Origin of the sequence: Puerhibacterium puerhi, assembly GCF_009846865.1 — a bacterium.
Taxonomy (GTDB): Bacteria; Actinomycetota; Actinomycetes; order Actinomycetales; family Cellulomonadaceae; genus Puerhibacterium; species Puerhibacterium puerhi.
The window spans coordinates 1-56,913 of sequence record NZ_WUWN01000008.1; the positions used below are offsets into that span (position 1 = coordinate 1).

The following is a 56,913-nucleotide window of genomic DNA, read 5'->3' on the forward strand; positions in this document are numbered from 1 at the left end:
CGGCGGACGGAGCGGCGGCGACCGGCTCGCCGAGGCCACCGGGCGCGACGCGGCGCCGCCCGGCGAGCCCGCCGACGCGCGCGAGCAGCGTCGTGAGGCGCACGTCCGGGCGCCCCAGGCGCCCGGCGAGCGCCGCCACCCGGGCCGCGGAGCCGCGCACGTCGTCTCGCTCCCGGCTCAGCTCTCGGCCCAGATCCCGGCCCAGATCCCGGCTCAGTGGATGCGGTCGAGCACCACGGACCGCGGCCGGACCGCGCTGCCGACCGGGGCGACCCGCCACGCGCCGTCGAGCGCCTGGCGCGCCCGGGCGAACCGCTCCGGCGTGTCGGTGTGCAGCGTCATCAGCGGCTGGCCCGCGGTGACGACGTCGCCCGGCTTGGCGTGCAGCTCCACGCCCGCGGCGGCCTGCACCGGGTCGTCCCGGCGGGCGCGCCCGGCGCCGAGGCGCCACGCGGCCACGCCGACGGCGTACGCGTCCAGCGCCGTCAGCACCCCGTCCTGGCCCGCGACGACCTGCTCGGTCTCCCGTGCGGTGGGCAGCGTCGCGTCCGGGTCGCCGCCCTGGGCGGCGATCATCCGGCGCCACACGTCCATCGCGCGGCCGTCGCCGAGCGCGGCGCGCACCTCGTCGGCCGGCTGGGGCCGCCCGGCAGCGGCGAGCATCTCGACCGCCAGGGCGACGGTGAGGTCGACGACGTCGGCGGGGCCGCCCCCGGCGAGCACCTCGACCGCCTCGCGCACCTCGAGCGCGTTGCCCGCGGTGAGCCCGAGCGGGGTGGTCATGTCGGTCAGCAGCGCCACGGTGCGCACGCCGGCGTCGCTGCCGAGGTCGACCATCGTGCGGGCCAGCTCCTTGGCGTCGGCGAGGTCCTTCATGAAGGCGCCGGAGCCCACCTTGACGTCGAGCACCAGGGCACCGGTGCCCTCGGCGATCTTCTTGCTCATGATCGAGCTGGCGATCAGCGGGATCGACTCGACGGTCCCGGTGACGTCGCGCAGCGCGTAGAGCTTCTTGTCCGCCGGCGCGAGGCCGGGGCCGGCCGCGCACACCACGGCACCGACCTCGTCGAGCTGGCGCAGCACCTCGTCGTTGCTGAGCGCGGCACGCCAGCCGGGGATCGACTCGAGCTTGTCGAGCGTGCCGCCCGTGTGGCCGAGCCCGCGGCCGGACAGCTGCGGCACCGCGACGTCGAACACCGCGACGAGCGGCGCGAGCATCAGCGTGATCTTGTCGCCCACGCCGCCGGTCGAGTGCTTGTCGGCGGTCGGCCGGCGCAGGGACGAGTAGTCCATCCGCTCGCCCGACGCCAGCATCGCGCGCGTCCAGCGCACCACCTCGCCGCGGCTCATGCCGTTGAGGTAGATCGCCATCGCGAGGGCGGCCATCTGCTCCTCGGCGACGACGCCGCGCGTGTAGGCGTCGATCACCCAGTCGATCTGGGCGCTCGACAGGTGCTGCCGGTCGCGCTTGGTGCGGATGACGTCGACGGCGTCGAAGAGCTCGGTGGGGACCGGCCGGATGCCGACGAAGCGCCCGGTGCTCGAAGGGCTGCTCACGGGTTCTCCTCCTGCGTGTGCTGGACGACCTCGAGGTCCTCGGCGTCGAACGCCTGCGGCAGCACCTCGGTCATGGGGACGATGCCACGCGGGGTGTCCACGAGCAGGTCGGCGCCGCCGTGCTCCCACAGCAGCTGCCGGCAGCGCCCGCACGGCATGACGGTGCGCCCGTCGCCGCCGACGCACGCGAAGGCGACCAGGCGACCGCCGCCGCCCGCGACGAGGTCGGACACGAGGCCGCACTCGGCGCACAGGGTCACGCCGTAGCCGGCGTTCTCGACGTTGCAGCCGCGCACGACACGCCCGTCGTCGACGAGGGCCGCGGCGCCCACCGGGTAGTGCGAGTACGGCACGTACGCCCGCGCCTGGATCTCGCGGGCGCTCGTGCGCAGCGCCGCCCAGTCGACGCCCGCCGCACCGCCCGGCGCGGCCTGGCCGCCCGCCGGCGCACCGGTCGGGGTGGTCTCGGTCGTCACCGTCACTCCTTCACGTACGGCTCGCCGGAGGCCGCGGGCGCCCGCGACTTCCCGACCAGCCCCGCCACGGCGAAGATCGTCACCAGGTACGGCAGCATCAGCATGAACTGGCTGGGCACGGGGGCGCCCACCACGTTGAGGATGTTCTGCAGGTTGGAGGCGAAGCCGAACAGCAGGCCGGCGAGCGCGGCGCGCACCGGGTCCCACTTGCCGAAGATGACCGCGGCCAGCGCGATGAAGCCGGCGCCCGCCGTCATCTCCTTGCCGAACTGGCCGATCGACACCACGGTGTAGAACGCGCCGCCGATGCCCGCCACGCCGCCGGCGATGATCAGCGCGCGGTACCGCGTCGCCTCGACCTTGATGCCCACGGTGTCGGCGGCCTTGGGGTGCTCGCCGACGGAGCGCAGGCGCAGGCCCCAGCGCGTGCGGGACAGGCCGTACCAGACGGCGAACGTCGCCACGACCATGAGGTAGACGACGACCGTCTGGTTGAACAGGGCCTGGCCGATGATCGGGATGCGCTCCAGCAGCGGGATGCCGATGCGCTCGAAGCGCGGGGTGTTGTTCAGGGTCTCGGCGTTCGGCACCAGCAGCTGCGAGTACAGGAAGCTGGTCAGGCCGATGACCAGGACGTTGAGCACGACGCCGACGATCACCTGGTTGACCCGGTACGTGATCGCGAAGACGCCGAGCACGAGGGACACGAGGATGCCCGCGACGACGGCGGCCAGCAGGCCCGCCCAGGGGCTGCCGGTGATCGAGCCGACCAGCGCCGACGTGAAGGCGCCGGCGAGCAGCTGGCCCTCGATCGCGATGTTGACCACGCCGGCGCGCTCGCCGATCACGCCGCCCAGGGCGCCGTACACGATCGGGATCGACAGGGCGATGGCGCCGGAGATGAGGCCGACGACGGACAGGTCGCGCGGGCTGCCCGCGGCGGCCCAGGCGAGGAACGCCACGAGCCCGAGGACCGCGAACAGCGCGGCGGCCCAGCCGGGCACCCTGCGCTTGCCGCGGGCCCGCAGGAAGGCGAACGCCGTCAGCAGCGCCATGAGCGCGACGCACACCCAGGCGGTCGCCATGGCCGGGACCACGACGACCGGGATCTGGAAGAAGTCCGCGCCCGAGGACAGCGCGAACCGCGCGTCGCCGGCGTGCGGCTGCGCGAGCAGCAGCACCGCCAGCAGCACGGACACGACCGCGAGGATCGTGGGCGTCTTGTACGACGTCGTCGCGACGGTGCGCGGCTGGACCGGCGCGTCGGGCGCCGGCCGGACGTCGGTGGTCACGGCGGTCATGCGGAGACCTTCTTCCTCGCACCCGGCTGCGGGAGCCGGAAGATCGCGCGCACGAGCGGCGGCGCGGCGATGAACAGCACGATGAGCGACTGGACGACCAGGACGATCTCGATCGGGATGCCCTCGCCGGCCTGCATGGCCGAGCCGCCCGCCTTGAACGCGCCGAACAGCAGGCCGGCCCACAGCACGCCCACGGGCGACGAGCCGCCGAGCAGCGCGACGGTGATGGCGTCGAAGCCGATGCCCGCGTCGATGTCGCTCGAGAAGCCGGTGGTCACCGACCCGAGCACCTGCGTGGCGCCCGCCAGGCCGATGAGGGCGCCGGACAGGAGCATGGCCGTGACGGTGGCGCGGGGCACGTCGATGCCGGCCACGCGCGCGGCGCGCGGGTTCTCCCCGACCGTCCGCAGCGCGAAGCCCGTGCTCGAGCGGTTCAGCAGCCACCAGGAGCCCAGCACGGCCAGCAGCGCGAGCAGGAAGCCCAGGTGGAGGTTGTACGACCCGCCGAGCAGGCGCGGCAGGATCGCCGTCTCGAGCATCGGCGGCGTCTTCGGGTTGGCCGACCCCGGCGCCTGCAGCAGGCCGGGCGTGGCGAGCAGGTAGGACAGCAGGTACAGCGCCACGTAGTTGAGCATGATCGTGACGATCACGACGTGCGCGCCGGTGCGGGCGTTGAGGACGCCGGCGATGCCGGCCCAGATCGCGCCGGCGGCGAGGCCGGCGACGAGGGCCAGCGGCAGGTGCAGCCACAGCGGCAGCCCGCTGACGCCGAAGCCGACCCAGCCGGCGGCCGCGGCGGACATCAGCATCTGGCCCTGGCCGCCGATGTTGAACAGGCCGGAGCGGAACGCGACGGCGACGCCGAGGCCGGCGGCGATCAGCGGCGTGGCGTAGTTGAGCGTCTCCGTCAGCGGGCGGATCCCGCGGGCGAAGCCGTCGGCGCGGAAGTTGTAGACGGCGCCCTGGAACAGCGCCGAGTACGCGCCGCCGATGGCCTGGCCGAGCGCGGCGAACGTGTCGCCGGGCCGGGCGAAGAAGTAGGAGCTCGCCTCCTGCACGCCCTCGTCGGTGAAGGCGATCATGATCGAGCCGACGAGCACCGCGAGCACCACGGCGCCGACGGCGACGGCCGGACGGCCGGCGAAGATCTCCCGGGCCGCCTCGCGCCAGCGGTCGTCCCCGGCCGGCGCGGGCGCGAGAGCCTCCGGCTGCTGGCGCGCGAGCTCCTGCTGGAGCTCCTCGGTCAGGCCCGGGTCGGCCCCGGGCGCGGTGTGCCCGAGGGCGTCCGTCAGCGACTCCGGCTCGTGTCGCGAGCCCGCGTCGCGCCGCTCGGCGGACCCCGGGGTCGGGGTGCTGCTCATGCCGCGTCTCCTTCGGTGTTCTCCGGCGCGATGCCGGCCATCATGAGGCCGAGCACGTCGCGGGGCGTCGTGCTGGGCACGATGCCGACGACGCGGCCGCGGTACATGACCATGATCCGGTCGGCGAGGGCCACGGCCTCGTCCAGCTCGGTCGAGACGACCACGACCGGCACGCCGGCGTCGCGCGTCTCCACCACGCGCTTGTGGATGAACTCGATCGAGCCGACGTCCACGCCGCGGGTCGGCTGCGCGGCGACGAACAGCCGCAGCTCGCGGGACAGCTCGCGCGCCAGCACGACCTTCTGCTGGTTGCCGCCGGACAGGCGGCCGACCTTCGTGTCGATCCCCTGGGTGCGCACGTCGAACTCCGCGACCTTCTCCCGCGCGAACGCGTCGCGCGTGGCGAGCTGCAGCGAGCCGCCGCGCACGAACGGCGCGCCGTCGGCGCGGTCGAGCATGAGGTTCTCGGCGATGGTGAACTCGCCGACCAGGCCGTCGGTGTTGCGGTCCTCGGGCACGAACCCGACGCCGGCGTCGAGCACCTGGCGCACCGAGCGGCCGACGAGCTCGCGACCGTCGAGACGGATCGAGCCCGTGACGTTCTCCTGCAGGCCGACGAGCGCCTCGGTGAGCTCGGTCTGCCCGTTGCCCTGCACGCCGGCGACGACGAGCACCTCGCCGCCGCGGACGGTGAAGCTGACGTCGTCGACGAGCACCTGCCCGTCGGGGCCGGTGACCTGCAGGTGCTCGACCTCCAGGGCGTTGTCGCGCAGCACGGGCTCGTCCTTGGCGACCGTCAGCTCCACGGCGCGGCCCACCATCAGGGAGGCGAGCTCGGTGTCCGAGGCCGCCGGCGAGGCCTCGCCGACCACCTTGCCGTGCCGGATGACGGTGATGCGGTCGGCGACCTCGCGCACCTCGCGCAGCTTGTGGGTGATGAAGACGATGGCGGCGCCCTCGTCCCGCAGCTGGCGCATGATCGCCATGAGCTCGTCGGTCTCCTGCGGGGTGAGCACCGCCGTCGGCTCGTCGAACACCAGGACGTCGGCGTCGCGGGCGAGCGCCTTGATGATCTCCACGCGCTGCTGCACGCCCACGGGCAGGTCCTCGACGACGGCGTCGGGGTCCACGTGGAAGCCGAAGCGGGCGGAGATCTCGCGCACCTGGGTGCGGGCCGCCTCCAGGTCCAGCCGGCCGCCGCTGCGGGTGTGCTCGTGGCCGAGCATGACGTTCTCCGCCACGGTGAACACCGGGACGAGCATGAAGTGCTGGTGCACCATGCCGATGCCGGCCGCCATGGCGTCGCCGGGGCCGGTGAACCGCTGCACGGCGCCGTCCAGCAGGATCTCGCCCTCGTCGGCGGTGTACAGGCCGTACAGGACGTTCATCAGCGTGGACTTGCCGGCGCCGTTCTCGCCGAGCAGGCAGTGGATCTCTCCGGGCTCGACGACCAGGTCGATGTGGTCGTTGGCCACGAGGGCTCCGAAGCGCTTGGTGATGCCCTTCAGCTCGAGCCTCATGCGGTTCTCCCGATGCGGTGGGTGTGTCGTGGTGGTGCGCCGCACGCGAACGGTCCCGGGCGGCGTGGGCCGCCCGGGACCATTCATGCACGGCTGGGGTCAGCGTGCCCGCCCGGTCACTGGGCGAGGTACGACGTGACCTCCAGCTCGCCGGAGACGATCTGCTGCTTGAGCGCGTCGACCTCCTCCATGAGGGCCGGGTCGACCTTGTCCTCGAAGTTGTGCAGCGGGGCGATGTCCACGCCGCCGTTCTCGAGCGTGCCGACGTAGGTCTCGGCCGAGAACTCGCCCTTGCCGGACGCCGTCACGGCCTCCTCGGTCGAGACGTCCATGCGCTTCTCGATCGAGGTGAGCACGTAGTCCTGGGTCGAGGGGTCGGACTCGTAGAAGTCCGCGTCCACGCCGACGAGCGCGACGTCGCGGCCGGAGTCCTGGATCGCCGCGATCGCGGACTGGTAGACCGGGCCGCCGACCGGGAGGATCACGTCGACGCCCTGGTCGATGATGTTGCGCGCCGTCGTCTTGGCCGTCTCGTTGGCCTCGAAGCCGCCGGTGAACGAGCCCTTGTCGCCGCCCTCGTAGCCGATGACCTGGACGTCGGTGCCCTTGGTCTGGTTGTAGTAGTCGACGCCCTGCTTGAAGCCGTCCATGAAGATGGTCACGGTCGGGAAGGGCTGACCGCCGAAGGTGCCGACCTTGGCCGACTTGTCGGCCGAGTAGCCGGCGGCGAGGTAGCCCGCGAGGAACGCGGCCTGCGAGGTGTCGTACAGCAGCGGCTTGATGTTCTCGGCGTCGGTCTTGCCGTCCATGTCGGCGTCGGCCGCGTCGTCGATGATGACGTAGTGCACGTCGGGGTTGGCCTTGGCCGACTCGACGGTGGTCGCCGACAGGGCGAAGCCCACGGTGACGATGGTGTTGCAGCCCTGGTCGACGAGCGACTGGACGTTGCCCTTGTAGTCGCTCTCCGACTGCGACTCGACCTGCTTGAAGTCGGTGCCCAGACCCTCGGCCGCGGCCTGCAGGCCCTCGTAGGAGAGCTGGTTGAAGCTCTTGTCGTCGAAGCCGCCGGCGTCCGAGACGATGCAGGGCAGGAAGTCCGACTCGGCGGCACCGCCGGTCGCCTCGCTGCCGCTGTCCTCCGGCGCCTGACCGCACGCCGCGAGGGCGAGCGCCGCCACGCCGGCGAGCGCGGCGAACCGCGTAGTCCTCTTCACTGTTGCTCCTGTCGAAGAAAGGGAACGGGCCCGGCCGCAGCGGCCACGCCACCATCAACGCCGGAGCCTAGTCACCGGCGCGTCACCGCAGTGTTTCCGGGACGTCACGCGAGCGCTTCGTTACCTCATCGCAACGCCGTCTCAGAGAGCCGTCTCGTCATCCGGGAGCGGCTCGCCGTCAGCGGCCTCGGCGGGCCGCTCGGCGCTCAGCGCGAGCGTGGCGAGCAGCCGCACGCCGACGCCGATGGCCCGCTCGTCGACCACGAGGTCGCCCTGGTGCAGGTCGTACCGGCGGGCACCGGGCGTCGCGGTGCCCAGCCGGGCCATCGCCCCGGGCAGCTTGGTGAGGTACCAGGCGAAGTCCTCCCCGCCCAGCGACTGCTCGGTGAGCACCACGCCCTGCGGGCCGAGCACCGCGCGCGCCGCCAGCTCGAGCTCGGCGTTGACGAGCTCGTCGTTGTCGACCGGCGGCACGCCGCGGGTGTGGTGCAGGGTCACGTCCACCTCGTACGGGGCCACGACCTGCTCGACGGCGTCGTTGAGCACCTGGCCGGCCTTCTCCCACGCGCGCACGTCCAGGCAGCGCAGGGTGCCCGTGACGGTGCCGCTGGCCGGGATCGCGTTGTGCACGTTGCCGGCGTGCACCGAGCCCCAGGTGAGGTTCACGCCGGAGCGCGGGTCGAGCCGGCGGCCCAGCACGCCGGGCACCTGGGTGATGACCTGACCGAGCGCGTAGACCACGTCGCCGGTCAGGTGCGGGCGAGAGGTGTGCCCGCCGCCGGAGGAGACGGTCACGGAGATGGCGTCCGACGCCGAGGTGATCGGCCCGATGCGGGTGCCGATCTGACCGACGTCGAGCTTGGGCTCGCAGTGCAGCGCCACGGCCCGGTCGAGACCGTCGAGCACGCCCTGGGCCAGCACGTCGTGCGCCCCGCCGGGCATGACCTCCTCGGCGGGCTGGAAGATCAGCCGCACGCCGCTGGCCAGCAGGCCCTGGGCGTCGAGCGCCGCGAGCACGAGGCCCGCGCCGAGCACCACGGTGGTGTGCACGTCGTGCCCGCAGGCGTGGGCGACCCCGGGCACCGTGGACTCCCAGGGGCAGCCGCAGCGGTCCTGCACGGGCAGCGCGTCGAGGTCGGCCCGCAGCCCGAGCCGGCCCGCGGGGCCGTCGGGCCCGATGTCGCACACGAGGCCGGTGCCCTCGAGCGGCCGCGGGTCGAGGCCCGCCGCGCGCAGGCGCTCGAGCACCTTCTGGGTGGTGCGCACCTCCGCGCGGGCGACCTCCGGGTGCGCGTGCAGGTCGCGGCGGAACGCGACGAGCTCCTCGCGCAGCCCGGCCGTCAGCGTGCGGACGAGCCCCGCGGCCTGGGCCGCGTCGAATCCTGCGGGCGCACTCACAGCAGCTCCTCGTAGCCGTTCTCCCGGACCGCGTCGACCACGGCCTTCACCTGCTGGGCCCGGGCACGGGTGGTCACGAGCAGCGCGTCGGCGGTGTCCACGACGACGAGGTCGTCCACCCCCAGGAGCGTGATCGTGCGCCCCGAGCCGGGCACCACGACGTTCCCGCCCGTCTCGATGCGCAGCACGTCGGCCGCGGCGCCGAGCACCTTGTCGCCGGACTCGCCGACGCTCGGCAGCAGCGCGGCGAGCGAGTTGAAGTCGCCGACGTCGTCCCAGCCGAAGGTGCCGGGCACGACCGCCACGCCGCCGGTCGCGGCGACCGGCTCGGCGACCGCGTGGTCGATGGCGATCTTCTCCAGGCCGGGCCAGACCCGCGCGAGCACCGCCGCGCGGTCGGGGGTGTCCCAGGCCGCGGCGATCTCGCGCAGGCCGGCGTGCAGGGCCGGCCGCAGCTCGGCGAGGTGCCCGAGCAGCACGGAGGTCCGGGCCACGAAGATGCCGGCGTTCCACCGGTACTCGCCCGAGGCGAGGTACTCCCGGGCCGTGGCCGCGTCCGGCTTCTCCGTGAAGCCCTCGGCGTGCAGCGCCGTCGGCGCCCCGCCCAGCCCGAGGGGCGCGCCGCTGCGCACGTACCCGAACGCGACGGACGGCCGCGACGCCGCGATGCCGATGGTCACCACGTAGCCGGCGCGCGCCGCCACGACGGCCTCGCGCACGGCCTGGGCGAAGGCGGCCTGCCCGGAGACCACCTGGTCGGCGGCGAAGGAGCCCACCACGACGTCGCCGTGCCGCTGCTCGAGGACGGCGGCGGCCAGGCCGATCGCGGCCATGGAGTCGCGCGGCGACGGCTCCGCCAGCACGGCGTCGTCACCCAGCCCCGGCAGCTGCGCCCGGGCGGCCTCGACGTGCCGCTCCCCCGTCACGAGCACGACGCCGTCGGGACCGGCGAGCGGCTCGAGGCGGTCGACGGTCGCCTGCAGCAGGGTGCGGCCGGTGGCCGTGAGGTCGTGCAGGAACTTCGGTGCGCCGGCCCGCGACAGCGGCCACAGGCGCGTGCCGGCCCCGCCGGCCGGGACGATCGCGTAGAAGCCGTCGACCGGGCCTGCCGCGGGGACGGGGGCGCGACCGGGGGCGCGATCGGGGGCAGGGTCGGGCAGGCTCATGCAGGCAGGATAGGCACGCCGGCCGGCACCGGGCGGCGGAGCCGCCCAGCGGACGCCCAGGCGGCGGCCACCGCGCCGGGAGGTGACGCGTCCCGCGGCGGCGACAGCAAACCCTGTGGGATGGGTCACAAACCCCGCGAACAGCCAGGATGTGGCCGCACGAGGGGCCGCTCGTCGCGACCCGATGTCATTACAGTGGCCCGAGACGGTCAGCGCGTGACGTCGCCGCAGACGCTCGTCCGCCGCTGCCGCCGAGACGACGACCAGCCCGGCGAACCGGCCGGAACTCAGCCACTGGAGGCTCCCACCGTGCCTGACGCACCTGGCGGCACGCTCTACCGCGGCCGCGAAGGCATGTGGTCGTGGGTCGCGCACCGCGTGACCGGCGTCCTGATCTTCTTCTTCCTGCTCGTGCACGTCCTCGACACGGCACTGGTGCGGGTGGACCCCGAGGCCTACAACGCCGTCATCGGCGCCTACAAGACGCCGATCATGGGCCTGGGCGAGGCCGGCCTCGTCGCGGCGATCGTCTTCCACGCGTTCAACGGCATCCGCATCGTGCTGGTCGACTACTGGGCCAAGGGCCCGCGGTACCAGCGGGTCATGCTCTACGTGGTGCTCGGCCTCTTCGTCGTCACGATGGCCGGCTTCCTGCCCCGTCACCTCATCAACGTCTTCGGAGGTGGGCACTGATGACCGCTCCCGTCGTCGAGACGCCCCGCAGCCCCTACGCCCGCCGCCGGACCACGCGCGGCAACTTCGAGCTGTACAGCTGGGTCTTCATGCGCGCCTCGGGCGTCCTGCTCGTCGTCCTGATCTTCGGCCACCTGTTCGTCAACCTCATGGTCGGCGAGGGCGTCCACGCCATCGACTTCGCGTTCGTCGGCGGCAAGTGGTCCAACCCGCTGTGGCAGGTGTGGGACCTGCTGATGCTCTGGCTCGCGATGTTCCACGGCACCAACGGCGTGCGCACCGTCATCAACGACTACGCGTCGAAGGACAAGACTCGCGGAATCCTCAAGACCCTCCTGTACCTGGCGTTCACCGTCACGGTCCTGCTCGGCACGCTGGTGATCTTCACCTTCGACCCGTGCCCCGCGAACTCGCCCGCCGAACTCCTGCCGTCGATCTGCTCCTGAAGCAAGGACTGAGCCCCACCATGCAGACTCACCAGTACGACGTCGTCATCGTCGGCGCGGGCGGCGCGGGCATGCGCGCGGCCCTCGAGGCATCCAAGGACGCCCGCACCGCCGTCATCTCCAAGCTCTACCCCACCCGCTCCCACACCGGCGCCGCCCAGGGCGGCATGTGCGCCGCCCTCGCGAACGTCGAGGAGGACAACTGGGAGTGGCACACGTTCGACACCATCAAGGGCGGCGACTACCTCGTCGACCAGGACGCCGCGGAGATCATGGCCAAGGAGGCCATCGACGCGGTGCTCGACCTCGAGCGCATGGGCCTGCCGTTCAACCGCACGCCCGAGGGCAAGATCGACCAGCGCCGGTTCGGCGGCCACACCCGCAACCACGGCGAGGCCGCGGTGCGCCGCGCCTGCTACGCCGCTGACCGCACCGGTCACATGATCCTGCAGACGCTCTACCAGAACTGCGTCAAGCAGGACGTCGAGTTCTTCAACGAGTTCTACGTCCTGGACCTGCTGACCGACCACGACCTCACCACCGAGGTGCTGAGCGACGAGGACGAGGTCAACGCGACCGGCGTCGTCGCCTACGACCTCGCCACCGGCGAGATCCACGTCTTCCAGGCCAAGGCGATCGTGTTCGCCACCGGCGGCGCCGGCAAGATCTTCAAGACGACGTCGAACGCCCACACGCTCACGGGCGACGGCATGGCGCTGGCCTACCGCCGCGGCCTGCCGCTGGAGGACATGGAGTTCTTCCAGTTCCACCCGACGGGCCTGGCCGGCCTGGGCATCCTGCTGTCGGAGGCCGCGCGCGGCGAGGGCGGCATCCTGCGCAACAGCGAGGGCGAGCGCTTCATGGAGCGCTACGCCCCCACCATCAAGGACCTGGCCCCGCGCGACATCGTCGCCCGGTCCATGGCCAACGAGGTGCGCGAGGGCCGCGGCGCCGGGCCGAACAAGGACTACGTGCTGCTCGACCTGACGCACCTGGAGCCGGCGCACATCGACGCCAAGCTCCCGGACATCACCGAGTTCGCGCGCACCTACCTCGGCGTCGAGCCGTACACCGAGCCCGTGCCCGTCTACCCGACCGCGCACTACGCGATGGGCGGCGTGCCGACCAACGTCGAGGGCCAGGTGCTGCGCGACAGCCACAACGTCGTCAAGGGCCTGTACGCCGCCGGCGAGGTGGCGTGCGTGTCGGTGCACGGCTCGAACCGCCTGGGCACCAACTCGCTGCTCGACATCAACGTGTTCGGCAAGCGCGCCGGCCGGGCCGCCGCCGCGTACGCCAGGACGGCGCGGTACCTCCCGCTGCCCGAGAAGCCGGCCGAGCGCGTCGAGGCGCAGCTCGAGGAGATGCGCGAGCGTCCCGACGGCGAGCGCGTGGCCGACGTGCGCCGCGCGCTGCAGGAGACCATGGACGCCAACGCCCAGGTCTTCCGCACCGGCGAGTCGCTGACCCAGGCGCTGGCGGACATCCGCGGCCTGCAGAAGCGGTACGCCAACGTCTCGGTCCAGGACAAGGGCCGGCTGTTCAACACCGACCTGCTCGAGGCCATCGAGCTCGGGTTCCTCCTCGACATCGCCGAGGTCACGGTGCTGGCGGCGCTCAACCGCAAGGAGTCGCGCGGCGGCCACTACCGCGAGGACTTCCCGCAGCGCGACGACGCCAACTACATGCTGCACACCATGGCGTACCGCCGTCCGACGTCGGCCTCCGACGTCGCCGACGGTCACGTCGAGGGCTTCTTCGACCACGTCGAGGAGTTCGGCGACTACAAGGTCGTCCTGGGCTCCAAGCCCGTCGTCCAGACCCGGTACGAGCCGATGGAGCGGAAGTACTGATGACTGCTGTTCTCGACACCCCCGCCCAGGACACGACGCCCGCCGAGGTCGCCACGTTCCAGGTGACGCTGAAGGTCCGCCGGTACAACCCGGAGTCGGAGCACGGCGACGCCGCGTACTGGGACACGTTCACGGTCGAGGCCCACGCCACCGACCGCGTCCTGGACGCGCTGCACAAGATCAAGTGGGAGCACGACGGCTCGCTGACGTTCCGCCGCTCGTGCGCCCACGGCGTGTGCGGCTCGGACGCCATGCGCATCAACGGCCGCAACCGCCTGGCCTGCAAGACGCTGCTCAAGGACGTCAACCCGGACAAGCCGATCACCGTCGAGCCCATCAAGGGCCTGCCCGTGGTCAAGGACCTCGTGGTCGACATGGAGCCGTTCTTCGCCTCCTACCGCGAGATCATGCCGTTCCTCATCACGTCCGGGAACGAGCCGAGCCGCGAGCGGATCCAGTCCCCCGAGGACCGCGCCCGCTTCGACGACACCACCAAGTGCATCCTGTGCGCCGCGTGCACGTCGTCCTGCCCGGTGTTCTGGACCGACGGCCAGTACTTCGGCCCGGCCGCCATCGTCAACGCGCACCGCTTCATCTTCGACAGCCGTGACGAGGGCGCCGCGCAGCGCCTGGAGATCCTCAACGACAAGGAGGGCGTGTGGCGCTGCCGCACGACCTTCAACTGCACCGAGGCCTGCCCGCGCGGCATCCAGGTCACCAAGGCGATCCAGGAGGTCAAGCGGGCGATGATCACCCGCGCCTTCTGAGTCTCTCGCCGACGGCGGGCTTCCGACGGCGGCTTCCGGCGGGGCCGAGGCCTGGTCCGCAGCAGCGTTCACGCGCCCCAGGAGGCGCTCCACTTCGGGACGGCTGCTGCTGCGGATCGGGCCTCGGCCCCGCCTTTCGTGTGTCCGCCCGCGTCCTGCTCTCCGCGCGCGCCCAGGACGCCGTCAGCGCAGCAGGGCGCGGCGGTAGCCGCGCACCACCGGGCTCCAGGGCAGCCCGCTGCCCTGGCCCTGGCGCACCAGGCGGTCCACCTCCGCGGCGTGGCGGCGCGCCGCGAGCTCCAGCTCCGCGCGGTGGAGCTCGTCCACCCGCGGCGGGTCGTGCATCCACGCGCACACGAGCAGCAGCACCCGCGCGACGAAGTTGACCAGCACGAGGATCGTCACCAGGGTGGCGAACGAGGTCAGCAGCGGGTTGCGGTTGGCGGAGCCCACGACCACGCTCGCGCCCAGCCAGCGCAGCACGCCCGCCACGACCCCGGCCGCGAGGCAGCCGAGCACGAGGTCGCGCCGCCGAGCCGGCCGCACTCCCCCGACGACGACCACGACCCCGGCGACGATCAGCGCGTCCACCACGACGCCGACGACCGCGCCGCCGACGGCGATCGCGAGCCCCACCAGGACGCTGCCGCCCAGCACGTCCCGCACGAAGGCGCCGACCACGCGCGAGACCACCGACGCCGCCGCCGAGAGCACGATCCCCGCGCCCAGCACGAAGAACCCCGCGAGCTGCCACAGCCGCGCCAGCACCGCGTTGTCGTCGGTGGACGGCACGCCGAACATCGCGCGCACGGAGGCGCGCAGGGCGCCCATGACACCCGTGCCGGAGACGAGGAGCACGACGACCGAGACCACGCTCGGCACGGTGAGGGCGGTCGGGAGCACGAGCTCTTCGGGGCTCAGCACGTCGCGCTGCTCGTCGTACCCCACGAGGTTGGGGATCCACACGTCCAGCTGGGCGAGCACGGCGTCGCGCAGGTCGCCGCGCACGCCGAGCACGGAGCTGAAGATCGTCCAGCCGATCGTCAGCAGCGCGAACAGGGAGAACAGCGCGCTGTAGGCGATACCTCCGCTGAGCTGCCCGCCGCGGCGCGCGCCGTACCAGGCGACGGCGCGGCCGGGCCGTGTGTCCTGCCAGCGCTCGAGCAGCGCCTCGACCCGGGTCCGTGTCCGGGCGAAGGCCGAGGGCCGCCGCGGCGCGGCGCTGCCGCTCGACGTCGTCACGCGGTCGAGGCTAGGAAACCGGCGGCGTCCCCGCAGGTCGAGCGGCAGGTCGAGCCGCGGTCAGCCGCGCAGCGCAAACTCGCGCTGCTTGCGCCAGACGCCGTCGTCGCCGTGCTCGTACTGCCACAGCGCGGTGACGTCGAAGGCTGCCTCGAAGCCGGCCAGCTGGGCGAAGGCGCGGTCGAGCTCGGCGTCGGGCACCTCGTGCGCCACAGTGACGTGCGGGTGGTAGTTGAACCGCAGCTCCTGCGCCAGCACGCCGGAGCGCGCGGCCTGCTCCAGCTGCTCGCACTCGGCGATGCCCTGGACCACCGCGATGAACACCACGGGCGAGATGGGCCGGAAGGTGCCCGTGCCGCGCAGGTGCACGCGGAACGGCGGGATGTCCCCGGTCACCTTGTCGAGGTGCTCCCACACCGCCGGCAGCACCGCCTGGTCGACGACCGTGGGCCCGACGACGGTGATGTGCGGCGGGATGAGCCCGGCCTGGGGGTCGCCGAAGTCCCGGCGCGCGCCCTGCAGCTCGGCGCGCCACGGGTCCGGGACGTCGATCGAGATGCCGATGCGGGCCTGCGCCGGCCCGCGCTCGGGGAGGTTCACCGCGCGCCTCGCGGCAGCAGCCCGAACCGGTCGTACATCCGGTCGAGCACCGGCCGGGCCAGCGCCTGCGCCCGCTGCGCGCCGTCGGCCAGGATCTTGTCGAGCTGCGCCGGGTCGGACAGGTAGGTGTTCGCGCGCTCCTGGAACGGCACCAGGAACTCCACGACGGCGTCGGCCAGGTCCTTCTTGAGGTAGCCGTAGCCGCGGCCGTCGTACTCCGCGGCGATCGCGTCGACCTCACGCCCGGTGACGGCGGAGAAGATCGTGAGCAGGTTCGAGATGCCGGGCTTGGCCGCGGGGTCGAACCGCACGCCGTACGTCTCGTCGGCGTCAGTCACCGCGGACTTGATGGCCTTGGCCGCCTTCTTCGGGTCCTCGAGCAGCCAGACGACCCCCTTGCCGCCGTTGTTGGACTTGCTCATCTTCGCCGTCGGCTCGGAGAGGTCCTGGATCTTCGCGGTCGCCTTGACGATGTAGGCGTCCGGCACGACGGCGGTGCCCGCGCCGAAGCGCCCGTTGAGGCGCTCGGCCAGGTCGCGCGTGAGCTCGAGGTGCTGGCGCTGGTCCTCGCCCACGGGCACGAGCGTGGAGTCGTACAGCAGGATGTCCGCGGCCATGAGCACCGGGTAGGTGAAGAGCCCGACCGTGGTGCCCTCGGTGCCCTGCTTGGCCGACTTGTCCTTGAACTGGGTCATCCGGCTGGCCTCGCCGAACCCGGTCTGGCAGCTCAGCAGCCACGACAGCTCGGTGTGCTCCGGGACGTGCGACTGCACGAACAGGATCGACCGCTCGGGGTCGACGCCGCCCGCCAGGTACTGGGCAGCGGTGCGCCGGGTGCGCTCGCGCAGCGCGGCCGGCTCCGGGTTCACCGTCAGGGCGTGCAGGTCGACCACGCAGTACAGCGCGTCGTTGTCCTCCTGCAGCGCCACCCACTGCGTCAGGGCCCCCAGGTAGTTCCCCAGGTGCAGCGAGTCGCTGGTGGGCTGCATGCCGGACAGGATGCGGGGGCGGCGGGACGGGGTGGCGCCGGGCACGGCGGTGGCCCCGGTGGCTGCGGGCTGGGACATGTCACTCATTCTGGCAGGTTCCTCCCGGCCGTCCGAACCGGGAGCGCCGGACGGCGCCGGCGCGGCGTCCGGGGACGCCCGCGGCGCCGTGCCCGCGCGTCGCGTCGCCGCGGGCGTGTCGCGTCAGGTCGCCTCGTCGTCGTACGGCGCGGGCCCCGCGGCCGCGGCGCCCGACGCCGCACCGGCCCCGGTCGTCGCGGCGGCGCCCGTGCGAGCGCCCGTGGCACGGGTGGCGGCGCGCTGCCCCGGGCCGGGCAGGATGGGCCCGTCCTCGAGGAGGGCCTCGCGCACGATCCGGCGCGGGTCGTACTGGCGCGGGTCGAGCTTGGACCAGTCGACGTCGTCGAACTCGGGGCCGAGCTCGTCGCTCACGCGCGTGCGGGCGTCCTGGACGAACGCCTTGCCGCGCCGCACGAGGCGCGCGAGCTGCGCCGCGTACTGCGGCAGCCGCTCCGGGCCGATGAGCACCACCGCGAGCACGATGATGATCAGCAGCTCGCCGCCGTTGATGTCGAACACGTCCGTCAGCCTAGCCCTCCCGGATGCCCGGGTCGTCGCCGGGGTGCGACCGCCAGGTGTCCTGCCGGTGGCCGCCGGGTGACGCCGCCGCTCCGGCGCCCGGAGGGCGCGCACGCCCAGGCCGCGGACGGACCAGCACGGCTACCGGCTGGTCGCCTCGGAGAGCACGACGCGCACGTCGCGCTCCTGGTCGCCGGAGCGCACCCGCAGCGTCACGGCGTCGCCGGGCGCCTTGGCGCGGATGGCCACGATCAGCTCGTCGCTGCGGGAGACGGGCCTGCCGTCGATGGACAGGATCACGTCGCCGGGCCGCAAGCCCGCGGTGTCGGCCGGGCCGTCCGGCGTCACCGGCGCGGCCCCGTTCTGCGCCTCGGTGGCCACCTGCACGCCCTCGCCCTCGTACGCCCCGTCGAGCAGGACGCCGATCACCGGGTAGGTGGCCCGGCCGGTCGCGATGAGCTGCTCGGCGGTGTGCCGCGCCTGGTTGGCTGGGATGGCGAAGCCGAGGCCGATGCTCCCCGTGGCCTGCATCGCTCCCGGCGGCTGGGCGATGGCCGAGTTGATGCCGACCACGCGGCCGGCGGTGTCGACCAGCGGCCCGCCCGAGTTGCCCGGGTTGATGGCGGCGTCGGTCTGGATCGCGTCGATGAACGCCGCCTGGGCGGCGTCACCGGCCTGGACGGGCCGGTGCAGGGCGCTGACGATGCCCGTGGTGACCGTGGCGTCGAGCCCCAGCGGGGAGCCGACGGCGAGGACGGCGTCGCCGACCGCGACGTCGTCGGAGTCGCCGAGCGGCAGCGGCGTCAGACCGGACTCGTCCACCCGCAGCACGGCGAGGTCGTAGTCGGTGGTCGCGCCGACCACCTGCGCCGCCGCCTCGTGCCCGTCCGCGAAGGTGACGGTCACGGGGGCGCCGTCCCCGGCACCGGCCACGACGTGGTTGTTGGTGAGCAGGTAGCCGTCGGCCCGCAGCACGAAGCCCGAGCCGGTCGCGACGCCGTCCGCGCCGCGCGCCTCGATCGAGACGACGCTCGGCAGGACCGTGGCCGCCAGGTCCGCGACCGACCCGGCCGGCCGCGACGCCGCCTGCCCGGTGCTCCCGGCGGGCGTCGGCAGGGTGGCGTCGGCGGTGCGGCCGCCGTCGAGGGCGTCGGAGAGCCGGTCACCGGCGAAGCCCCCGACGAGGCCGACGACGAGGGCGAGCGCAGTGATCCCGACGACCGCGCGCCCCCGGCGGGCCTGCCGCGGGCGGTCGTGCGCCGGAGCCGTGTCGCCGGGGCCGTCGTCGCGGGCGGCCGCCGCGCCGGTGGCCGGCGCGGTGTCGGTGCCCGGGTCCGAGTCGGCGCCCGGGGCCGTGGCGGTGCTCGGATCCGTGTCGGCGCCCTCCGTGCCGTCGGCACGGGCGGCGCCGGCGTCGCCGGGGTCCCGGGGATCGCTGGCGTCGCGGGGGCCGCCGTCCAGCGCGTCGGCGTCGGTCGGCAGGGGCGACCAGGAGGCCCCGGACGCCCCGGGCTGCGCGGGCGGTCCGCTCGCGGCTGCGGGCGGGGGCGGCACCGGGCGCCGGGCGGGCTCCGGAGGGGCGAAGAGGCCGTCGGCCCGCTCGTCGTCGGTCATCGCTGCGGCAACGCTCCCGTCACGGTGGACCACCCACGGGCGACGCGGGCCAGGACGCCGGCATCGTAGCCGTCCGCCGGGAACGCGGACACGACCTGGTCCATGACGTCCTCGGGCACGTCCGCGGCGACGTCGACGACGACGTCGTCGGCCTGCCACGCCACGTGCCAGGGCTCCGTGGACAGCACGACGACCTCCCGCCCACCGAGGCTTCGGCGCTCGCCGGCGCTCGCGTCCAGGCGGCCCACCTGCTCGCGCACGACCACCTGGCCCACGCTGCCGGTCAGGTCGAGCTCGACCACCTCGGCCTGCGCCCCGACCAGCCGCAGCGCGCTCACGTCGAGCCCCTCCGGCAGACGGTCCGGACGCACCCAGCCCTTGTCCCCCATCCAGGCCAGCGCGGCGCTGTCGCGCGAGTCGGCGGCGGCGTAGGTCGCCGCGGGCGCGACGGTGCTCAGGACGTCCTGCCCGGCCGCGGTCTCGTCCGGCTCGGCCCGCGCCAGCAGCGTGAGCACCTGCTCGGGCGAGGGGTCCGGCGCGACGACCGGGACGTCGCCGACGGCGAACAGGGCCGCCGCCGCCACGCCGGCGCCGCCCACGCCCAGCGCGGCGAGCCGCCGCACGCGCCGGCGGCGGGCCGCGGCGAGCAGGTCGTTCGTCAGCGGCGCCGTCCACGGCGCCGGCTCCCACGGGCCGGGCTGCGGGCGCTCGCGCAGCGGGTCGCCGTCGCTGGACGGCACCGTGGCCGACAGCGCGAGCAGGCGTGCGGCCAGGTCCGGCGCGACGGGGACGTCGGCAGCCGCCGCGAGGGCGCGCCGCGCCTCGCGCGCCGCCTCGAGCTCGGCGGCGCACCGGCGGCACAGGGCCACGTGCGCGAGGGCGCGCTCCGTCTGGTCGGGCGGCAGCTGTCCGTCGGCGAGGGCGCTGACCCAGGACCCGAGGTGCCCGTTCACCGCGCCACCCCCGCGGGTCGCGCGCTCACGCCTCCACCCGCCGGTGCTCGAGCTCCTTGCGGAGCTGGGCGCGGGCGCGGTGGATCCGCGAGCGCACGGTGCCCAGCTTGATGCCGAGCGTCACCGCGATCTCCTCGTAGCTGAGCCCCTCGATGTCGCACAGCACGACGGCGGCGCGGTACTCGGGGCGCAGCGCGTCGAGCGCCCGCTGCACGTCGTGGTCGAGGTTGGCGTGCTCGTACCCGCGCTCGGGGCGGCCGAGCTCCGCGTCGTCCGCCACCCGGGCCGCGTCGTCGCCCATCGACTCCATGCGCACGCGCTTGCCGCGGCGCACCGAGTCGAGGAAGAGGTTCGTGGTGATGCGGTGCAGCCAGCCCTCGAACGTGCCGGGCGTGTAGCCGGACAGCGAGCGGAACACGCGCAGGAACGTCTCCTGCACGAGGTCCTCGGCGTCGTGCCGGTTGCCCGTGAGGCGGTACGCGAGGCGGTAGACGCGCGCCGAGTGCTCGCGGACGATCTGGTCCCAGGTGGGCGGCGTCCAGGGTTCCGCCGCGGCGGCGCCGCCCGCGGGCTCGACGGATCCGCCGGGTGCGCCCGCGCGCCCGTCGCCGTCGTGGGCGCCGGGGTCCGTGAACCCGACGGGAGCGACGCGAGTGACCTGATCCACCGTGCTCATCAGGGTCCATCGTGCCACGGGGCGCTAGCATCGCAGCGGGTCGGCGCGGTGCCGGCCCCGGGTCGGCCCGAGGCCGACGCCAACCCTTCACCAACCGTCCCCGACCGGGGGACGTGCACGCCCCTCCGGAGGTCGCCATCAGCCCCGACGCCGACTCGAGCCTCGCCCGCGCGCGGACCGCGGGCTGGGCCTACGCCGAGGGCTTCGTGCCCGAGGACGAGGTGCTGCTGCGGGCGCGCGAGCGCGCCGCCGAGCTGGGCTGCCACGCCGTGCTCCCGGGCGCCGGCGCGCTGCTGCGCGTGCTGGCCGCCTCCCTGGCCGCCCGCGCGGTGGTCGAGGTCGGCACCGGCACGGGCGTCGCCGCCCTGTGGCTGCTGCGCGGCATGCCGGCCGACGGGGTGCTCACCACGATCGACGCCGAGCAGGAGCACCTGCGCGCGGCGAAGCGGGCGTTCGCCGAGGAGGGCCTGGCGCCGTCGCGCACGCGCGCCATCCCCGGCCGACCGCAGGACGTGCTGCCGCGGCTCACGGACCGCGCCTACGACATGGTGCTCGTCGGCGCCGACCCGCACGCCTACCCGGACTACGTCACCGAGGCGCTGCGCCTGCTGCGCCCCGGCGGCGTGCTCGCCGTCGACGGCGCCCTGCACGGCGGCCGCGTGGCCGACCCGGCGCGCCGGGACGAGGTGACCACGCTGGTGCGCGAGCTCGGCCGGTCCCTGCGCGCGGACGACCGCGTGGTGCCCGCGCTGGTGCCGGCGGGCGACGGCCTGCTGCTCGGCGTCCGCCGCTGAGCCGCGGCCACCCCGCGCGCTCCCCCCGCCCGCGCACCACGCCTGCGAGGAAGGCCCCGGACAGACGACGAGCGGGGGACAGGCGATCCTGTCCCCCGCTCGGGCTCGTGCGTGGCGTGTCAGGCGACGACGGCCTGGAGCGCCTCGCCGAGCTCGCTCGCCTCGGTGGCGTTGAGCTCCACGACCAGACGGCCACCGCCCTCCAGCGGGACCCGCATGACGATACCGCGCCCCTCCTTGGTGACCTCCAGCGGCCCGTCACCCGTCCGCGGCTTCATCGCAGCCATCTGTGGCACTCCATTCCGTTGTCCGGTCTCGTCGGCCAGTCCCCCGACCGCGCGCCCCGCCGATGCTGGTCCTGCAGCGCTGTTCCCTGCAGCGCGCGCACCGGGACGCACAGGCCATTCTAGTTCACACCACCCCTACGTCCGGAAGTCGAGACGTGCGCGGTGCGTGCGCGAGACGGTGCGACGACCGGCCAGGTGGGGCGCGCGGGGCTAGGCGAGGCCCCGCAGGGCGGCCCGCGGCGGCGCCTCGTCGCGCACCGCGGCGACCATGTCGAGCACGCGCCGGGTGGCGCGCACGTCGTGCGCGCGGAAGACCCGCGCCCCCAGCCAGGTTGCGAGCGCCGTGGCGGCGAGCGTGCCCTCGAGCCGCTCGGCGGGAGGCAGCCCGAGCGTCTCGCCCACGAAGTCCTTGCGGCTGAGCGCCATGAGCAGCGGGTGGCCGAGGCCGGCGAGCTCCTGGGTGCGCCGCAGCAGGTGCAGCGAGTGCCAGGTGTTCTTGCCGAAGTCGTGCGTGGGGTCGACCAGCACGCTGGCCGGCGGCACGCCGCAGGCGACCGCGCGCGCCGCGGCGCGCCGCAGCGTCGCGACGGCGTCGTCGAGCACGCCGTCGCGCGGGTCCCGCGCGGTGTCCGCCCCGGCGGCGGGGTACTCCACGCGGTACGGGTCCGTGCGCGGCGCGGCGCCGCCGGTGTGGGAGCAGACGACGCCGACGCCCGCGGCCCCGGCGACCTCGACCAGGCGGGGGTCGTGGCCCGCCCACGTGTCGTTGATCAGGTCGGCGCCCGCGGCGATCGCCTCGCGCGCGACGCCGGCACGCCACGTGTCGACCGACAACACCAGGTCCGGCAGCGCCTCGCGCATGCGCGCGACGAACGGGACCACCCGGCGGATCTCCTCCGCCTCGTCGACCTCCGGCCCGACGCCGGCGCGCACGCCGCCGACGTCGAGGATCTCGGCGCCCTCCTCCCAGGCACGGTGTGCTGCCTCCAGCGCCGCCGCGTCGTCGGCCAGCCGGGCCGGGGCGTAGAACGAGTCGGTGGTGCGGTTGACGATCGCCATGACGACGGCGCGCACGGAGCCGTCCGCGCCGCGCCCCAGCTCCCGGCCGCGCAGGACGAGCGGGGCGCCCGCGGCGGGGACCCCCGGGGCCACGGCCGCGGGCGCGTCGGCGGCGGTCACGGCTCGGACGGGGCCGCCGCGGCGGCCTGCGCCCGCTCGAGCTCCTCGGTGGCCTCCTGCTCCTCGGCCAGCAGGGCGGCGTTGCGCTCGTGCACGTAGGCCACGGCCTCTGCAGGGTCGTCGGTGAGGTGCAGCAGGTCGGGGTCCGCCTCGCTGACCATGCCGCGGTCCACGACCGTCGAGCGGATCCAGTCCAGGAGGCCGCCCCAGTAGTCGCGCCCGACGAGGGCGAGCGGGAAGCCGGTGACCTTGTGCGTCTGCACCAGGGTGAGCGCCTCGAACAGCTCGTCGAACGTGCCGAAGCCGCCGGGCATGACCACGAAGCCCTGCGCGTACTTGACGAACATCGTCTTGCGGGCGAAGAAGTACCGGAAGTTGATGCCGAGGTTGACGTACTCGTTCATGCCCTGCTCGAACGGCAGCTCGATGCCCAGGCCGACGGACAGCCCGCCGGCCTCCACCGCGCCGCGGTTGGCCGCCTCCATGATCCCCGGCCCGCCGCCCGTGATCACCGCGTAGCCAGCCTCGGCCAGGAGCCGCCCGACCTTCACCGCGCGGGCGTAGTCGTCGTGGTCGCGCGGGGTGCGGGCCGAGCCGAACACCGAGACCGCGGGGCCGACCTCGGCGAGGGCCCCGAAGCCCTCGACGAACTCGGACTGGATGCGCATGACCCGCCAGGGGTCGGTGTGCACCCAGTCGGCGCCCTCGGAGCGGGTCAGCAGCCGCTGGTCGGTGGTCTGCTGGGGGATCTGGCGGCCGCGCAGCAGCACCGGCCCCTTGCGGTAGCCGGCGCCCCGCTGGGCCACGCCCTCGTCGCTGGAGTTGCTCATGCGCCGAGCCTAGGGCCCGTCGGTTCAGGCCGCCGGGCCGGCGAGCGGGCCGAGGAGCCACGCGCGCAGCGCGTCGCGGCACAGCGCGAGCTGTCCCACGGGCACGCGCTCGTCGTCCTTGTGCGCCAGCAGGGGGTCGCCGGGCCCGAAGTTCACCGCCGGGATGCCCAGCTCGGCGAACCGCGCCACGTCGGTCCAGCCGTACTTGGGCTTCGGCTCCCCGCCGGTGACGGCGAGCACGGCCTCGGCGAACTCGCGGGCGAGCGGGTCGTCCAGGCCGGGGCGGGCGCCGCCGGCGGCGTCGGTGATCTCGACGGCGAACCCCTCGAGCACCTCGCGCACGTGCGCCTCGGCCTGCGCCACCGACCGCGACGGGGCGAACCGGTAGTTGACCGTCACGGTGCAGCGGTCGGGGATGACGTTGGCGGCCACCCCGCCCTCGACGAGCACGGCGTTGAGGCTCTCGCGGTAGACCAGCCCGTCGACCTCGACCTCGCGCGGGGTGTAGTCGGCGAGCCGCTGCAGCACGGGCGCGGCCGCGTGGATCGCGTTGACGCCCGTCCAGGCGCGCGCCGAGTGCGCCGCGACGCCGCGCGTGGTCACGCGGGCGCGCAGCGTCCCGTTGCAGCCGCCCTCGATCCCCGCCGCGGACGGCTCGCCGAGGATGGCGAAGTCGCCGCGCAGGAGCTCGGGCGCGTTGCGGGCGAGGCGGCCCAGGCCGTTGCGCTCGGCCTCCACCTCCTCGTGGTCGTAGAAGACCCAGGTCAGGTCGCTCGCCGGCTCGCGCCCGGGCGCCCCGAGCTCGACGGCGAGCGCCAGCATGACCGCGACGCCGCCCTTCATGTCCACCGTGCCGCGGCCCCACAGCTCGGCCTCCGGCCCCGCGCCGACCAGGCGCGTGGGCAGGTTCGGCGGGTCGGCGAGCGGCACGGTGTCGATGTGGCCGGCGAGCACCACGCGCCGCCCGCGGCCGAGGTCGGTGCGCGCGACGACGCAGTCGCCGTCGCGGTGGACGGCCAGGTGCGGCTGCGCCCGCAGCACTGCCTCGATCGCGTCCGCCAGCGCGGTCTCGCCGCCGCTGACGGACTCGACGTCGCACAGCGCCGCGAGCAGCCCGACCAGGTCCGACGCCGGGTCGGACGCCAGGGCGAGCAGGCCGCCGACGGCGTCGGGCCCGCCGGCGCCGCCCGGGACGGGGCCGGGCGCGGGAACAGGGGCGGGGGCGGGCGTGGACGTCACGCTCCCGACCCTATCCGCCGTCGATAGGCTGGTCCGCATGAGCGACACCCGCACCGCCTGGGGCTTCGGCCTGGCCACCGTGACCGACGACGGCACCACCCTCGACACGTGGTACCCGGCGCCCGCCCTCGGCGAGCCGGGCGACGACGCGCAGGCGCCCGCGGAGCTCGCGGCGCTGGCCGGCCGCGACGCCGTGCGGGACGTGGACGTGCGCCTGGTGCGCACCGTCGTGGACCTCGACGCCGCGCCGGCCGACGCCGCGGACGCCTACCTGCGGCTGCACCTGCTCTCCCACCGCCTGGTGGCGCCCAACACCGTCAACCTCGAGGGCATCTTCGGCGTGCTGGCCAACGTGGTGTGGACCGACCACGGCCCGTGCGCCGTCGAGGGCTTCGAGGCCACGCGCCTGCGGCTGCGCGCCGCCATGGGCCGTCCGGTCACCGTCTACGGCGTGGACAAGTTCCCGCGGATGGTCGACTACGTGCTGCCCGCCGGCGTCCGTGTCGCCGACGCCGACCGCGTGCGCCTGGGCGCCCACCTCGCGCCGGGCACCACCGTGATGCACGAGGGCTTCGTCAACTACAACGCCGGCACCCTGGGCGCCTCGATGGTCGAGGGCCGCATCTCGCAGGGCGTGGTGGTGGGCGACGGCTCCGACGTCGGCGGCGGCGCCTCGATCATGGGCACGCTCTCGGGCGGCGGCACCGTGATCGTCTCGATCGGCCGCCGGTCCCTGCTGGGCGCCAACTCGGGCCTCGGCATCCCGCTGGGCGACGACTGCGTCGTCGAGGCGGGCCTGTACCTCACCGCCGGCACCAAGGTGACCGTGCTCGGCTCGGCGACCGACGGCGGCGCCCCGCAGGTGGTCAAGGCCCGCGAGCTCGCCGGCCGCGACGGGCTGCTGTTCCGCCGCAACTCCACGACCGGCGCGGTCGAGGTGCTCTCGCGCACCGGCGTCGGCGTGGAGCTCAACGCCGCCCTGCACGCCCACTGAGCCCCGCAGCACCGAGCCCCGAGCACCGAGCACGACCGAGGACGCGGTGACCCACCCCCTGCCCGCCCGGACGCCGGCCCGCACGGCGTCGGCGCGCACCGCTGCGCGGCGCCGCCGGCGCCGGCGGCGGCGGGTCGTGGGCGCGGTGGTGGTCGTCGCGGCCCTCGGCGCCGTGGGCACCGGGGTGTGGGTGACGGTGCAGCGGCTCGACCTGCAGCCGGCGGCGGAGCGCTGCACCGCGGTGCTGGACGGCACGGAGTGGTACCTCTCCCCCGCCCAGGCGGACAACGCCGCCCTCGTGGCCGGGACCGCCGTGCGCCGCGGCCTGCCCGCCCGGGCGGCGACCATCGGGCTGGCCACGGCCCTGCAGGAGTCGAAGCTCATCAACGTCGCCTACGGCGACCGGGACTCCCTCGGGCTGTTCCAGCAGCGCCCGTCGCAGGGCTGGGGCACCGCCGAGCAGGTGCAGGACCCGGTGCACGCCACGGGCGCGTTCTACGACGCCCTGGTCCGGGTGCCGGGCTACGCGGACCTGCCGGTCACCGAGGCCGCCCAGGCGGTGCAGCGCTCGGGGTTCCCCGACGCGTACGCCCAGCACGAGGCGCGCTCGCGCGCCTGGGCCAGCGCCCTGGCCGGGTACTCCCCCGCCGCGCTGTCGTGCGAGCTGGGCCCGGTCGACGCCGAGCGCTCTCCGGGTGCCGTGGCCGAGGCCTTCGCCGCCCGGCTCGAGCGGGACCTGGGGCTGACCGGGGACGCCGTGACGCTCGACGCCGCGGGGTCGACCGCCGTCGTGCGCGCCGACGCGCTGCCCGGCGGCGACCCGGCACGCGCGGCCTGGGCCGTCGCCCAGTGGGCGGTCGCGACGGCGGCGGTCACCGACGCCGTGGAGGTGCGGGTGGGCGACCAGATGTGGACGCGGCGCTCGGGGATCGACGCCGGCCGCGGCGACGGCGCGGCCTGGCGCCCGGTCGACCGGCCCGAGCTCGAGACCGGCGTCGTCGAGGTGGACCTGCACGCCGCGGGCTGACCCCGCACGCCGCGGCCCCGGACGCCGCGGCCCCGGACGCGACAAGGCCCCCGGACGCGGCACGGCCCGGCCCCCTGCGCGGGGACCGGGCCGTGCGGCACGGTGGCGTCTCGGCGCGCTCAGCGCTCCGCGACGGGCACGTACGGGCGCTCGGTGGCGCCGGTGTAGATCTGCCGCGGGCGGCCGATCTTCGTCTTCGGGTCCTTCATCATCTCGCGCCACTGGGCGATCCAGCCGGGCATGCGGCCGAGCGCGAACAGCGGCGTGAACATGCTGGGCGAGAAGCCGATCGCCTTGTAGATCAGGCCCGTGTAGAAGTCGACGTTCGGGTAGAGCTTGCGCTCGACGAAGTAGTCGTCGTTGAGCGCGATGTCCTCGAGCCCGCGGGCGATGTCGAGCAGCTCGTCCTTGGCGCCGAGCTCCTCGAGCACGGCGTCGGCGTGCTTCTTCACGATCGCGGCGCGCGGGTCGTAGGACTTGTACACCCGGTGGCCGAAGCCCATGAGGCGGACGCCGTCCTCCTTGTTCTTGACCTTCTTCATGAAGGTCTCGACGGAGTCGCCGCCGGAGCGGATGCGCTCGAGCATGACCAGCACGGCCTCGTTGGCGCCGCCGTGCGACGGGCCGGACAGGGCGTTGACGCCCGCCGAGACCGACGCGTACAGGTTGGCGTTCGACGAGCCGACGATGCGCACCGTCGAGGTCGAGCAGTTCTGCTCGTGGTCGGCGTGCAGGATCAGCAGCTTGTCCATCGCCGCGGACACCACGGGGTTCGGCTCCCACTGCTCGTAGGGGCGCGAGAAGGACATCCGCAGGAAGTCCTCGACGTAGCCGCGCGAGTAGTCGGGGTACAGCAGCGGCTCGTCGTGCTGCGCGCGGTGCACGTAGGAGGTGATGGTGCGGACCTTGGCGAGCAGCAGCACCGTCGCGAGGTCGACGGCGTCGTCGTCGTGCGGGTCCAGCGACTCGGGGTAGAACGACGCGAGCGCGTTGATCGCCGAGGCCATGATCGACATCGGGTGGCCGCCGCGCGGGAACGCCGAGAGGAACGCCCGGAACTGCTCGGGCACGAGCGTGTGGCGGTTGACGCGGTCCGTGAAGGCCTCGAGGGCGGCGGCGTCCGGCAGCTGGCCGTAGATGAGCAGGTAGGCGACCTCCAGGAAGGTCGACTGCTCGGCCAGCTGGTCGATCGGGTAGCCGCGGTAGCGCAGGATCCCGTTGTCGCCGTCGATGTAGGTGATGGACGACTCGCAGGCCGCCGTGTTCATGAAGCCCGGGTCGTAGGTGACGAGCCCGGTCTCCTTGAGCAGGGACGACACGACGATCCCGTCGTTCCCCTCGGTCGCCTCCACGACGGGCAGCGACCGCGCGGCACCGTCGACGGTGAGCTCGACCTGCGTGTCCGGGGACTGGGAAGTGGTCGTCATGGTGTCCTTCCTGGCGGGCGACGGGTCCGGGTCTGCGCGACCCGTCGCTCTGGTCGTGGCGCACGCCGGTGGCTGCGTGCTCGGCCTCGGTGCCGTGGTTGCTCGGCCTCGGGCGCCGTGGGCGTCCGTCGGGCTGGTGCGCCAGGGCAGCGTCGGCCTGAGGCGAACCTACCCCCGCGGAGCCTCATCATTCCAATCCGGGTTGCACACCGGACGCTCACATCGTCCCGCCGCGACCGCGGCGACGGCAAGTGCGGGGAACACCTCCGCCAAGCGTGCACCACGGCACGGTCAGCGGCACGTCAGCGGCGGCCGGCGCCGGCGCGCGCCGGCGGTCAGGCGTCGCGGAGCCGGCGGGCCGCCTCGGCGATCGCGTCGTCGGACGCCGTCAGCGCGACCCGCACGTGCCGGGCCCCGGCGTCGCCGTAGAACTCCCCCGGTCCGGCGAGGATGCCCAGGCGCGCCAGGCGCGCGACGAGCTCGCGGGACGTCGGGGCGTCCGCGGGATCTGCGGGGCGCGCCCACAGGTACAGGCCCGCCTCCGAGTGGTCGACCGCCCAGCCGGCCGCCTCGAGCGCCGCGAGCAGCGTGGCGCGCCGGCGCCCGTAGACCGCCCGCTGGGCCTCGACGTGCGCGTCGTCGTCCAGGGCGGCGCGCATGGCCTCCTGCACCGGCCGCGGCACGATCATGCCCAGGTGCTTGCGCGTCGCCAGCAGGTCGGCGACGAGCGCCGGGTCCCCGGCCACGAACGCGGCGCGGTAGCCGGCGAGGTTCGACTGCTTGGACAGCGAGTAGGCCACGAGGAGGCCCGTGTGCGAGCCGCCGGTGACTGCCGGGTCCAGCAGGCTCGGCACGCGCGGGGCGCCGTCGGGTCCGACCCACCGCTCTCCCCACGGCAGCTGGGCGTAGCACTCGTCGGAGACGACGACGGCGCCGGTCGCGCGCGCCGCCTCGACCACCCGGCGCAGCCGCGCGGTGTCGAGGACCTCTCCGGTCGGGTTGGACGGCGAGTTGACCCACACCAGGCGCACGTCGCCGCGCCCGGCCCAGTCCTCGACATCGTCGGTGGCCAGCGCCGTCGCGCCGGCGAGGCGGGCCCCGACGGCGTAGGTCGGGTAGGCGACCGCGGGGTGCACGACGACGTCGCCGGGGCCCAGGCGCAGCAGCGACGGCAGCAGGCCCACGAGCTCCTTGGAGCCGACCGTGGGCAGCACGCCCGCCGGGTCGAGGTCGGGCACGCCGCGGCGCCGGGCGAACCAGGCCGCCACCGACTCGCGCAGCGCCGCCGTGCCGTAGGTGGCCGGGTAGGCGTGCGCGTCGGACGCGGCCGCGAGGGCCGCGCGCACGACGTCGGGCGTGGGGTCGACGGGCGTGCCGATCGACAGGTCCACCAGGCCGCCGGGGTGGCTGCGCGCGGTGGCGGTGACGTCGGCGAGGGTGTCCCAGGGGTACGGCAGGTCGCGGAGGTCGGCGAGTCCCATGGACGGCGGCTCAGGCCTGCTGCGGCAGGGCCTCGACCACCGGGTGGTCCTTGTCGATCTCGCCCATCTTGGCGGCGCCGCCCGGGGAACCGAGGTCGTCGAAGAACTCGACGTTCGCGGTGTAGAAGTCCTTCCACTGCTCCGGGACGTCGTCCTCGTAGTAGATGGCCTCCACGGGGCACACCGGCTCGCAGGCGCCGCAGTCGACGCACTCGTCCGGGTGGATGTACAGGGAGCGCTTGCCCTCGTAGATGCAGTCGACCGGACACTCCTCGATGCACGCCTTGTCCTTGACGTCGACGCAGGGCTGGGCGATCACGTAGGTCACGAGGAGAACCTTCCAGTTCACGGTGCTGCACCCGCACGCCGCGTGCGGCGTCCGGCTGCGTGAGGCGGCAGGGTCTTGCTGTCCAGAACTCTAGTATCGCCCCGGGCCCGGTGGTGTCCGGGCCGACCCGGCCACGCCCCCGAAGGAGCCCGCTGTGAGCGACGACACTGCCCCGTGGCGCCGGCTCGAGCCCGGCGAGCGCGTCGTCGTGCGGCGGCGGCTCGACCCGGCCGAGGCCGCCGCGGCGCGCGCCGCCGGCCGCGGCGCGGTGTGGACCGACGTCATCGGCGTCGTGCTGGCGGTGGACGACGCCGGGCTGCGGCTGCGCACCGACGCCGCGTCGGCGCGCGCGAGCCACGAGGTGCGGGTGCCCGGCTCCGCGGTCGAGGCGGTGCGACGGGTCCCGCCGCGCCCGCCGCGGCGCGCCCCGCGCTCCGGGTCCTGAGGCGGCCCGGGCCCTGAGCTGCTCCGGGCCCTCAGGCGGCCCGGGACCGCTCCGCCGGCGGCGGCTCAGCCGAGGTGCACGCCGTCGGCGTCCACGCGCGTGACCACCGCGCCGGCGGCGCACCGCTCGAGCACCGCGACCGGCCAGTCGCCCGCGAGCGGCACCACGGTCCCGGCCGGCCGCCCGGCGGCGCCCGCGCCGGCACGGCGCGGGACCCACCGCGTGCGGACCTCGTCGGCCTCGTGGAAGAACCCGGTCAGGGAGGCGTTCGTCTCGAGGGCGGCGACGACCGCCTCGAGGTCGCGCACGGCCTTGCGCAGCGCCGGCGCCACCCACGCGGCGTTCTCGGTCACCATCGCCTCCGTGCGGACCGGGTCCGTGAAGGCCACCCGGGTGCCGTCGCGGAAGCTGCCGGCGGCGAGGCCGAGGGCGACGTCGCGCACCGGCGCACCGGCGACCGCGTTGAGCAGCTGCGTCGCGAGCACGTGCGGCACGTGGCTGATCAGCGCCGTCGCCTCGTCGTGCAGCTCGTCGGTCAGCACCGCCGCCGTGCCGCGCAGCGGGCCGGTGACCAGCCGCAGCACCGCGGCCAGGCGGCCGGGATCCGTCCCCGGGGCCTCGACGGTGACCGCCCACGGCGCCCCGTCCAGCAGGTCCGCGCTCGACGCGCCGAACCCGCTGTGCTCGGTGCCCGCCATCGGGTGCGCCCCGACGTACCGCTCCCCCAGCCCGGCGGCGGCGACGGCCTGGCGCACCGGGCCCTTGACGCTCCCGACGTCGGTCACCGTCGCGCCGGACGGCGCGGCGGCCGCCACCTCCGCCGCCACCGCGCCCATGACCCGCAGCGGCACGGCCAGCACCACGACGTCTGCCTCCGCCACCGCGCCCGCGACGTCGTCGGCCACCCGCAGCCCGGCGGCCGCGGCCGCGGCCCGGGTGGCGCGATCGGCGTCGTAGCCGACGACGTCGGCGGCGCGCGCGTGCAGCAGCCGCGCGAGCGACCCGCCGACGAGGCCGAGGCCGAGCACCGCCACGCGGCCGGCCGGCACCTCCGCCCCGGCCGGGACGCCCGGCGTCACCACAGCAGCCCCGCGGCGCGCACGGTCTCGGCGTCGGACGCGCTGACGCTGCCCGCGGGCACGTGGTCGGGCAGCACGCCGTCCAGGCCGCCCTCGCCGGGCTGGGCCGGGTAGGCGCCGAGCGTCTTGAGCGAGTCGCCCGCCGCGAGCAGGTCCGCCAGGAGGCCGCGGGCCTCGGGCGCCCACGGCGCGGCGTCGAACGTCACCACGAACACGTACTGCTGCGCCCGCGCCTTGAGCGGCCGGCTGATGAGGCTCGACATGTTCACGCCCCGGGCGCCGAAGGCGGTCGTCACGCGCGCGAGCACGCCCGGGCCGGTGACGACCGGCGTGATCGCCAGCATCGTGCGCCAGTCCCCGCCCCCGCGCTCGAAGCGCGCCTCGGCGCGCCGGGCCAGGACGAGGAACCGCGTGCGCGCCCCGGGCACGTCCTCGACGGCGGTGGCGAGCGTCTCGAGGCCGTACAGGCGGCCGCACAGGCGCGGCCCGAACGCGACCTGGTGCGGCCCGGCGTCGCGGCACGCGGCGGCGTTCGACGGCGCCGGGACCGGCCGCAGCCCGCGGTCGGCCACGAAGCGCGTCACCTGCGCCAGCCCGTGCGGATGGGCGGTGGCCTCGGTGAGCTCGCCGTGGCCCGGCCGCACGAACGCGTCGAACGACACCCCGAGCACCACCTCGTCGACGGCGACCACGTCGGGGCTGCCCACCAGGGCGTCGAGGGACGGGACCACGTAGCCCTCGACGGAGCTCTCGATCGCGACGACACCGCGGTCCACCTCGCCGGACGCCACGGCGTCGTGCACCTGGCCCACCGACTCGCGCGGGACGACGGCGTCGGGCCCGTACCCGGCGCGCTCGGCCCACTCGAGGGCGGCCTGGTGGGTGAACGTGCCCTCCGGGCCGAGGTAGGCCACCGACGCCGTCATGCGCCTGCCCAGCGCGGCGACAGCACCTGCGGTCCCGGCACGAGGTCCTCGCCGGGCAGCACCGCCAGGGTGCGGTGGGCGATCCCGCGCTCGTCGAGGTCGGCCACGAGCGCGTCCAGCACCGCGACGCGCGGGCAGGAGAACGACGTGAAGAACACGTGCGGCCCGAGGCTCGAGGGGTGCGAGCGCAGGTGCTGCAGGTCGATGCCCGCGTCGGCGATCACGGTGAGCGTGGGCTGCAGGGAGCCGCGGTGGTCGTCGTAGGGACCGAACGCGAGCCACACCTGCGCCGGGGACTCGAACCGCGGCCACTGCGCGCGCGACTCCAGCAGCCCGTACCAGACCGGCGGCCGCGCGGCGAGGTGCTCGGAGCCCGCCAGCTCCACCAGCCCGGCCGGCACCCGGTCGCGCTCGAGCACGAGCGAGCCGGTCGCCCCGGCGAGGGCGACGCGCTCCTCGACGGGGGTACGCGTCGGCACCAGCTGCGGGCTGACGCCGAGCGTGCGCAGGACGTCGCGGCAGTCGCGCAGGCCCGGCTCGTCGATGACGACGGGGCCCCCGGTGGCGTCCGGCCGGCCCACCCAGACCCACTGCGCCGGCACGGGGACGGCGGCGGTGAGGATGAGCGACGGGTCGCCGGCGAGCAGCGCCTCCTCCAGCCGCGTGGCCGGCTGCTCGGGGTGGCCCAGGTGCACGACGGCGGCGAGGTCGGCGATGCTCGCGACGGTGGCCAGCGTGTCGGCGGCGGTACCCAGGTCGAGCAGCTCGACGTCGTCGTCGGCGGGGCGTCCCGCGGCGCCCGCCACCCCGGACCAGCCGCCGAGCCGCGCCGCGAGCGCGGCGTGGGCCGGCGACTCGTTCTCCGTGCGTCCGAGCATCAGCCGTCCCCCCCGGCCTCGCAGACGATGCCGTTGTCCGGCTTGTACGTCCAGCCGAACGACTCGTCCTTGACCTTCTGCCCGTCCCGGAACACCTGGCGGTAGTTCGTGATGCGGAACCCGTCGTTGCCCTTGGGGTAGTTCTCGCACTGCGGGCCGCTCTTGGTCACCACGGTGGCGGGCACGACGCTCGTCTTGTCGCTCGACCAGGTCTTGACCTCGTCGTAGTACTTGGTGCTCCAGATGCGCACGTGCAGCTTGCCGCCGCCCACCCAGGCCTGCATGACGGCGCCGTACGGGGTGTCGTTCTTGAACTGCATGTCGATGGAGCCGACGTAGATCGTGGCCTCGCGCCCCGCCGGGTAGCGGGAGAACCAGTAGGAGTGGGGACGGTGCGTGACGTCCTCGAACCCGGCGAAGAAGCCGGCGTTGTAGGTGGTGGTGGCCATCTGGGACAGGCCGCCGCCCACCGCGTCGGTGTGAACGCCGTTGCTGACCACGCCCGCGGAGTAGTACCCGTTGGACGCGTCGATCGGCGAGAGCGTGTCCACCAGCGAGAACGTCTCGCCCGGCTTGATCAGCGTGCCCGTGACGAGCTGGGCGCCGCGCTCGAGGTTCTTGGTGCGGATCGGCTCGGACGTCAGCGGCGTGGAGAACTCGCTGACCACCTCCGTGACCCCGAGCTTCTCGAGCGCCTCGGCGGTGTTCTCCGGGTCCTGCTGCACGAGCTCGACGGTGGCCTCCCGGTCGTCACCGAGCGCCGCGTCCTGCACGGCCTTCGCGACGGCCTCGGGGTCGAGCGTCGTGCCCGGCTCGCCGCCCACCACCGTCGGGCGGCCGCCGACGAACTCGAAGTGGGCCTCCTCCGGCGCCGTGAGCAGGTCATCCGTCTGGTCGACGATCGCGTCGACGAGCGCCTCGCCGTCGGTCGTCGGCGCGAGCGCCCCGTCGACGGGCTGGAACGACGTCGCGCCCGCGAGCGCGGCCGGCGCCAGCTCCGCCTCCTGGTCGCCCACGTGCACGACGACGGGCGCCGACACCACCGTGCGCGCCTGGGCGAGGGCGGCGTCGGTCTCCTCCTGCGTGATCTCCGGGGCGATCGCCTCCGTCGGCAGCTCGAACGGGTCGTCCTGGACGAGCCAGTCGTCGGCGAGCAGGTCGGCCGCCTCGTCGGTGCGCAGCGCGGCGCCGTCGGCGGCGTCCGTGGCCACGGCCTTGCCGTCGGCGAACCCGACGGTGCCGTCCACCGGCTCCGTCCGCAGCGCGTCGGCCACCCGCGCCACGGCGGCGTCGAGCTTGGCGTCGTCGACGTCCACGACCGGGTCGGCCTGCTCGGACCCGGTGAGGTGCGCCCACAGCCGCATCGGGTCCAGCGAGAACCCGGTCAGGGAGTCGACGGTGGCGGCGGCGTCGAACGACAGCCCCGCGTCGGCCGGGTCGAGCGTCGTCGAGGCGTCGGCGGCGGTGAGCTCGATCGGCTCGGCCGCGCGCGGCCCGAGCTCCTCGGCGAGCCGGTCCTTCGCCTCCGGGGCCGACAGGCCGCCGACGTCGACCCCCGCCACCTGGGTGTCGCGGGGCACCCGGTCGGAGTACAGCCACTGCGCCCCGGCGTAGGCGCCGGCGAGCACGACGAGCACGACGGCGGTCCACAGCAGCGCCCGGGGCGCGCGGCTCGGCTGGCCGTCGCCGGCGAGGCCCTCCAGCGGGCTGCCGGGGTCCTGCGGCGGCTGTGACGGCGTCGCGCCGGGGGCCGGGTGGGCGTCGCCGGGAGCGGCGTCGCCGGCGGGGCCCTGCGCACCGGCGAGGTCCTGCGCACCGGCGGGTCCCGCGGCGGGCGTGCCGCCGTCCTCCGGCACCGCGCCCGGCGCGGGCTCGCCGTCGTGCGGCAGGTCCGCGGACCCGGCCGCGGCCTCGTCCGTGGCGCCGTCCGTGGCGCCGTCCGTGGCGCCGTCCGTGGCGCCGCCCTGCGGCGGCGCGGCCACGGTGCCCAGCACCGAGGTGCGCTGCACCGGCGGGGTCTGGGCCGACAGCGCGTCGGCCTCGGCCGGCGCGGGCACCATGCCGACGACAACGGGCAGCGCCTGGGTCGGGGCGGCGTTCACCGCGGACCGCGGGGTCGACCGGGGGACCTCCGGGCGCTCGTACGCCTTGACCGGCGGCACGTAGGGCGCCTCGTCGTCCACGCCCTGCCCGCCCTGGTCCGCGTCCGCGGGCACGGCGGCGGCCGGCCCCTCGGCGTCGGGAGAGGTCGGGCCTGACGCGTTCTCGCGCTCGGTCGGTTTGCCCATGAACTGGCTCCGTGGTGCTGCAGGTGACACCGCAGGCGACCTGCGGTTTCGGTCCGGGCGCCGGCAGGCCGCACGGCCCACCACGCCCAGCGGGAATCCTACGCGGGCACCTCGCGGACCAGCGGCGGGGCCCGCCGAGGCCCCGTGGAGGTTCGGCGGAGGTCCGCCGCGTGCCGCGGCGTCCGGCCGGCGCGGCGGGTATCAGCGGCGGGACTCGGCGGGGCTCAGCGGCGGGCGGCGAACCAGCGGCGCGGCAGGAAGGCCGCGACGCCCCACACCACGAGACCGCCGTAGGTCCACACGAGCCCGGGCACGGTGGCGGGCACGAGCACGTCGCCCCCGGGGCCCTGGACGGACAGCGCCTGGACGGCGACGAGCCAGCCGACCGCGCCCGCCAGCAGGGTGCCGTAGCCGGCCCAGGCGCGGGTCAGGACCGCCGTCGACGCCGTGAGCGCCAGCGCCAGCACCAGGCCGGCGGGCAGGCCCAGCCACGTCGTCAGGTGGGTGACGGTGCCGAGGGCGCCCAGCACGGCGCCCAGGACGACCGCCAGCAGGGTGCGCACGAGGACGCCGAGCAGGTCGCCCGCGGTGCGCGGACCCCGGGAGCCCGGTGCTGGTTCGTCGTGCCGGGTGCCCGGGTGCTGCTCGCCGCTCATCGCGCCGAGCCTACCGACCCGGCCACCACCGGACGGCCGGGAGCAGCGCCGACGGCGTAGGTCTCGCGGGCGGGCAGCGGGGCCAGCACGCCGTTGGACAGGGCGTACCAGCCCAGCACGCCGGCCGCGCCGAGCGCCTCCGACGGCGGCGCCGCCTGGGCGTGCTGCACCTGGGTGGCGTGCGCCCGCAGCGCGCCCAGCACGCGGTCGAGCACCGGGGCGACGTCGACGGCGACGACGTCGCCGAGCGACGCGGCGGGCCGTGCCACCGGCGGGAGCTGCTCGTCGGGGTCGGCGAAGGTCAGGCCGGCGCGAGCAGCCAGCGCCCGCGCGGCGCCGTCGGCGGCCAGGGTGCGCCGGGCGGCGCGCACGTCGACGTCCGCGGCCACCGCCTGCCACAGCGCGGGGGCCCACGGCTCCCCGGGCAGCGGGCGCCCGCCGGGTGCCGCGGCGGGGTCGGCGGCGAGCTCGAGCGCGCGCACGGTGACCTCGTGCGCGCGGACGTGGTCCGGGTGGCCGTAGCCGCCGCCGGGCTCGTACGTGGCGACGACGGCGGGCCGCCGCGCGCGCACGACGACGGCGAGGCGGGCCGCGGCGTCGTCGAGCGGCACGCGGGCGAAGCCGGAGGTCGCCGCGGGGTCGGGCCCCGCGATCCCTGGCGCCACCCACGCCATGCCGGAGTCCTCGAAGCGCGCCGGCCCCGCGCCGGCGACGGGGACCTGGTCGAGGAACACGTGCCCCACCGCCGCGACGTCCCCGCCCCCGAGGGCCCTCAGCGCGGCCGCCAGCTCGGTCTCCCGGTGCGCGGCGAGCCCCGGCCCGTCGCCCTCCAGGTGGCCCAGGCCCTCCGACGTCGTGCCCGGCAGCGCGATCACCTCGCCGCGCTCGCCGCGTGTGCAGGTCACCACCGTGACCGGCAGGCCCGCCGCCGCCCACGTCGCGAGCAGAGCGCCGGTCGTCAGCGTCTCGTCGTCGGGGTGGGCGTGCACCGCCAGCAGCCCGCCGGCGGGCCGGACCACGCGCCCGGAGACGCCGAGACCCGGATCCCCGGGCGTATCGGCGTGCGGATACGCCCGAGGATCCGGGTCTCGGCGGTCGGTCACGGGTACGTCAGCCCCGGCGGGCGCGCGCGGCGGCGCGGGCGCGCTCGGAGGCGTCGAGCACCACCTTGCGGATGCGCACGAACTCCGGCGTCACCTCGACGCACTCGTCCTCCTGCGCGAACTCGAGCGACTCCTCGAGCGTGAGCTTGCGCGGCGGGACGAGGTTCTCGAACGTGTCGGCCGTCGAGGACCGCATGTTCGTGAGCTTCTTCTCCTTGGTGATGTTGACGTCCATGTCCTCGTTGCGGGAGTTCTCGCCCACGATCATGCCCTCGTAGACCTCCTGGGTGGGGTCGACGAAGAACGAGCCGCGCTCCTGCAGGTTGATCATGGCGTACGGCGTCACCACGCCGGCGCGGTCGGCGACCAGCGAGCCGGTGTTCCGGGACTCGATGGGGCCGTGCCACGGCTCGTAGCCCTCGGAGATCGACGACGCGATGCCGGTGCCGCGCGTCTCCGTGAGGAACCGGGTGCGGAAGCCGATCAGGCCGCGCGCCGGCACCATGAACTCCATTCGCACCCAGCCGGTGCCGTGGTTGCTCATGGTCTCCATGCGGCCCTTGCGCTGGGCCAGCAGCTGCGTCACCGCGCCGAGGTACTCCTCCGGCACGTCGATGGTCATGCGCTCCATGGGCTCCATGACCTTGCCGTCGACCGTCTTGGTGACGACCTGCGGCTTGCCGACGGTGAGCTCGAAGCCCTCGCGGCGCATCTGCTCGACGAGGATGGCCAGGGCGAGCTCGCCGCGGCCCTGGACCTCCCACGCGTCCGGGCGCTCGGTGGGCAGCACCTTGAGCGACACGTTGCCGATGAGCTCGGCGTCGAGGCGGTCCTTGACCTGGCGGGCGGTGACCTTGTGCCCCTTGCCGCCCTTGCCGGCCAGCGGCGAGGTGTTGATGCCGATGGTCATCGAGATGGCCGGGTCGTCGACCGTGATGAGCGGCAGCGGGCGCGGGTCGTTCACGTCGGTGAGCGTCTCGCCGATCATGATGTCGGCGATGCCGGCGACGGCGACGATGTCGCCCGGGCCGGCGGACTCGGCCGGCACGCGGTCGAGCGCCTTGGTCTCGAGCAGCTCGGTGATCTTCACCGTCGCCAGCGTGCCGTCGTGGCGCGCCCAGGCGACCTGCTGGCCCTTGGTCAGGGTGCCGTTGAAGATGCGCAGCAGCGCGAGGCGGCCGAGGAACGGCGAGGCGTCCAGGTTCGTCACGTGCGCCTGCAGCGGCATCTGCGGGTCGTAGGTCGGCGCCGGGATCTTCTCGAGGATCGTCGCGAACAGCGGCTCGAGGTTGTCGTTGTCCGGCAGGCCGCCGTCCGCGGGCTGGTTGACCGAGGCGGCGCCCACCTTGGCGGCGGCGTACACGACCGGCACGTCCAGGATGGCGTCGAGGTCGAGGTCCGGCACCTCGTCGGCCAGGTCGGAGGCCAGGCCGAGCAGCAGGTCGGTGGTCTCGCCGACGACCTCGGTGATCCGCGAGTCGGGGCGGTCGACCTTGTTGACGACGACGATGACGGGCAGCTTGGCGGCCAGCGCCTTGCGCAGCACGAAGCGCGTCTGCGGCAGCGGGCCCTCCGAGGCGTCCACGAGCAGCACCACGCCGTCGACCATCGACAGGCCGCGCTCGACCTCGCCGCCGAAGTCGGCGTGGCCCGGGGTGTCGATGACGTTGATGGTGATGCCGTCGGGCTCGCCGTGCTCCGCCGCCGACGGGCCGGTGTACCGGACCGCGGTGTTCTTGGCGAGGATCGTGATGCCCTTCTCGCGCTCGAGGTCGCCGGAGTCCATGACCCGGTCCTCGACGTGCTGGTGGGCGCCGAAGGCGCCGGCCTGCTTGAGCATGGCGTCGACGAGCGTCGTCTTGCCGTGGTCGACGTGCGCCACGATCGCCACGTTGCGCAGGTCGGAACGGACGGCGCGGGCCGTGGCGGTGGCGTCGGTGGACACGGTCATGGAGGGACTTCTCGATTCGAGTCGAAGGGCGGGGAGCCGTCGCGAGCGGTGCCGAGCGGGTCGGGTCGCGTCGTCGCAGCCCTCCCATCCTACCGGGTCCGCGCGAGCGGGCCCGCGGGCGGGGACGACGACGGCGGCCGCTCCCCGCGCGGGGAGCGGCCGCCGTCGTGGCCTGCGGCACCTCGGCCGGACGTCAGACCGCCGGCGGCACCAGCCCCAGGTCGAGGTCGCGACCGGGGATGGCGGCGAGCAGGTCCTGGGTGTACTGCTCCTTGGGGTGCTCGAACACCTCGTCGGTCGAGGCGTGCTCGACGACCCGCCCGTCCTGCATCACGACGACGGTGTCGGCGATCTGCCGCACCACCGCCAGGTCGTGGGTGATGAACAGGTACGACAGGCCGAGGTCGCGCTGCAGGTCGCCGAGCAGCTCGAGGATCTGCGCCTGCACCAGCACGTCGAGCGCGGAGACGGCCTCGTCGAGCACGATCAGCTCCGGCTTGAGCGCCAGGGCCCGGGCGATGGCGATGCGCTGGCGCTGGCCGCCGGAGAGCTCGTTCGGATACCGGCGCATCGCCGACTCCGGCAGCGCGACCATGTCGAGCAGCTCGCGCACCCGCGCCTCGCGCTCCTTGGCGGAGCCCACCTTGTGCAGTCGCAGCGGCTCCTCGATCGACCGGAAGATCGACATCATCGGGTCCAGCGAGCCGTACGGGTTCTGGAACACCGGCTGCACCCGGCGCCGGAAGGCGAACTGTTCCTTCGCCGACAGCCGCGCCACGTCGACCCCGTCGAACTCCACCGATCCGGACGTGGGCTCGAGCAGCCCGAGAACCATGTTGGCGGCGGTGGACTTTCCGGAGCCCGACTCCCCCACGAGCGCCAGCGTGCGGCCGCGCCCGAGCGTGAAGCTCACGTCGTCGACGGCCTTGAAGTCGGTCGAGGCCCCGGGCCGCGACCCGCGGATCTTGAAGATTTTCGTCAGGTTCTTCGCGACCACGACGGCGTCCTCGCTGCGCACCTTCTCGACGTCGGCGTCGGCGTGCTGCGCCAGCAGCTCCACCGACTCGACGCCGGCCTCGCGCGCCTCCTCGATGCGCCGCGCGCTGAGCGAAGGAGCCGAGGCGACCAGCCGCTGCGTGTAGGGGTGCTGAGGAGAGGTGAGGATCTGCCGCGCGGGCCCGGACTCCACGACCCGGCCCTTGAACATCACGACGAGGTGCTCGGCGCGCTCGGCGGCCAGGCCCAGGTCGTGCGTGATGAACAGGACGGCTGTGCCCAGCTCGGAGGTCAGCGTCTCGAGGTGGTCGAGGATCTGCCGCTGCACGGTCACGTCCAGGGCGGAGGTCGGCTCGTCCGCGATGAGCAGCTTCGGCCTGGCGGCCAGGCCGATCGCGATGAGCGAGCGCTGGCGCATGCCACCGGAGAACTCGTGCGGGTACTGCCGCGCGCGCCGCTCGGTGTCCTTGAGCCCGGCCTCGGCGAGCAGCCCGGCAACGCGCTCGCGGCGCTCCGCCTTGGTGCCCTGGAACCCGTTGGCCTTGAGAGCCTCCTCCACCTGCGTGCCGATGCGCCACACCGGGTTGAGGTTGGACATCGGGTCCTGCGGCACCAGGCCGATCTCCCGGCCGCGCAGGTCCTCCATCGTCTTACGGCCGACGCCGACGAGCTCACGCCCGTCGAACATGATCGAGCCGCCGGTGACCTTGCCGGTGCCCGGCAGCAGGTCGATGATCGCGTGCGCGGTGGTCGACTTGCCCGAACCCGATTCGCCGACGATCGCGACAGACTGCCCCGGGTAGACGGTGAGGTTGGCGCCGCGCACGGCCTTCACCTCGCCGGCGCCCGTGCTGAACGCGACCTCGAGGTCGCGGATCTCGAGCAGCGGCTGGTCGGTGGCGCGGGGGGCCGCGCCCTGTGTCTCCGGCTCCTGGCCGGTGAGGGGGATCTGCGTCGTCATCGCTTGCGAGCCTTCGGGTCGAGGGCGTCGCGCACCACGTCGCCCATCATGATGAAGCCGAGCACCGTCAGCGCCAGGCCGCCGGCCGGGTAGAACAGGATCTCCGGCGCGACGCGGATCGAGTTCTGCGCCTTCGAGATGTCACCGCCCCAGGACACGATGCTGGGCGGCAGGCCGATGCCGAGATAGCTCAACGTCGCCTCGGCGACGATGAACGTGCCCAGGGCCACCGTCGCGTAGACGATGATCGGCGCCGTCGAGTTCGGCAGCACGTGCCGCAGCAGGATGCCGACCCGTCCCATGCCCAGCGAGCGAGCGGCGGTGACGAACTCGTTGTTCTTCACCGACATGACGGTGCCGCGCGTGATGCGGGCGATCTGCGGCCAGCCGAAGAGGGAGAGCACGAGGGCCACGGTGAAGCTGGTGCGCGTGCTCATCAGCGACATGATGACGATGGCCGCCAGCACCAGCGGCACGGCGAAGAAGATGTCGGTCAGCCGGGACAGCAGCGTGTCGAACCAGCCGCCGAAGTAGCCAGCGATGGCGCCGACGATCGTGCCGATCACGACGACCATGGCCGTCGCCAGGACGCCGACCACGACCGAGGCGCGGGCGCCGTAGACCGTCCGCGAGTAGATGTCGCAGCCCTGGAAGTCGAAGCCGAACGGATGACCTGCGGCGGGACCGCTCAGCGACTGCGACAGGTCGCAGGCACGGGGGCCGATCGAGGTGAACAGGCCAGGTGCGACGGCCACGACCACCACGAGGGCGATGACCGCGCCGGCGACCCAGAACAGCACGTTACCGCGCATGTGCGCCCACGCGTCGCCCCACAGGCTCTTCGGGGCCTGCGTGGTGCTGACTGCGTCGACGGCGCCGAGGCCGCCCTCGTCCACGGGAGCGACGAAATGCTCCTGGCCGCGGCGAGGCTGGTCTCGCCGGGCTCCGGTGACGTCGATGTTTTCAGGCATAACGGATCCTTGGGTCGAGCGCGGCGTAGAGCAGGTCCACGAGCAGGTTCGCGAGGATGTAGACGATCACGAGCACGGTGGTCAAGGAGACGACAGTGACGTTCTCGCCGCGGGTGATGGCCTGGTAGAGCGTTCCGCCCACGCCGTTGATGTTGAAGATGCCCTCCGTCACGATGGCGCCCGCCATCAGACCGCCGAGGTCGCCGCCGAGGAAGGTGACCACCGGGATCAGCGAGTTGCGAAGCACGTGCCGGCCCGTGACGCGGCTGCGCGTCAGGCCCCGGGCCCGAGCGGTGCGCACGTAATCGGCAGAGAGGTTCTCGGCGACCGAGGTACGGGTCAGTCGCAGCACGTACGCGAAAGAGGCTGCGGCCAGCACGATGGCCGGCAGGAGCAACGACTCGAAGTTGGGGTCTCTGCCGACGGTGACCGGGAACAGGCCAGCCTTGACACCGAGCAGGAACTGCAGGACGAAGCCGATGACGAACGTCGGCACCGCGATGACCAGGAGGCTGATGACGAGCACGCTCCCGTCGAAGATACCGCCCTTGCGCAGTCCGGCCACCAGGCCGAGCCCGATGCCGAAGACGGCCTCGATGATCAGCGCCATCACCGCGAGTTGGATCGTCACCGGGAACGCGCCGGCGATGACGTCGACGATCTCGCGCCCACGGAAGTCCACGCCGAAGTCCAGCGTGAAGACGCCCTTGAGGAACAGCAGGTACTGCACGAGGAACGGCTTGTCGAGGTTGTACCGCTCGCGGATCTGCTCCTGGACCGCTTCTGGCAGGCCTCGTTCACCACCCAGCGCGGCGACGGGGTCTCCGGGCCGCAGGAAGACCAGGGCGTAGAGCAGCAGCGTCGCCCCGAGGAACACAGGGATCACCTGTAGGAGCCTGCGTCCGATGTACCAGCGCATGCGTCGTCTTCTTCCTTCGTCACACGAGCCTCTCGGCCCGCGCGTCTTCTATGGTCCGCACAGCCAGGGGCGGGGTGCGCCTGCGACGCACCCCGCCCCCGCCGTCCGGCGGTCTCACAACCGCCGCGTGCTCACCGGTGAGCGACCGTCACTCGGACTTCGTGACCTCGTAGAGGATCGGGTCGGAGTCCCACCCGAACTCGACGTTGCCGACCGTCTCCGCGTAACCGGCGGTCGCGTTGTTGTACCACAGCGGGATACCCGGCAGGTCCTCGAACAGGATCTGCTGCGCCTCCTTGTAGAGGGCCGTCGCCTCGTCCGGCGTCGCCGCCTGGCCGGCCTCCTTGAGCTTCTCGTCGAACGCAGGGTTCGAGTACTGGGCATCGTTCGAGCCGGCGCCCGTGCCGTAGACCGGGCCGAGGAAGTTGCTCATCGAGGGCCAGTCGGCCTGCCAGCCACCGCGGAAGATGCCCGGGACGCTGGCGTCGTCACGCGCGTTCAGGAACTCGTCGAACGTCGGGTACGGGTAGAACTCGCAGCCGATGTCGAGCGCGTTGCGCACCTGGTTGCAGACTGCGTCCACCCAGGTCTGGTGGTCGGAGTCCGCGTTCGAGGCGATCTCGAGCGTGTAGTCGGCGCCGAGCGGGTCCATGGCCTCGGCCTCGTCCCAGAGGCGCTTGGCCTCCTCGGCGTCGAACTGCAGCACCTCGGCGCCCGGGATGTCGTCCGAGTAGCCGTCGATCACCGGCGAGGTGAAGTCCGTGGCCGGGGTGCGGGTACCACCGAAGACCGTCTCGGTGACCTGCTCACGGTCGATCGCCTGCGAGATGGCCTGACGGCGCAGCTTGCCGGCCTCGCCCTGGAACTCCTCGCGCCACTCGGGCACCTGCACGACCTGCACCACGGCGGCAGGCTGGTTGATGGCCCGATCACCGAGGTCGTCCTCGAACGTCGCGAAGGCCGACGAAGGCACGTTCGTGATGATGTCGAGGTTGTCGGACAGCAGGTCGTTGTAGGCCGTGTTCTCGTCGGTGTAGATGACGATGTCGATGCCGCCGTTCTTCGGCGTGCGCGGGCCCTTGTAGTCCGGGTTCGGGCGCAGCGAGATGACGTTCTCGTGCTCCCAGCTGTCCACGACGTACGGGCCGTTGCCGACAGGCGCGTCGGAGTAGATGTCGGGGTTCTCGAAGAACACGTCCGGCATCGGCATGAACGCGGAGTAGCCCAGCCACAGCTGGAAGTCAGCCGAGGGCGCGATCAGCTCGACCGTGAACGTGTGCTCGTCGACGGCCTCGACGGCGATCTCCGAGTCCTCCGTGTCGGACCAGCCGGCGAAGTCGTGGAAGAAGTACTGCTGGTTCTGGCCGTTGCTCAGCAGAGCGGTGTACTTCCACGCCTTGACGTAGCTCTCGGCCGTGACCGGCGTGCCGTCCGAGAAGGTCCACCCGTCCTGGATCGTGATGGTCCAGTGCTGGTTGTCCTCGGACTCGATGGACTCGGCCATCTCATTGTGGCTCGCGCCCTCGCTGTCGTAGTACACGAGACCCGAGAAGATGTTCTTGACCGCGAGCCCGCCGCCGACCTCGTTGGTCATGCCCGGGGTGAGCGGATTCTGGGGCTCGGTGCCGTTCACGCTGACGATGCCGGTGGTGGCCTCACCCGCGGCATCGCTCGGCTCGTCGTTCGAGCCGCTGGAGCCGCCCGAGCAGGCCGTGAGCGCGAGCGCACCGGCGACGATGAACGTCGTCACGCCGGCGTAACGCCTGATCTTCATGTGTGTCCTCCGAAAGGGGGCAGCGGCCACTCGGCCGCCGACGTCCGGGCGTCCCGCACCGCGGACGGTACGAGCACGCTCTTGGTCCGCCATGCGGACGGCCCGAGCGTATGCCCAGCACGTGGACGAGTGTCCGGTTCGTGCCGATTTCCGCAGGGACCGTTATCGATCCGGTATGCGGAAGTAACAAGGGCTTCACGGCGCCGCACAGCGCCGCAAGGCCAGGATCGTAGTCGTCGCGGCCAGGATCGCTAAATGCCCCGGTCAGTGACTCGCCCGCCGCCCTGCCCGTCCAGGGGCCCCCCATGGCGGTCTCGCGCCGGTCGCCCAGCGCCGAGAGGGGCGGCGGGAGCACGCCCCGCCGCCCCTCCTCGCGGTGCTGCGTCGAACGCTCGCGCGTCAGGCCTTCGCCTCGACGCCGTCGACGCCTCCGCTCGTGCCGTTGCGGCTCTCGCCGTCGGGCTGCCCGCCGCCTGCGCCATCCGGGGCCTCGCCGTCCGACCCGTCGCCGGGCACCCCCGGCACCGTCGGCTCCGGCTCGGGCGCGGGCACCGTGCGCAGCTCGAACGGCTCGCCGTCGTGCCGGTCGACGGCGCTCGCGACGCTCTCGACCAGCACCTGGCGCGCGAGCTGGCCCTGGATGACCAGCGGGTCGCGCGACAGGTCCCGCCACAGGGCCACGCACAGCGCGAGCATCACCACGACGAACGGCAGCGCCGAGACGATCGTGATGTTCTTCAGCCCGTTGAGCGCCTCCGCCGGGTCGTCGCCGCCGGCCAGCAGCATGACTGCCGCGACCGCGCCGGTGGCCACGCCCCAGAAGACGACGGACTTCTTCGACGGGTCCGCGGCGCCGTGCTCCGACAGGCCACCCATGACGATCGAGGCGGAGTCGGCCCCCGTGACGAAGAAGATCGCCACGAGCAGCACCGCCAGCACCATGAGCACGACGGTGACCCAGCCCGGCACCGGCATGGCGCCCAGCGTGGTGAACAGGATGGTGTCGAAGTTGATGTCCGGCACGCCGTCGACCACCTGGGCCAGCGCCTGCGTCCGCTCCTGGATGCCGATCGCGCCACCGCCGAAGATGGCGAACCAGATCGTCGAGACGATGGACGGCACCAGCAGCACGCCGGTCACGAACTGACGGATGGTGCGCCCGCGGGAGATGCGCGCGATGAACAGGCCCACGAAGGGCGTCCACGAGATCCACCAGGCCCAGTAGAAGATCGTCCAGCTGGACATCCACGCGGCGAGGGACTCGTCGCCCGCGGCAGCGGTGCGCGAGGCCATCTGCGGCAGGTCGCCGATGAACGCCCCGATGGCGTCGGGCAGGACGTTGAGGATGAACAGCGTCGGGCCGCCGATGAACACGATGACGGCGAGCAGCACCGCCAGCACCATGTTGATGTTGGACAGCCACTGGATGCCGCGCTCGATGCCGGACACGGCCGAGGCGACGAACATCGCCGTGAGCACGGCGATGATGACGACCAGCACCGACGTGCCGACCTGAGCCATCACGCCGGTCTCCTGGAGGCCGCCGCCGATCTGGAGCGCGCCGAGGCCGAGCGAGCACGCGGAGCCGAACAGCGTCGCGAGGATCGCCAGGATGTTGATGACGCGCCCGCCCCAGCCGTTGACGGCGCGCTCGCCGAACAGCGACGTGAACATCGAGGAGAACAGCTGCGTGCGGCCCAGCCGGTACGTGCCGTAGGCCATGCCGAGCCCGACGATCGCGTACATCGCCCAGGGGTAGAGCGTCCAGTGGAACAGCGTCGTACCCATGGCCGTGGCGATCGCCTCGGGCGTCTGGCCGTCGACGGTCCCCGGCGGGGGCGACATGTAGAAGTACAGCGGCTCGCCCACGCCGTAGAAGATCAGGCCGATGCCCATGCCGGTCGCGAACATCATCGCGATCCACGACGACGTGCGGAACTGCGGCGACTCGTCGTCCTTCCCGAGCGGGATGCGGCCGAAGCGGCTGGCCGCGACCACGATCACGAAGATCGTGAACACGGTGGCCGCGATGACGAACAGCCAGCCGAAGTTGGTGATCGTGCCGTTGAGGGCCGACGTCGCGACGGCGCCCAGGCCGTCGGGGCTCACGAAGCCCCACACGACGAAGGCCACGGCGGCCACGGCGGCCACACCGAAGACGATCCAGTCGGTGCCCTGCGAGCGCGGGGTCCGCGGCCTGCGGGCAGTCGACTTCTTGAATCTCTCGATGAGCGTCCTGGTTGTCTCCGGAGTACTCATAATCTCGGCGGCCACATGGTGGTTCCCTGGCGCGCGGCCGCCTGCTGCTCCCTTTCCGTGAATATCGCGTGAACTGCCAGCCGCGAAATCTATCACGAGGTAAAGATTCGCGGCGGATTGTGGCAAGCAACGCACTGCATCGCGGATGGAGCGCGCGCCTCGCGTCGGCTCGGAAGCGCGCTGCGGCACCTGGGCGGCAGCGCCCCACCACCGTGCCACGGGTCGGGCTCACCCGCGCCCGGAAGGCCCCGCGCCGCCGCACCCCCGCGGCGTCGTCGGCTCGCGGCTCGCCCCGTCGCCGCCCTACCGTCGGCTTCATGGGCGAGACACCGACCGCGCCGGCCGGGGCCGTGGTGCTCGGCCTGCCCTTCGAGGGTCGCTGGCTGGTGCAGAACAGCCCGGCCCGCCGGGTGCCGAGCCACGGGACCGACCTCATGGGCGTGCGCTACGCGATCGACTTCGTCGGCGTCGACGACCGGCACGGTACGGCGCCGGTCCACGACTGGCGCACGGCGCTCGTCACCGAGCCGCCCGAGCGGTTCGTCGCGTTCGGACGGCCCGTGCTGGCACCGGTCGGCGGCGTGGTCGTGCGTGTGCACGACGGTGAGCCGGACCACGAGGCGCGTCGCTCCCCGCTCGCCCTCGTGCCCTACGCGCTGACCCAGGGGGCGCGGCTACGCCGTGGGCCCGCGGGGCTCGCGGGCAACTTCGTCACCGTCGTCGCCGACGGCGCCTACGTCACGCTCGCCCACCTGCAGCGCGGCTCGCTGCAGGTCGGGGTCGGCGACACCGTCGTCGCGGGGCAGGCGCTCGGCCGGTGCGGCAACTCCGGCAACTCCACCCAGCCGCACGTGCACGTACAGGTCAACGACGGCGTCGAGGTCGCCGCCGCGCGGGCGCTGCCGCTGGCGTTCCGCGGGTACGTCGAGTGGCGGCGAGGCCGCGCCGCGCCGGCACCGGGTCGGCGTGCCCGGGGAAGGCGCCGTCGTCGAGCCGCTGCCGCGCCGGCCGTGACGGCGTCCTGCCGGCCGGACGGTCTCGGGCGCGACGAGCCCGGGCGCCCTCCACCGGCGCCGCGACGGCGCTGCCGTCACGAGCCCGGCTTCCGCAGCGAGTGCAGGAAGGCGACGTCTGCACGGGTACCCAGCCACGTCACGACGAGGACCAGGGCGGTCGCGCCGAGGACGGGCAGCGCGGCCCGACGCACGGGTCGCACCGCCCCGAGCACGCCGAGCGTCAGGACGACGGCCGTCCCGATCAGCAGGATCCGGTCAGCCGTCGCGATCGCGTGCCGCGTCGTCAGCCCGCGCCCCGCCTCGAGGGCGGACACCGCTCGCAGGGCCCACCACCCCCGGTCCACCGCCAGGAGGCCCGCGCACAGCAACGCCGTCAGCGGAGCCGGCCAGCGGCGTGGCCGCCGGTGCCGGCGGCTCCACCGGTCGTACTCCCCGAGGCGGTCCACGTCCGGACCGTAGCGCGGCACCGCGGTCCGCGACGACCGCGACGACCGCGACGACCGCGGTGCGAGCGACGGAAGGCGGTGCGCCCACCCCCGTCGGTGCCGGCGTCGTCGGCCGCTCTCGGTCGTGCACCCGGCGACGGTGCTGCGCGTCCCCGAGCGCCCGAGATCAGTCCTCGTCGTCGCCGCAGTGCTCGTCGTGGAGCTGGTGCAGCTCGAGGAAGGCCGCGCGGGACTGGTCGGGCAGCCTGCCCTCGGACAGCGGCCGGGCCGCGGAACGCCAGACCAGGTCGTGCACGCGGTGCTCGAGCGAGCGGGAGACCTCCACCAGGGCGCGAGCCATGGCCGCGGCGTCCTCGTCGACCTCGCGCACGGTGCGCGCGACGCGGTTGAGCGCCTGCTCGGCCGCCTTGCGCTGCTCGGGGTTGACGACCTTGCGCCGCCCGAGGACCGTCACGCCGGAGATCAGGAGGAAGGCGACGGGGATCGCGGGCGAGACGGCGATCCACACGCTCAGGCCGAGGTTCCCACCGAGCGCGCGGCTCAGGAAGTACGCACCGACGCACCCGAGGGCGACCCAGGCGACCCAGGTCCGACCCACGAACGCCACCCAGCGCGGCTCGGCGGCGCGTGCGCGGCGCGCCCGGACGATCGCGGCGTCGGCGTCGCGCAGAGCGGCAGCCTCCTCCGCACCGGTCAGGCCGGGCTTCGTCACCAGCGTCGCCCGGCTGAGCACGCCGGTGCTGAGCCACGCGACCTGCGTCGTCACGTCTCCCCCTTCGACGTCGATGCTTGGCGGACGCGACGGCAGCCCGCGCGGCGCCGCGTCCGCGACCGGCTCAGACGTTGAAGCGGAACTCCACGACGTCGCCGTCCTGCATGACGTAGTCCTTGCCCTCGACGCGGGCCTTGCCGGCCGCGCGGGCGGCGGCGACGGAGCCCGCCTCGACGAGGTCCTCGAACGAGATCACCTCGGCCTTGATGAAGCCGCGCTCGAAGTCGGTGTGGATGACGCCGGCGGCCTGCGGGGCCGTCCAGCCCTTGCGGATCGTCCAGGCGCGCGACTCCTTCGGGCCCGCGGTGAGGAACGTCTGCAGGCCGAGGGTGTCGAACCCGACGTGGGCGAGCTGGTCGAGCCCGGACTCCTCCTGGCCGGTGGACTCGAGCATCTCCCGGGCCTCCTCCGGCTCGAGCTCGACCAGCTCGGCCTCGAACTTGGCGTCCAGGAAGATCGCCTGGGCGGGCGCCACGAGCTCGCGCAGGGCGGCCTGGCGCTCGGCGTCCGCCAGCCCGGCGTCGTCGGTGTTGAACACGTAAATGAACGGCTTCGCCGTCATCAGCTGCAGCGACGCGATGTCGGCGAGGTCCAGGCCCTCGGCCGCGGCGCCCTGGAACAGGGTGGTGCCCGCCTCCAGGATGCGCTGCGCGGTGCGCGCCGCCTCGAGGAACGCGGCGTCGCCCTTCTTGATCTTGACCTCCTTCTCGAGGCGCGGCAGCGCCTTCTCGAGGGTCTGGAGGTCGGCGAGGATCAGCTCGGTCGAGATCGTCTCGATGTCCCCCGGGGCGTCCACCGAGCCCTCGACGCGGACGACGTCGGGGTCGTCGAAGACGCGGGTCACCTGGCAGATCGCGTCGGCCTCGCGGATGTTCGCGAGGAACTTGTTGCCCAGCCCCTCGCCCTCGCTGGCACCCTTGACGATGCCCGCGATGTCGACGAAGGAGACGGTCGCCGGCAGCGTCCGCTCGCTGTCGAAGAGCTCCGCGAGCCTCTCCAGCCGCGGGTCCGGCAGCGGCACCACCCCCACGTTGGGCTCGATGGTGGCGAACGGATAGTTCGCCGCGAGCACCTGGTTGCGGGTCAGGGCGTTGAAGAGCGTGGACTTGCCGACGTTGGGCAGGCCGACGATGCCGATGGTGAGAGCCACGTCGGGACAGTCTACGGGGCGGGTCGGGCGGCGTCAGGCGGACGTCCGCGGCCGTCAGGCGTAGGACAGCACGCGCTGCAGCAGCTCGGGGGCCCGCTGGTCGTAGCGGCGGGCACCCCAGCGCACGCCGAGCACGAGCACGAGCACCCCCAGGCCGGGGCCGACGACCAGCGTCACCCAGCCCAGCAGCGGGCTCGGCAGCAGGATCGCGACCAGGGCCAGGGCGAGCGTCGGCAGCGCCAGGACGAACGTGGCCAGGCCGGCGACGCCCTGCGCGACCATCGTTGCGCCGATGGCGCCCTGAGGCTGCTTGAACGGGCTCTCCCCCGGCTTGGGCACCGGGTAGAGCCAGTGGGCCGACACGGCGCTCGACACCCCCGTCGACAGGACGAGCGTGCCGAGGCTGAGCCCCAGCAGCGCCGGCAGGTCGGACCACCGCCCCGTCAGCCCCGCCGACAGCACCGCGAAGAGCGCCACCAGCGGCGTGCCCGCCACGAGCACGGGCAGCGCGCGACCCCAGCGGTCGGTGCGCCCGGTCGTCCCGGTGGCCACGTGCAGCGCGAAGGCGGTGTGGTCGTAGGCGATGTCGTTGGAGATGGTGAAGCCGAGCACCCAGGCGGTGACGGGCGCCAGCACCAGCATCACGTTCATGCCGGGGCCGCCGCCCGAGCCCTGGCCGGCGAAGGCCAGGACCACCGGGAGCAGCGGGATGATCGCGATCGAGGCGGAGTAGCGCGGGTCGCGCAGCCAGTACGTCATGGCGCGCGCGGCCACGGCCCCGGTCGGGGTGGCCGGGAAGCGGTCGAACCACCCCAGGCCCTTGCCGCGGGCGCCCTTCGAGCCGCCCTCGGCCGGGGTCTCCAGCGTCCGGGCCAGCGCGCGGTCCCACACCCACCACGCCAGCACGAGGGTGGCCAGGAGCACGACGAGGCGGCCGGCGGCGACGCCCCAGCTGTCGTCCGCCACCGCGGCGGGCACGCCCCACGGCGCGCCCAGCGGCGTCCATCCGACGACGTCGGCCAGGTCGGCGAGCAGCCGCCGGACGGCGCCGGCGTCCGTGGCGCCCTCGCCGAGGCGGCGGCTGAACCACCCGATCGCGGGACCGGCGAGCATGATGGGCACGAACGCCACGATAGTCAGCACCTCGCGCGAGCGGCGCGACTCCAGCAGCGGCGCGAGGACCGTGGTCAGCGCGCGCGAGCCGATGACGCACAGCGCCAGCGCACCGACGGCGCCGACGAGCGCGGCGACCACGGCCGCCGGCGAGCGCCACCAGGCGAGCGTCACGCCGAGCACGGCGAGCGCCGTGGCGATGCCGGGCACGGAGACGACGCCGCCTGCGGCCAGGCCGGCGAGCAGGCGCCGGCGCGGGATCGGGTACGTGACGAACCGGTGCGGGTCGAGGGTCGCGTCCACGCCGTAGGCGAAGACGGGGATCACCAGCCAGCCCAGGACGAGCACCGCGCCCCCGAGGACGAGGACGGGCCCCGCCGTCCCCGGGTCGGTGGTGCCGAGCGCCACGGCGCCCACCACGAGCAGGGCGACGACCGACAGCGCGTACAGCGAGCCGAGCACGACGCCGACCGTCTGCCAGACGCTGCGGCGGTACCCGTTGAGCAGGAGGGTCAGCTTGAGGCGGACGAGCTGCGCAACCACGCCAGGCCCTCCCCCTCCTTGCGGCCGCCGACGAGCTCGACGAACCGGTCCTCCAGCGTCTGCCCGCCGCGGACCTCGTCGACAGTGCCGGACGCCAGCACGTGCCCGCCGGCGATGACGGCCACGTGCGAGCACATCCGCTGGACGAGGTCCATGACGTGGCTGGAGACCACGACCGTGCCGCCGTCGGCGACGTAGGCGTGCAGGATGTCGCGGATGTTGGCGGCGCTGACCGGGTCCACGGCCTCGAACGGCTCGTCGAGCACCAGCACGCGCGGGGCGTGGATGAGCGCCGCGGCGAGGGCCACCTTCTTGGTCATGCCCGCGGAGTAGTCGACGACGAACGTGTCGCGGTCGCCGACGAGGTCCATGGCGCGCAGCAGGTCCTCGGTGCGCTCGGCCACGGTGGCGCGGTCCATCCCGCGCAGGAGGCCGGCGTAGGTGATGAGCTGGGCGCCCGTGAGGCGGTCGAAGAGGCGCACGCCGTCGGGCAGCACGCCGAGCCGGGCCTTGGCCGCGACGGTGTCCGCCCACATGTCCGTCCCCAGCACGGTCGCGACGCCGAAGTCCGGGCGCAGCAGGCCGGTGGCCATGGACAGGGTGGTCGTCTTGCCGGCGCCGTTGGGCCCGACGAGCCCGTAGAAGGAGCCCGCGGGCACGTCGAGGTCGACGCCGGCGACTGCGATCTTCTGGCCGAACCGCTTCCACAGGCCGCGCAGCGAGAGGGCAGCCGCGGGGTCCGGCGGCGTCGCGGGCCGCTGCGGGGCCTGGTGCTGCAGGGCCGGGTGCTGGTCGGCCGGCCGCGGGTGGGCCGGCGGCTGGGGCTGCGGCACCGGCCGTGGTCCGGGCGGCGGGGTGGGGGCGGTCAGGGTGATCACCTTCTCGTCGTAGGGCCGCTGCGACCCTATCGGCGCACGTCGACGCCCCGGAAGGGGCGCGCCGGGTGGCGCGGGGACGCCCCGCCGGTGCGGGCGAGGCGGACCGGGCCGGCGGCACCCGTTTCGGCGCTGTCGGTGGGCCGTGCCACCCTGACCGCATGACGACGACGACCGTGATCCTCCTGGTGGTCGCCCTCGCGGTGGGCGTCCTGGTCGGCTGGCTCGTGGCCGCCAACCGTGCCTCCGCGGCGCGCCGCTCGGCCGACATCGAGCTGGCGCGCGGGCACGCCGACGTGGAGGCCGCGCGCCGCGAGGTCGCGAACGTGCGCGAGCAGCTCGACCTGGCGCGCGACGACGCCCAGCGCCGCCTCGCCGAGGCGCAGGCCCAGGCGGAGCGCCGGGTCGCCGAGGTGCGCGAGGAGGCCGAGCGCCAGGTGCGCGAGGCGAAGGAGGACGCCGAGGCCACGGCGCGGCGGTTCAAGGCCGTGGCGGGCGACGTGCTGCAGGCCAGCCAGCAGCAGTTCCTCGAGCTGGCCGACCAGCGGCTGCGGGCCAGCACCGTCAAGAACGAGGAGGTGCTGGCCCAGCGCGAGCAGGCCTTCCGTGCGCTGGTGGACCCGCTGAGCAAGGCCGTGGAGAAGGTGCGCGCCGAGGTGGCGGAGGCCGAGAAGGCCCGGGTCGAGGGGCAGTCGACGCTCGGCGAGCACCTGCGTCAGCTGGCGACCGCCAACGAACAGCTGCGCACCGGCACGAGCGAGCTGGTCACCGCGCTGCGCTCCTCGCAGACCCGCGGCGCCTGGGGCGAGCTGCAGCTGCGGCGGGTGGTCGAGGCGGCGGGCATGCTGCACCGCGTCGACTTCACCGAGCAGGCGCAGGTGTCCACCGAGGACGGCCTGCTCCGCCCGGACATGGTGGTGCACCTGGCCGGCGGCAAGCACGTGGTGGTCGACGCCAAGGTGGCGTTCCTCGGCTACCTGGAGGCGCAGCAGACGGGCGACGCGGACTACCGCGAGCAGCGCCTGGACGCGCACGTGCGGCACATGAAGAAGCACGTGGACGACCTGGCGGGCAAGAAGTACTGGGACCAGTTCTCCCCCGCGCCGGAGTTCGTGGTGATGTTCGTGCCGGCCGAGGCGTTCCTGTCGGCCGCCGTGGAGCGCGAGCCCGACCTGCTCGAGTACGCCGTGAGCAAGAACGTCATCGTGGCCACGCCGATGACGATGGTCGCGCTGCTGCGCACGGTCGCCTACGCCTGGCGGCAGGAGGCCCTGGCCGAGAACGCCCAGAAGGTGCTCACCGTCGGCAAGGAGCTCTACTCGCGCCTGGTGACCATGACCGGCCACATCACCAAGACCGGCCGGGCCCTGGAGACGGCGACCAAGAGCTACAACTCGATGATCGGCTCGCTCGAGCGCAACGTGCTCACCTCGGCCCGCCGGATGGTCGAGCTCGACGTGGTCGACGAGAAGGACCTCATCGAGGAGGCCCGCGGGATCGAGGAGGTGCCCCGGCCCATCACCAAGCCGGAGCTGCTGGCCGCCGAGGAGGAGCGGGTCGTGGCGATCGACACCGTGTCCGTGAGCGAGCGGCGGGTCACCGTCGCCGGCGGCGCGGGCGACGACCTCGAGGCGCTGGCCGCGGCGGACCAGCGCGCGCTCGAGAGCGCACAGGGCGAGCGCCAGGACGACGCGGCCGCCGGCTGAGCCGCCTGGTCTGGCGGCCGCGCGCCCGCCCGGCGGCGCACCCGCGAGACACCGGAAGGCCCGGCCCTCAGGCAGAGGGGGCCGGGCCTTCTGGTGTCGCGACGTGCTGCGCCTGCGATGCCGGGCGCGGCGCGCGAGTCGCGCGGCTCGCGAGGTCGGCAGTCTGCGAGACCAGCAGCTGGTCAGGTCAGGAGTCTGCGAGACCGGCAGCTGGTGAGGTCGGCAGTTCGTCGTGGGGGGGGCCCCGCCGGGGGGCGCCCGCCCCGCGGGGGGGCGCCCCCACCGCCCGTGAGGTCGGCACCTCGGGGTGCCGACCTCACGACGAGGTGCCGACCTCACGGCCGGTCGGAGAGGCCCGGGCCTCAGACCGGGGTGACCGGCAGCGAGGTGCGCTGCTCGCGGCGGGGCCGCTTGTCGTCCTGGCCGGCGGCCTTGAGGCCCGCGCGCAGCTCGCGAGGCAGGGAGAACATGAGGTCCTCCGTCGCGGTGCGCACCTCCTCGACGTCGCCGAACCCGCGCTCGGCGAGGTGCCGCACGACGTCCTGGACGAGGATCTCCGGCACCGAGGCACCCGAGGTGACGCCCACCGTGGCGGCACCGTCGAGCCACTCCTCACGGATCTCCGCGGCGCGGTCGACGCGGTAGGCGGTCCGGGCGCCGGACTGCAGGGCGACCTCGACCAGGCGCACCGAGTTCGACGAGTTCGCCGAGCCGACGACGATGACGACGTCGCACTCGGGCGCGAGCTTCTTGACGGCGACCTGACGGTTCTGGGTCGCGTAGCAGATGTCGTCGCTCGGCGGGTCCTGCAGCGACGGGAACCTGTCGCGCAGCCGGCGGACCGTCTCCATCGTCTCGTCGACGGACAGGGTGGTCTGCGAGATCCACACGACCTTCGCCGGGTCGCGGACCACGACCTGGTCGACCTCCTCCGGGGAGTTGACCACCTGCACGTGCTCGGGCGCCTCGCCCGCCGTGCCCTCGACCTCCTCGTGGCCGGTGTGGCCGATCAGCAGGATGTCGTAGTCGTCCTTGGCGAACCGCACGGCCTCCTTGTGCACCTTGGTCACCAGGGGGCAGGTGGCGTCGATCGTGGCCAGGCTGCGCGCCGCCGCGGCCTCGCGGACCGCGGGCGAGACGCCGTGGGCGGAGAACACCAGGCGGGCGCCCTCGGGTACCTCGTCGGTGTCGTTGACGAAGATCGCGCCCCGCTCGCGCAGGGTCTCCACGACGTGCTTGTTGTGCACGATCTCCTTGCGCACGTAGACGGGTGCGCCGTAGGTCTCGAGAGCCTTCTCGACGGCGACGACCGCACGGTCCACGCCGGCGCAGTAGCCGCGCGGGGCGGCGAGCAGCACCCGCTTGGTGCGGGTCGGCGTTCCGGTCGCGGTGGCGGTGCTCGTGGCTGTCACCCGGCCAGTCTAGGTGGGCAGGTGTGAACGCCTCGTGTGGGCGGGGTGCGGCATGCTGGGGCGCGTGACCGACGAGCCCGCCGAGAGCGCTCCCGCGCCCCAGCCGCTGCCGGAGAAGGCGGCCGACACCACCGCCCAGCGACCATGGCCGGTGCGGCTGCTGGCGGACAAGATCCGCTGGTACGTCGACCGGATGTCGCCCGTGTGGGTCGAGGGGCAGATCGTCGAGCACACCTTCCGCCCGACCTCGGGTATGCAGTTCCTCACCCTGCGTGACACCGACGCCGAGGCGTCCCTGCCGGTGCACATGCTCACCCGCGTGATGCACGGCCTGGACAAGAAGCCCGAGAAGGGCGACCAGGTCGTGGTGCACGCCAAGCCGGAGTTCTGGGTCAAGACCGGTCGGCTGTCGCTGCGTGCGGCAGACGTGCAGATGGTGGGCATCGGCGAGCTGCTGGCGCGCATCGAGCAGCTCAAGCGCGTGCTCGCCGCCGAGGGCCTGTTCGACGCCGAGCGCAAGCGCCCGCTGCCGTTCCTGCCGCGCGTGGTCGGCCTGGTGTGCGGGCGGGAGTCGAAGGCCGAGCACGACGTGGTGGTCAACGCCCGCGCCCGCTGGCCGCAGGTGCGCTTCGAGATCCGCGAGGTGGCCGTGCAGGGGGTCAACG

50 protein-coding genes (1 of these 50 only partly in view) are annotated in these 56,913 nt (G+C 74.0%); 11 read left to right on the forward strand and 39 right to left on the reverse strand.

The window, feature by feature from the left end:
- Positions 1-213: 213 nt before the first annotated feature.
- From GSF02_RS06445 to GSF02_RS06480, 8 genes are all read right to left on the reverse strand, one after another.
- Positions 214-1,557, reverse strand: coding sequence for a thymidine phosphorylase (locus GSF02_RS06445; RefSeq protein ID WP_235915408.1), 1,344 nt, complete (start codon positions 1,555-1,557; stop codon positions 214-216).
- Positions 1,554-2,033, reverse strand: coding sequence for a cytidine deaminase (locus GSF02_RS06450; protein WP_159793950.1), 480 nt, complete (start codon positions 2,031-2,033; stop codon positions 1,554-1,556). The genes GSF02_RS06445 and GSF02_RS06450 overlap by 4 nt, the downstream gene beginning before the upstream one ends.
- Before the next feature lie 2 nt (positions 2,034-2,035).
- Positions 2,036-3,334, reverse strand: coding sequence for an ABC transporter permease (locus GSF02_RS06455; RefSeq protein ID WP_159793952.1), 1,299 nt, complete (start codon positions 3,332-3,334; stop codon positions 2,036-2,038).
- Entirely contained in the window at positions 3,331-4,695 is a 1,365-nt protein-coding gene (locus GSF02_RS06460; protein WP_159793954.1) for an ABC transporter permease, read from the reverse strand. Before GSF02_RS06460 ends, GSF02_RS06455 begins: the two co-directional genes overlap by 4 nt.
- Complete coding sequence (locus GSF02_RS06465; protein ID WP_159793956.1) at positions 4,692-6,215, reverse strand: ABC transporter ATP-binding protein; 1,524 nt, start codon at positions 6,213-6,215, stop codon at positions 4,692-4,694. The genes GSF02_RS06460 and GSF02_RS06465 overlap by 4 nt, the downstream gene beginning before the upstream one ends.
- A 116-nt stretch (positions 6,216-6,331) precedes the next feature.
- A complete protein-coding gene (locus tag GSF02_RS06470) occupies positions 6,332-7,429 on the reverse strand; it encodes a BMP family lipoprotein (RefSeq protein WP_159793958.1) in 1,098 nt (365 codons plus the stop codon).
- A 141-nt stretch (positions 7,430-7,570) separates the two neighbouring features.
- Positions 7,571-8,827 carry an amidohydrolase gene (locus GSF02_RS06475; protein WP_159793960.1) on the reverse strand — a complete coding sequence of 419 codons (1,257 nt, stop codon included), beginning with the start codon at positions 8,825-8,827 and terminating at the stop codon, positions 7,571-7,573.
- On the reverse strand, positions 8,824-9,993 hold the full coding sequence (locus tag GSF02_RS06480) for a mannose-1-phosphate guanylyltransferase (protein ID WP_159793962.1): 1,170 nt from the start codon (positions 9,991-9,993) through the stop codon (positions 8,824-8,826). Before GSF02_RS06480 ends, GSF02_RS06475 begins: the two co-directional genes overlap by 4 nt.
- Positions 9,994-10,302: 309 nt before the next feature.
- On the opposite strand from GSF02_RS06480, the gene sdhC reads away from it, so the two are divergent.
- Genes sdhC through GSF02_RS06500 form a run of 4 tightly spaced genes read left to right on the forward strand, consistent with a single transcriptional unit; the run spans position 10,303 to position 13,752 of the window.
- Complete coding sequence (sdhC, locus tag GSF02_RS06485) at positions 10,303-10,686, forward strand: succinate dehydrogenase, cytochrome b556 subunit (protein ID WP_159793964.1); 384 nt, start codon at positions 10,303-10,305, stop codon at positions 10,684-10,686.
- Positions 10,686-11,132, forward strand: coding sequence for a succinate dehydrogenase hydrophobic membrane anchor subunit (locus GSF02_RS06490; protein ID WP_159793966.1), 447 nt, complete (start codon positions 10,686-10,688; stop codon positions 11,130-11,132). Before sdhC ends, GSF02_RS06490 begins: the two co-directional genes overlap by 1 nt.
- A gap of 20 nt (positions 11,133-11,152) precedes the next feature.
- Positions 11,153-12,985: a succinate dehydrogenase flavoprotein subunit gene (gene sdhA / locus GSF02_RS06495; RefSeq protein ID WP_159793968.1), complete on the forward strand. Its 1,833-nt coding sequence runs from the start codon at positions 11,153-11,155 to the stop codon at positions 12,983-12,985.
- Positions 12,985-13,752 carry a succinate dehydrogenase iron-sulfur subunit gene (locus GSF02_RS06500; protein ID WP_159793970.1) on the forward strand — a complete coding sequence of 256 codons (768 nt, stop codon included), beginning with the start codon at positions 12,985-12,987 and terminating at the stop codon, positions 13,750-13,752. The genes sdhA and GSF02_RS06500 overlap by 1 nt, the downstream gene beginning before the upstream one ends.
- A gap of 183 nt (positions 13,753-13,935) precedes the next feature.
- Here the strand turns inward: GSF02_RS06500 and GSF02_RS06505 are convergent, their stop codons facing one another.
- From GSF02_RS06505 to sigE, 7 genes are all read right to left on the reverse strand, one after another.
- Positions 13,936-14,994, reverse strand: coding sequence for a YihY/virulence factor BrkB family protein (locus GSF02_RS06505; protein WP_159793972.1), 1,059 nt, complete (start codon positions 14,992-14,994; stop codon positions 13,936-13,938).
- A 60-nt stretch (positions 14,995-15,054) separates the two neighbouring features.
- Entirely contained in the window at positions 15,055-15,594 is a 540-nt protein-coding gene (locus GSF02_RS06510) for a 2'-5' RNA ligase family protein (protein ID WP_159793974.1), read from the reverse strand.
- On the reverse strand, positions 15,591-16,661 hold the full coding sequence (trpS, locus tag GSF02_RS06515) for a tryptophan--tRNA ligase (RefSeq protein WP_159793976.1): 1,071 nt from the start codon (positions 16,659-16,661) through the stop codon (positions 15,591-15,593). The genes GSF02_RS06510 and trpS overlap by 4 nt, the downstream gene beginning before the upstream one ends.
- A gap of 123 nt (positions 16,662-16,784) precedes the next feature.
- Positions 16,785-17,180, reverse strand: coding sequence for a Sec-independent protein translocase family protein (locus tag GSF02_RS06520; RefSeq protein ID WP_159793978.1), 396 nt, complete (start codon positions 17,178-17,180; stop codon positions 16,785-16,787).
- A 141-nt stretch (positions 17,181-17,321) separates the two neighbouring features.
- Entirely contained in the window at positions 17,322-18,794 is a 1,473-nt protein-coding gene (locus GSF02_RS06525; protein ID WP_159793979.1) for a S1C family serine protease, read from the reverse strand.
- On the reverse strand, positions 18,791-19,747 hold the full coding sequence (locus GSF02_RS06530) for a zf-HC2 domain-containing protein (RefSeq protein ID WP_159793981.1): 957 nt from the start codon (positions 19,745-19,747) through the stop codon (positions 18,791-18,793). Before GSF02_RS06530 ends, GSF02_RS06525 begins: the two co-directional genes overlap by 4 nt.
- Before the next feature lie 25 nt (positions 19,748-19,772).
- Positions 19,773-20,423, reverse strand: coding sequence for an RNA polymerase sigma factor SigE (gene sigE, locus GSF02_RS06535; protein WP_159793983.1), 651 nt, complete (start codon positions 20,421-20,423; stop codon positions 19,773-19,775).
- 113 nt (positions 20,424-20,536) lie between these two features.
- On the opposite strand from sigE, the gene GSF02_RS06540 reads away from it, so the two are divergent.
- Positions 20,537-21,217: an O-methyltransferase gene (locus GSF02_RS06540; protein WP_408003867.1), complete on the forward strand. Its 681-nt coding sequence runs from the start codon at positions 20,537-20,539 to the stop codon at positions 21,215-21,217.
- Positions 21,218-21,336: 119 nt separating this feature from the next.
- Here the strand turns inward: GSF02_RS06540 and GSF02_RS06545 are convergent, their stop codons facing one another.
- From GSF02_RS06545 to dapE, 4 genes are all read right to left on the reverse strand, one after another.
- The gene (locus GSF02_RS06545; protein ID WP_069984704.1) at positions 21,337-21,504 is read right to left on the reverse strand and encodes a DUF3117 domain-containing protein; all 168 of its coding nucleotides are present in this window, start codon (positions 21,502-21,504) and stop codon (positions 21,337-21,339) included.
- 210 nt (positions 21,505-21,714) lie between these two features.
- Positions 21,715-22,683: a dihydropteroate synthase gene (gene folP / locus GSF02_RS06550; RefSeq protein WP_235915409.1), complete on the reverse strand. Its 969-nt coding sequence runs from the start codon at positions 22,681-22,683 to the stop codon at positions 21,715-21,717.
- Positions 22,680-23,513, reverse strand: a complete 834-nt coding sequence (locus tag GSF02_RS06555) for an LOG family protein (RefSeq protein WP_159793985.1) — start codon at positions 23,511-23,513, stop codon at positions 22,680-22,682. Before GSF02_RS06555 ends, folP begins: the two co-directional genes overlap by 4 nt.
- Before the next feature lie 24 nt (positions 23,514-23,537).
- Complete coding sequence (gene dapE, locus GSF02_RS06560) at positions 23,538-24,752, reverse strand: succinyl-diaminopimelate desuccinylase (RefSeq protein ID WP_408003868.1); 1,215 nt, start codon at positions 24,750-24,752, stop codon at positions 23,538-23,540.
- 37 nt (positions 24,753-24,789) lie between these two features.
- On the opposite strand from dapE, the gene dapD reads away from it, so the two are divergent.
- Both dapD and GSF02_RS06570 read left to right on the forward strand, forming a co-directional pair.
- Positions 24,790-25,746, forward strand: coding sequence for a 2,3,4,5-tetrahydropyridine-2,6-dicarboxylate N-succinyltransferase (gene dapD / locus GSF02_RS06565; protein WP_159793989.1), 957 nt, complete (start codon positions 24,790-24,792; stop codon positions 25,744-25,746).
- 58 nt (positions 25,747-25,804) lie between these two features.
- On the forward strand, positions 25,805-26,773 hold the full coding sequence (locus GSF02_RS06570; protein ID WP_159794152.1) for a hypothetical protein: 969 nt from the start codon (positions 25,805-25,807) through the stop codon (positions 26,771-26,773).
- Between the two features lie 119 nt (positions 26,774-26,892).
- On the opposite strand, the gene GSF02_RS06575 is transcribed toward GSF02_RS06570, so the two are convergent.
- The 3 genes from GSF02_RS06575 to fdxA form a co-directional block, all read right to left on the reverse strand.
- Complete coding sequence (locus GSF02_RS06575; protein ID WP_159793991.1) at positions 26,893-28,200, reverse strand: citrate synthase; 1,308 nt, start codon at positions 28,198-28,200, stop codon at positions 26,893-26,895.
- Between the two features lie 335 nt (positions 28,201-28,535).
- Complete coding sequence (dapC, locus tag GSF02_RS06580; RefSeq protein ID WP_159793993.1) at positions 28,536-29,681, reverse strand: succinyldiaminopimelate transaminase; 1,146 nt, start codon at positions 29,679-29,681, stop codon at positions 28,536-28,538.
- A 10-nt stretch (positions 29,682-29,691) separates the two neighbouring features.
- Positions 29,692-30,009, reverse strand: coding sequence for a ferredoxin (gene fdxA, locus GSF02_RS06585; RefSeq protein ID WP_159793995.1), 318 nt, complete (start codon positions 30,007-30,009; stop codon positions 29,692-29,694).
- 154 nt (positions 30,010-30,163) lie between these two features.
- Between fdxA and GSF02_RS06590 the strand changes: the two genes are divergently transcribed.
- Positions 30,164-30,454, forward strand: a complete 291-nt coding sequence (locus GSF02_RS06590; protein ID WP_159793997.1) for a hypothetical protein — start codon at positions 30,164-30,166, stop codon at positions 30,452-30,454.
- A gap of 65 nt (positions 30,455-30,519) precedes the next feature.
- Here GSF02_RS06590 and GSF02_RS06595 read toward each other — a convergent pair whose 3' ends face one another.
- From GSF02_RS06595 to GSF02_RS06650, 12 genes are all read right to left on the reverse strand, one after another.
- Positions 30,520-31,533, reverse strand: a complete 1,014-nt coding sequence (locus GSF02_RS06595) for a prephenate dehydrogenase (RefSeq protein ID WP_235915410.1) — start codon at positions 31,531-31,533, stop codon at positions 30,520-30,522.
- Complete coding sequence (locus GSF02_RS06600) at positions 31,530-32,459, reverse strand: prephenate dehydratase (protein ID WP_159794001.1); 930 nt, start codon at positions 32,457-32,459, stop codon at positions 31,530-31,532. The genes GSF02_RS06595 and GSF02_RS06600 overlap by 4 nt, the downstream gene beginning before the upstream one ends.
- Positions 32,456-33,337, reverse strand: coding sequence for a hypothetical protein (locus GSF02_RS06605; protein ID WP_159794003.1), 882 nt, complete (start codon positions 33,335-33,337; stop codon positions 32,456-32,458). Before GSF02_RS06605 ends, GSF02_RS06600 begins: the two co-directional genes overlap by 4 nt.
- Entirely contained in the window at positions 33,337-35,625 is a 2,289-nt protein-coding gene (locus GSF02_RS06610) for a VanW family protein (protein WP_235915411.1), read from the reverse strand. The genes GSF02_RS06605 and GSF02_RS06610 overlap by 1 nt, the downstream gene beginning before the upstream one ends.
- Positions 35,626-35,849: 224 nt before the next feature.
- Complete coding sequence (locus tag GSF02_RS06615; RefSeq protein ID WP_235915412.1) at positions 35,850-36,281, reverse strand: DUF6113 family protein; 432 nt, start codon at positions 36,279-36,281, stop codon at positions 35,850-35,852.
- A complete protein-coding gene (locus GSF02_RS06620; RefSeq protein WP_159794005.1) occupies positions 36,278-37,300 on the reverse strand; it encodes a PIG-L family deacetylase in 1,023 nt (340 codons plus the stop codon). The genes GSF02_RS06615 and GSF02_RS06620 overlap by 4 nt, the downstream gene beginning before the upstream one ends.
- A gap of 91 nt (positions 37,301-37,391) precedes the next feature.
- A complete protein-coding gene (gene typA / locus GSF02_RS06625) occupies positions 37,392-39,335 on the reverse strand; it encodes a translational GTPase TypA (RefSeq protein WP_159794006.1) in 1,944 nt (647 codons plus the stop codon).
- Positions 39,336-39,528: 193 nt separating this feature from the next.
- Positions 39,529-41,292, reverse strand: coding sequence for a dipeptide ABC transporter ATP-binding protein (locus tag GSF02_RS06630; RefSeq protein WP_159794008.1), 1,764 nt, complete (start codon positions 41,290-41,292; stop codon positions 39,529-39,531).
- Positions 41,289-42,263, reverse strand: a complete 975-nt coding sequence (locus GSF02_RS06635) for an ABC transporter permease (RefSeq protein WP_159794010.1) — start codon at positions 42,261-42,263, stop codon at positions 41,289-41,291. The genes GSF02_RS06630 and GSF02_RS06635 overlap by 4 nt, the downstream gene beginning before the upstream one ends.
- Positions 42,256-43,182: an ABC transporter permease gene (locus GSF02_RS06640; protein WP_159794012.1), complete on the reverse strand. Its 927-nt coding sequence runs from the start codon at positions 43,180-43,182 to the stop codon at positions 42,256-42,258. The genes GSF02_RS06635 and GSF02_RS06640 overlap by 8 nt, the downstream gene beginning before the upstream one ends.
- Before the next feature lie 148 nt (positions 43,183-43,330).
- The gene (locus tag GSF02_RS06645; protein WP_159794014.1) at positions 43,331-44,956 is read right to left on the reverse strand and encodes a peptide ABC transporter substrate-binding protein; all 1,626 of its coding nucleotides are present in this window, start codon (positions 44,954-44,956) and stop codon (positions 43,331-43,333) included.
- Positions 44,957-45,355: 399 nt separating this feature from the next.
- Complete coding sequence (locus tag GSF02_RS06650; RefSeq protein WP_159794016.1) at positions 45,356-47,215, reverse strand: BCCT family transporter; 1,860 nt, start codon at positions 47,213-47,215, stop codon at positions 45,356-45,358.
- A gap of 317 nt (positions 47,216-47,532) precedes the next feature.
- On the opposite strand from GSF02_RS06650, the gene GSF02_RS19080 reads away from it, so the two are divergent.
- Positions 47,533-48,690, forward strand: coding sequence for a M23 family metallopeptidase (locus tag GSF02_RS19080; protein WP_328799001.1), 1,158 nt, complete (start codon positions 47,533-47,535; stop codon positions 48,688-48,690).
- Positions 48,691-48,843: 153 nt separating this feature from the next.
- Here GSF02_RS19080 and GSF02_RS06665 read toward each other — a convergent pair whose 3' ends face one another.
- From GSF02_RS06665 to GSF02_RS06680, 4 genes are all read right to left on the reverse strand, one after another.
- Positions 48,844-49,443, reverse strand: coding sequence for a hypothetical protein (locus tag GSF02_RS06665; protein ID WP_159794020.1), 600 nt, complete (start codon positions 49,441-49,443; stop codon positions 48,844-48,846).
- A gap of 70 nt (positions 49,444-49,513) precedes the next feature.
- Positions 49,514-50,599 carry a redox-regulated ATPase YchF gene (ychF, locus tag GSF02_RS06670; RefSeq protein ID WP_159794022.1) on the reverse strand — a complete coding sequence of 362 codons (1,086 nt, stop codon included), beginning with the start codon at positions 50,597-50,599 and terminating at the stop codon, positions 49,514-49,516.
- Between the two features lie 54 nt (positions 50,600-50,653).
- Positions 50,654-52,255 (reverse strand): hypothetical protein, encoded by a 1,602-nt coding sequence (locus GSF02_RS06675; RefSeq protein ID WP_159794024.1) that lies wholly within the window; start codon positions 52,253-52,255, stop codon positions 50,654-50,656.
- Positions 52,225-53,034, reverse strand: a complete 810-nt coding sequence (locus GSF02_RS06680) for an ABC transporter ATP-binding protein (RefSeq protein WP_159794158.1) — start codon at positions 53,032-53,034, stop codon at positions 52,225-52,227. The genes GSF02_RS06675 and GSF02_RS06680 overlap by 31 nt, the downstream gene beginning before the upstream one ends.
- Before the next feature lie 257 nt (positions 53,035-53,291).
- Here GSF02_RS06680 and rmuC point away from each other — a divergent pair, with 257 nt between their 5' ends.
- On the forward strand, positions 53,292-54,836 hold the full coding sequence (gene rmuC, locus GSF02_RS06685) for a DNA recombination protein RmuC (protein ID WP_159794026.1): 1,545 nt from the start codon (positions 53,292-53,294) through the stop codon (positions 54,834-54,836).
- 362 nt (positions 54,837-55,198) lie between these two features.
- Here rmuC and GSF02_RS06690 read toward each other — a convergent pair whose 3' ends face one another.
- Entirely contained in the window at positions 55,199-56,248 is a 1,050-nt protein-coding gene (locus GSF02_RS06690; protein WP_159794028.1) for a 4-hydroxy-3-methylbut-2-enyl diphosphate reductase, read from the reverse strand.
- Positions 56,249-56,300: 52 nt separating this feature from the next.
- Between GSF02_RS06690 and xseA the strand changes: the two genes are divergently transcribed.
- Positions 56,301-56,913 carry the 5' portion of an exodeoxyribonuclease VII large subunit gene (gene xseA / locus GSF02_RS06695; protein WP_159794030.1) on the forward strand. It continues 701 nt past the right edge of the window, so only the first 613 of its 1,314 coding nucleotides appear in the window; its start codon is at positions 56,301-56,303; its stop codon lies beyond the right edge, outside the window.

Bases quoted from the DNA above. Each gene is read 5' to 3' on its own strand.
- GSF02_RS06455 (WP_159793952.1), bottom strand. From the start codon at position 3,334: ATGACCGCCGTGACCACCGACGTCCGGCCGGCGCCCGACGCGCCGGTC.
- GSF02_RS06460 (WP_159793954.1), bottom strand. From the start codon at position 4,695: ATGAGCAGCACCCCGACCCCGGGGTCCGCCGAGCGGCGCGACGCGGGC.
- GSF02_RS06465 (WP_159793956.1), bottom strand. From the start codon at position 6,215: ATGAGGCTCGAGCTGAAGGGCATCACCAAGCGCTTCGGAGCCCTCGTG.
- GSF02_RS06480 (WP_159793962.1), bottom strand. From the start codon at position 9,993: ATGAGCCTGCCCGACCCTGCCCCCGATCGCGCCCCCGGTCGCGCCCCC.
- GSF02_RS06490 (WP_159793966.1), top strand. From the start codon at position 10,686: ATGACCGCTCCCGTCGTCGAGACGCCCCGCAGCCCCTACGCCCGCCGC.
- sdhA (WP_159793968.1), top strand. From the start codon at position 11,153: ATGCAGACTCACCAGTACGACGTCGTCATCGTCGGCGCGGGCGGCGCG.
- GSF02_RS06500 (WP_159793970.1), top strand. From the start codon at position 12,985: ATGACTGCTGTTCTCGACACCCCCGCCCAGGACACGACGCCCGCCGAG.
- trpS (WP_159793976.1), bottom strand. From the start codon at position 16,661: ATGTCCCAGCCCGCAGCCACCGGGGCCACCGCCGTGCCCGGCGCCACC.
- GSF02_RS06525 (WP_159793979.1), bottom strand. From the start codon at position 18,794: ATGACCGACGACGAGCGGGCCGACGGCCTCTTCGCCCCTCCGGAGCCC.
- sigE (WP_159793983.1), bottom strand. From the start codon at position 20,423: ATGAGCACGGTGGATCAGGTCACTCGCGTCGCTCCCGTCGGGTTCACG.
- GSF02_RS06545 (WP_069984704.1), bottom strand. From the start codon at position 21,504: ATGGCTGCGATGAAGCCGCGGACGGGTGACGGGCCGCTGGAGGTCACC.
- GSF02_RS06555 (WP_159793985.1), bottom strand. From the start codon at position 23,513: ATGAGCAACTCCAGCGACGAGGGCGTGGCCCAGCGGGGCGCCGGCTAC.
- dapD (WP_159793989.1), top strand. From the start codon at position 24,790: ATGAGCGACACCCGCACCGCCTGGGGCTTCGGCCTGGCCACCGTGACC.
- GSF02_RS06575 (WP_159793991.1), bottom strand. From the start codon at position 28,200: ATGACGACCACTTCCCAGTCCCCGGACACGCAGGTCGAGCTCACCGTC.
- dapC (WP_159793993.1), bottom strand. From the start codon at position 29,681: ATGGGACTCGCCGACCTCCGCGACCTGCCGTACCCCTGGGACACCCTC.
- GSF02_RS06600 (WP_159794001.1), bottom strand. From the start codon at position 32,459: ATGACGGCGTCGGTGGCCTACCTCGGCCCGGAGGGCACGTTCACCCAC.
- GSF02_RS06605 (WP_159794003.1), bottom strand. From the start codon at position 33,337: ATGCTCGGACGCACGGAGAACGAGTCGCCGGCCCACGCCGCGCTCGCG.
- GSF02_RS06610 (WP_235915411.1), bottom strand. From the start codon at position 35,625: ATGGGCAAACCGACCGAGCGCGAGAACGCGTCAGGCCCGACCTCTCCC.
- GSF02_RS06615 (WP_235915412.1), bottom strand. From the start codon at position 36,281: ATGAGCGGCGAGCAGCACCCGGGCACCCGGCACGACGAACCAGCACCG.
- typA (WP_159794006.1), bottom strand. From the start codon at position 39,335: ATGACCGTGTCCACCGACGCCACCGCCACGGCCCGCGCCGTCCGTTCC.
- GSF02_RS06630 (WP_159794008.1), bottom strand. From the start codon at position 41,292: ATGACGACGCAGATCCCCCTCACCGGCCAGGAGCCGGAGACACAGGGC.
- GSF02_RS06635 (WP_159794010.1), bottom strand. From the start codon at position 42,263: ATGCCTGAAAACATCGACGTCACCGGAGCCCGGCGAGACCAGCCTCGC.
- GSF02_RS06640 (WP_159794012.1), bottom strand. From the start codon at position 43,182: ATGCGCTGGTACATCGGACGCAGGCTCCTACAGGTGATCCCTGTGTTC.
- GSF02_RS06645 (WP_159794014.1), bottom strand. From the start codon at position 44,956: ATGAAGATCAGGCGTTACGCCGGCGTGACGACGTTCATCGTCGCCGGT.
- GSF02_RS06650 (WP_159794016.1), bottom strand. From the start codon at position 47,215: ATGAGTACTCCGGAGACAACCAGGACGCTCATCGAGAGATTCAAGAAG.
- GSF02_RS19080 (WP_328799001.1), top strand. From the start codon at position 47,533: ATGGGCGAGACACCGACCGCGCCGGCCGGGGCCGTGGTGCTCGGCCTG.
- rmuC (WP_159794026.1), top strand. From the start codon at position 53,292: ATGACGACGACGACCGTGATCCTCCTGGTGGTCGCCCTCGCGGTGGGC.